The 57,400-nt window shown below is 60.7% G+C and carries 51 protein-coding genes (2 of these 51 cut by a window edge); 30 read left to right on the plus strand and 21 right to left on the minus strand.

The annotated features are described in order from the left end of the window. Nucleotides 1-216 carry the start of a serine hydroxymethyltransferase gene (gene glyA / locus ACP7EW_RS15795; protein WP_016977805.1) on the minus strand. The gene continues 1,038 nt to the left of window position 1, outside the view, so only the first 216 of its 1,254 coding nucleotides appear in the window; the start codon lies at nt 214-216; its stop codon lies off the left edge, out of view. Nucleotides 217-353: 137 nt separating this feature from the next. Then, nucleotides 354-1,082, minus strand: coding sequence for a TraX family protein (locus ACP7EW_RS15800; protein WP_426218242.1), 729 nt, complete (start codon nt 1,080-1,082; stop codon nt 354-356). A 90-nt stretch (nt 1,083-1,172) separates the two neighbouring features. On the opposite strand from ACP7EW_RS15800, the gene ACP7EW_RS15805 reads away from it, so the two are divergent. After that, nucleotides 1,173-2,213, plus strand: a complete 1,041-nt coding sequence (locus tag ACP7EW_RS15805) for a threonine aldolase family protein (RefSeq protein WP_028618222.1) — start codon at nt 1,173-1,175, stop codon at nt 2,211-2,213. A 176-nt stretch (nt 2,214-2,389) separates the two neighbouring features. After that, on the plus strand, nt 2,390-2,587 hold the full coding sequence (locus ACP7EW_RS15810) for a hypothetical protein (RefSeq protein ID WP_426218244.1): 198 nt from the start codon (nt 2,390-2,392) through the stop codon (nt 2,585-2,587). Nucleotides 2,588-2,647: 60 nt separating this feature from the next. Here the strand turns inward: ACP7EW_RS15810 and ACP7EW_RS15815 are convergent, their stop codons facing one another. Next, nucleotides 2,648-4,465 (minus strand): FAD-dependent oxidoreductase, encoded by a 1,818-nt coding sequence (locus ACP7EW_RS15815; protein ID WP_426218847.1) that lies wholly within the window; start codon nt 4,463-4,465, stop codon nt 2,648-2,650. A 283-nt stretch (nt 4,466-4,748) separates the two neighbouring features. Between ACP7EW_RS15815 and ACP7EW_RS15820 the strand changes: the two genes are divergently transcribed. Together ACP7EW_RS15820 and ACP7EW_RS15825 are read left to right on the plus strand one after the other, a co-directional pair. Then, on the plus strand, nt 4,749-6,188 hold the full coding sequence (locus ACP7EW_RS15820) for a purine-cytosine permease family protein (protein ID WP_426218849.1): 1,440 nt from the start codon (nt 4,749-4,751) through the stop codon (nt 6,186-6,188). Continuing rightward, nucleotides 6,185-7,000 carry a nitrilase family protein gene (locus ACP7EW_RS15825; RefSeq protein ID WP_426218246.1) on the plus strand — a complete coding sequence of 272 codons (816 nt, stop codon included), beginning with the start codon at nt 6,185-6,187 and terminating at the stop codon, nt 6,998-7,000. The genes ACP7EW_RS15820 and ACP7EW_RS15825 overlap by 4 nt, the downstream gene beginning before the upstream one ends. A 3-nt stretch (nt 7,001-7,003) precedes the next feature. Here the strand turns inward: ACP7EW_RS15825 and gbcB are convergent, their stop codons facing one another. After that, nucleotides 7,004-8,104, minus strand: coding sequence for a glycine-betaine demethylase subunit GbcB (gene gbcB, locus ACP7EW_RS15830; protein ID WP_033898152.1), 1,101 nt, complete (start codon nt 8,102-8,104; stop codon nt 7,004-7,006). Nucleotides 8,105-8,384: 280 nt separating this feature from the next. Between gbcB and gbcA the strand changes: the two genes are divergently transcribed. Continuing rightward, a complete protein-coding gene (gene gbcA / locus ACP7EW_RS15835) occupies nt 8,385-9,680 on the plus strand; it encodes a glycine-betaine demethylase subunit GbcA (protein WP_038848868.1) in 1,296 nt (431 codons plus the stop codon). 662 nt (nt 9,681-10,342) lie between these two features. Here the strand turns inward: gbcA and ACP7EW_RS15840 are convergent. The 6 genes from ACP7EW_RS15840 to ACP7EW_RS15865 form a co-directional block, all read right to left on the minus strand. Next, nucleotides 10,343-11,113 carry an electron transfer flavoprotein subunit beta gene (locus tag ACP7EW_RS15840; RefSeq protein WP_426218249.1) on the minus strand — a complete coding sequence of 257 codons (771 nt, stop codon included), beginning with the start codon at nt 11,111-11,113 and terminating at the stop codon, nt 10,343-10,345. Between the two features lie 10 nt (nt 11,114-11,123). Continuing rightward, a complete protein-coding gene (locus ACP7EW_RS15845) occupies nt 11,124-12,344 on the minus strand; it encodes an electron transfer flavoprotein subunit alpha/FixB family protein (protein ID WP_426218251.1) in 1,221 nt (406 codons plus the stop codon). Continuing rightward, entirely contained in the window at nt 12,344-14,287 is a 1,944-nt protein-coding gene (dgcB, locus tag ACP7EW_RS15850) for a dimethylglycine demethylation protein DgcB (protein ID WP_426218253.1), read from the minus strand. The genes ACP7EW_RS15845 and dgcB overlap by 1 nt, the downstream gene beginning before the upstream one ends. Nucleotides 14,288-14,454: 167 nt before the next feature. After that, a complete protein-coding gene (dgcA, locus tag ACP7EW_RS15855; protein WP_426218255.1) occupies nt 14,455-16,515 on the minus strand; it encodes a dimethylglycine demethylation protein DgcA in 2,061 nt (686 codons plus the stop codon). Nucleotides 16,516-16,530: 15 nt separating this feature from the next. Then, nucleotides 16,531-17,061, minus strand: a complete 531-nt coding sequence (locus ACP7EW_RS15860) for a DUF5943 domain-containing protein (protein WP_033898043.1) — start codon at nt 17,059-17,061, stop codon at nt 16,531-16,533. A 78-nt stretch (nt 17,062-17,139) separates the two neighbouring features. Beyond that, nucleotides 17,140-18,117: a dipeptidase gene (locus tag ACP7EW_RS15865; RefSeq protein ID WP_005792153.1), complete on the minus strand. Its 978-nt coding sequence runs from the start codon at nt 18,115-18,117 to the stop codon at nt 17,140-17,142. Nucleotides 18,118-18,336: 219 nt separating this feature from the next. Between ACP7EW_RS15865 and ACP7EW_RS15870 the strand changes: the two genes are divergently transcribed. After that, the gene (locus ACP7EW_RS15870; RefSeq protein WP_016977792.1) at nt 18,337-18,738 is read left to right on the plus strand and encodes a lysozyme inhibitor LprI family protein; all 402 of its coding nucleotides are present in this window, start codon (nt 18,337-18,339) and stop codon (nt 18,736-18,738) included. Nucleotides 18,739-18,778: 40 nt separating this feature from the next. Continuing rightward, a complete protein-coding gene (locus ACP7EW_RS15875; RefSeq protein ID WP_426218258.1) occupies nt 18,779-19,195 on the plus strand; it encodes a DUF3010 family protein in 417 nt (138 codons plus the stop codon). Between the two features lie 8 nt (nt 19,196-19,203). Here the strand turns inward: ACP7EW_RS15875 and ACP7EW_RS15880 are convergent, their stop codons facing one another. Both ACP7EW_RS15880 and ACP7EW_RS15885 read right to left on the minus strand, forming a co-directional pair. Further along, the gene (locus ACP7EW_RS15880) at nt 19,204-20,394 is read right to left on the minus strand and encodes an AAA family ATPase (protein ID WP_426218260.1); all 1,191 of its coding nucleotides are present in this window, start codon (nt 20,392-20,394) and stop codon (nt 19,204-19,206) included. 68 nt (nt 20,395-20,462) lie between these two features. Next, the gene (locus ACP7EW_RS15885) at nt 20,463-21,407 is read right to left on the minus strand and encodes a GlxA family transcriptional regulator (protein ID WP_016977789.1); all 945 of its coding nucleotides are present in this window, start codon (nt 21,405-21,407) and stop codon (nt 20,463-20,465) included. 193 nt (nt 21,408-21,600) lie between these two features. Between ACP7EW_RS15885 and ACP7EW_RS15890 the strand changes: the two genes are divergently transcribed. From ACP7EW_RS15890 to ACP7EW_RS15915, 6 genes are all read left to right on the plus strand, one after another. After that, nucleotides 21,601-22,545, plus strand: coding sequence for a choline ABC transporter substrate-binding protein (locus tag ACP7EW_RS15890; RefSeq protein ID WP_038848891.1), 945 nt, complete (start codon nt 21,601-21,603; stop codon nt 22,543-22,545). Between the two features lie 73 nt (nt 22,546-22,618). After that, nucleotides 22,619-23,506: a 3-keto-5-aminohexanoate cleavage protein gene (locus ACP7EW_RS15895; protein WP_033898035.1), complete on the plus strand. Its 888-nt coding sequence runs from the start codon at nt 22,619-22,621 to the stop codon at nt 23,504-23,506. A 31-nt stretch (nt 23,507-23,537) separates the two neighbouring features. Then, a complete protein-coding gene (locus tag ACP7EW_RS15900) occupies nt 23,538-24,503 on the plus strand; it encodes an L-carnitine dehydrogenase (protein ID WP_426218263.1) in 966 nt (321 codons plus the stop codon). Nucleotides 24,504-24,516: 13 nt separating this feature from the next. Then, the gene (locus ACP7EW_RS15905) at nt 24,517-24,996 is read left to right on the plus strand and encodes a thioesterase family protein (RefSeq protein ID WP_133075417.1); all 480 of its coding nucleotides are present in this window, start codon (nt 24,517-24,519) and stop codon (nt 24,994-24,996) included. A 9-nt stretch (nt 24,997-25,005) separates the two neighbouring features. Then, complete coding sequence (locus ACP7EW_RS15910; protein ID WP_426218266.1) at nt 25,006-26,166, plus strand: gamma-butyrobetaine dioxygenase; 1,161 nt, start codon at nt 25,006-25,008, stop codon at nt 26,164-26,166. Between the two features lie 247 nt (nt 26,167-26,413). Further along, on the plus strand, nt 26,414-26,677 hold the full coding sequence (locus ACP7EW_RS15915; RefSeq protein ID WP_010207120.1) for a hypothetical protein: 264 nt from the start codon (nt 26,414-26,416) through the stop codon (nt 26,675-26,677). Nucleotides 26,678-26,827: 150 nt separating this feature from the next. On the opposite strand, the gene ACP7EW_RS15920 is transcribed toward ACP7EW_RS15915, so the two are convergent. Together ACP7EW_RS15920 and ACP7EW_RS15925 are read right to left on the minus strand one after the other, a co-directional pair. After that, a complete protein-coding gene (locus tag ACP7EW_RS15920; RefSeq protein ID WP_005792167.1) occupies nt 26,828-27,931 on the minus strand; it encodes a GlxA family transcriptional regulator in 1,104 nt (367 codons plus the stop codon). Between the two features lie 412 nt (nt 27,932-28,343). Then, nucleotides 28,344-29,720, minus strand: coding sequence for an L-serine ammonia-lyase (locus ACP7EW_RS15925; protein ID WP_426218268.1), 1,377 nt, complete (start codon nt 29,718-29,720; stop codon nt 28,344-28,346). Between the two features lie 18 nt (nt 29,721-29,738). Here ACP7EW_RS15925 and ACP7EW_RS15930 point away from each other — a divergent pair, with 18 nt between their 5' ends. From ACP7EW_RS15930 to choV, 4 genes are all read left to right on the plus strand, one after another. Further along, entirely contained in the window at nt 29,739-29,939 is a 201-nt protein-coding gene (locus ACP7EW_RS15930; protein ID WP_133075420.1) for a hypothetical protein, read from the plus strand. A 196-nt stretch (nt 29,940-30,135) separates the two neighbouring features. After that, the gene (locus tag ACP7EW_RS15935; RefSeq protein WP_426218271.1) at nt 30,136-31,083 is read left to right on the plus strand and encodes a choline ABC transporter substrate-binding protein; all 948 of its coding nucleotides are present in this window, start codon (nt 30,136-30,138) and stop codon (nt 31,081-31,083) included. Between the two features lie 66 nt (nt 31,084-31,149). Next, nucleotides 31,150-31,995 (plus strand): choline ABC transporter permease subunit, encoded by an 846-nt coding sequence (choW, locus tag ACP7EW_RS15940; protein ID WP_016972877.1) that lies wholly within the window; start codon nt 31,150-31,152, stop codon nt 31,993-31,995. After that, nucleotides 31,992-33,170 carry a choline ABC transporter ATP-binding protein gene (choV, locus tag ACP7EW_RS15945; RefSeq protein WP_426218273.1) on the plus strand — a complete coding sequence of 393 codons (1,179 nt, stop codon included), beginning with the start codon at nt 31,992-31,994 and terminating at the stop codon, nt 33,168-33,170. The genes choW and choV overlap by 4 nt, the downstream gene beginning before the upstream one ends. A gap of 64 nt (nt 33,171-33,234) precedes the next feature. Here the strand turns inward: choV and ACP7EW_RS15950 are convergent, their stop codons facing one another. Next, nucleotides 33,235-35,169 (minus strand): BCCT family transporter, encoded by a 1,935-nt coding sequence (locus ACP7EW_RS15950; RefSeq protein ID WP_369682499.1) that lies wholly within the window; start codon nt 35,167-35,169, stop codon nt 33,235-33,237. A gap of 390 nt (nt 35,170-35,559) precedes the next feature. Here ACP7EW_RS15950 and betI point away from each other — a divergent pair, with 390 nt between their 5' ends. The 10 genes from betI (at nt 35,560) to yccS (ending at nt 49,948) form a co-directional block, all read left to right on the plus strand. Next, a complete protein-coding gene (gene betI, locus ACP7EW_RS15955; RefSeq protein WP_016977777.1) occupies nt 35,560-36,153 on the plus strand; it encodes a transcriptional regulator BetI in 594 nt (197 codons plus the stop codon). 110 nt (nt 36,154-36,263) lie between these two features. Beyond that, nucleotides 36,264-37,736, plus strand: coding sequence for a betaine-aldehyde dehydrogenase (gene betB, locus ACP7EW_RS15960; RefSeq protein ID WP_426218275.1), 1,473 nt, complete (start codon nt 36,264-36,266; stop codon nt 37,734-37,736). A 136-nt stretch (nt 37,737-37,872) separates the two neighbouring features. Then, nucleotides 37,873-39,576, plus strand: coding sequence for a choline dehydrogenase (betA, locus tag ACP7EW_RS15965; RefSeq protein ID WP_426218277.1), 1,704 nt, complete (start codon nt 37,873-37,875; stop codon nt 39,574-39,576). Nucleotides 39,577-39,766: 190 nt separating this feature from the next. Then, nucleotides 39,767-41,209, plus strand: coding sequence for a TldD/PmbA family protein (locus ACP7EW_RS15970; RefSeq protein WP_314530258.1), 1,443 nt, complete (start codon nt 39,767-39,769; stop codon nt 41,207-41,209). After that, nucleotides 41,209-42,525, plus strand: coding sequence for a TldD/PmbA family protein (locus ACP7EW_RS15975; protein WP_426218280.1), 1,317 nt, complete (start codon nt 41,209-41,211; stop codon nt 42,523-42,525). The genes ACP7EW_RS15970 and ACP7EW_RS15975 overlap by 1 nt, the downstream gene beginning before the upstream one ends. Before the next feature lie 162 nt (nt 42,526-42,687). After that, nucleotides 42,688-43,536, plus strand: a complete 849-nt coding sequence (locus ACP7EW_RS15980; protein ID WP_426218282.1) for an alpha/beta fold hydrolase — start codon at nt 42,688-42,690, stop codon at nt 43,534-43,536. 36 nt (nt 43,537-43,572) lie between these two features. Continuing rightward, nucleotides 43,573-45,000 (plus strand): multidrug transporter subunit MdtD, encoded by a 1,428-nt coding sequence (gene mdtD, locus ACP7EW_RS15985; RefSeq protein WP_016977771.1) that lies wholly within the window; start codon nt 43,573-43,575, stop codon nt 44,998-45,000. A gap of 130 nt (nt 45,001-45,130) precedes the next feature. Further along, nucleotides 45,131-46,468, plus strand: a complete 1,338-nt coding sequence (gene dbpA, locus ACP7EW_RS15990; RefSeq protein ID WP_235165500.1) for an ATP-dependent RNA helicase DbpA — start codon at nt 45,131-45,133, stop codon at nt 46,466-46,468. Between the two features lie 12 nt (nt 46,469-46,480). Then, entirely contained in the window at nt 46,481-47,659 is a 1,179-nt protein-coding gene (locus tag ACP7EW_RS15995; protein WP_426127353.1) for an NAD(P)/FAD-dependent oxidoreductase, read from the plus strand. 105 nt (nt 47,660-47,764) lie between these two features. After that, entirely contained in the window at nt 47,765-49,948 is a 2,184-nt protein-coding gene (gene yccS / locus ACP7EW_RS16000) for a YccS family putative transporter (protein ID WP_033898017.1), read from the plus strand. A 33-nt stretch (nt 49,949-49,981) separates the two neighbouring features. Here yccS and ACP7EW_RS16005 read toward each other — a convergent pair whose 3' ends face one another. Continuing rightward, a complete protein-coding gene (locus tag ACP7EW_RS16005; RefSeq protein WP_061434437.1) occupies nt 49,982-50,719 on the minus strand; it encodes a substrate-binding periplasmic protein in 738 nt (245 codons plus the stop codon). A 201-nt stretch (nt 50,720-50,920) separates the two neighbouring features. Between ACP7EW_RS16005 and ACP7EW_RS16010 the strand changes: the two genes are divergently transcribed. Beyond that, nucleotides 50,921-51,373 (plus strand): GNAT family N-acetyltransferase, encoded by a 453-nt coding sequence (locus ACP7EW_RS16010; RefSeq protein WP_033898014.1) that lies wholly within the window; start codon nt 50,921-50,923, stop codon nt 51,371-51,373. On the opposite strand, the gene ACP7EW_RS16015 is transcribed toward ACP7EW_RS16010, so the two are convergent. The 3 genes from ACP7EW_RS16015 to ACP7EW_RS16025 are packed head-to-tail and all read right to left on the minus strand — an operon-like array spanning nt 51,370 to nt 54,333. Further along, nucleotides 51,370-51,666, minus strand: coding sequence for a winged helix-turn-helix domain-containing protein (locus ACP7EW_RS16015; protein ID WP_033898013.1), 297 nt, complete (start codon nt 51,664-51,666; stop codon nt 51,370-51,372). The genes ACP7EW_RS16010 and ACP7EW_RS16015 overlap by 4 nt on opposite strands. Nucleotides 51,667-51,685: 19 nt before the next feature. Beyond that, nucleotides 51,686-52,186, minus strand: coding sequence for a M48 metallopeptidase family protein (locus ACP7EW_RS16020; RefSeq protein ID WP_010207148.1), 501 nt, complete (start codon nt 52,184-52,186; stop codon nt 51,686-51,688). 41 nt (nt 52,187-52,227) lie between these two features. After that, nucleotides 52,228-54,333, minus strand: coding sequence for a putative bifunctional diguanylate cyclase/phosphodiesterase (locus ACP7EW_RS16025; protein WP_426218285.1), 2,106 nt, complete (start codon nt 54,331-54,333; stop codon nt 52,228-52,230). Between the two features lie 311 nt (nt 54,334-54,644). Here ACP7EW_RS16025 and ACP7EW_RS16030 point away from each other — a divergent pair, with 311 nt between their 5' ends. After that, entirely contained in the window at nt 54,645-55,310 is a 666-nt protein-coding gene (locus tag ACP7EW_RS16030) for a polysaccharide lyase family 7 protein (RefSeq protein ID WP_426218288.1), read from the plus strand. A 461-nt stretch (nt 55,311-55,771) separates the two neighbouring features. Continuing rightward, nucleotides 55,772-56,065: a fructose-bisphosphate aldolase gene (locus tag ACP7EW_RS16035; protein ID WP_426218290.1), complete on the plus strand. Its 294-nt coding sequence runs from the start codon at nt 55,772-55,774 to the stop codon at nt 56,063-56,065. A 60-nt stretch (nt 56,066-56,125) separates the two neighbouring features. Here ACP7EW_RS16035 and fba read toward each other — a convergent pair whose 3' ends face one another. Then, nucleotides 56,126-57,190 carry a class II fructose-bisphosphate aldolase gene (gene fba, locus ACP7EW_RS16040; RefSeq protein WP_003177554.1) on the minus strand — a complete coding sequence of 355 codons (1,065 nt, stop codon included), beginning with the start codon at nt 57,188-57,190 and terminating at the stop codon, nt 56,126-56,128. A gap of 124 nt (nt 57,191-57,314) precedes the next feature. After that, on the minus strand, nt 57,315-57,400 hold the 3' end of the coding sequence (locus ACP7EW_RS16045) for an MliC family protein (protein WP_426218292.1). It continues 250 nt past the right edge of the window; the window shows 86 of its 336 coding nt (coding positions 251-336); its start codon lies beyond the right edge, outside the window; its stop codon occupies nt 57,315-57,317.

A 57,400-nucleotide genomic window follows, 5' to 3' on the forward strand; every position in this document is an offset into this window, starting at 1 on the left:
ATCCACGTGCTCGCAGCCACCGTAGTAGCGCTTGCCTGGGTAGCCTTCGGCGTATTTATTGGTGAGACCGCTGCCTTGGGCTTCCATCACGCGTTTGCTGGTGTAGTTCTCTGACGCGATCAGCTCGATATGATCTTCCTGGCGCTGCTCCTCGGCATTCATGGCCGCCAGCAGTGCGTCGTCATATCCCTGGATCTGGTCTTGTTTGCTGAACATCGCGTCTCTCCCAGCCTTTCGTATTGTTGAGGCCCGTGCAGGGCCCTTTGATGCGATGGTAGGGCTGGCGTCAGCAGGTCAAATGCCTACGCACGCCACGCAAAGGTGCGTTTACGACATGGAATGAATTCAGCGACTCAGGCAAGGCTGTGGCGCAAAGCCAGCAGTAGCAGGAAATGCGCGGGATAGAGGGCATACGCCCAGCGGCGCATGGCCGGTGGCGAGGCGTTTTGAGCGTGTCGCAAGAGGACCAGGCCAAGCATTGGCGCAATCAGGCAAGCGGCCAATCCGACCAACGCTACGGGGGTGCCGCTATTGAGCAGAACCTGCCATTGATTGGCCGCCACACAGATCAAGCCCGGCAATACGCTGAAATACCAGGGGCGACGGAATACCAGCAGCGTCGCCAGTGGCAGTAATACGCCGAAAAAACCGAACATCAGCTGCGCGGAAAACACCGCCGCGATCATGAGGGCAATCAACGCCAATCCTCGATCAAAAAGCGCCTTCTGCTGCCATCCTCGGGCAACCAGCAGGCCCAGCGCCAAGGTCGGCAACACGTTCAACGTATCGGCGTCCTCGATAAACAGTCGGTACGGCACTTCGCTGATCACGCTGAACAGTAACAGCCAGCCCAGGTAGCGCCATTGGCCGGTCACGGGCGCACTCCTGACCCGGTGCAGGTTCGCCGCAATCGCCAGGCAAAACCACGGAAACGCCAGGCGCCCCGGCACGTACAGGCCGTCCAGGCTCAAACCGACATAGCGAAGGTGATCGAGCACCATGCTCAACAGCGCCAGCCACTTGAGCAGATCCAAAGCGCCATCACGGACACGTCCGACAGGCAGGGTTCCAGTACCGTGCATAATTCCCCAGTGACTTTGCATTTACAGTGCGTGCGCACTCGCGACAATCTTGGTTACAGTGCGCACCAACATCGACCACAGGAATGGGCCATGACCGACAAGAGCCAACAATTCGCCAGTGACAACTATTCGGGCATCTGCCCGGAAGCCTGGGCCGCCATGGAACAAGCCAACCAAGGCCATCAGCGCGCCTACGGCGATGATGAATGGACCCACCGCGCCGCCGACGGTTTCCGCAACCTGTTCGAAACCGACTGCGAAGTGTTCTTCGCCTTCAACGGCACCGCCGCCAACTCCCTGGCGCTGTCCTCGTTGTGCCAGAGCTACCATAGCGTGATTTGCTCGGAAACCGCCCACGTCGAAACCGACGAATGCGGCGCGCCGGAGTTTTTCTCCAACGGTTCCAAGCTGCTCACCGCTCGCACCGAAAACGGCAAGCTGACCCCGGAGTCGATCCGCGAGATCGCCCTCAAGCGCCAGGACATCCACTACCCCAAGCCGCGCGTGGTCACCCTGACCCAGGCCACCGAAGTCGGCAGCGTGTACACCCCGGATGAAATCCGCGCCATCAGCGTGACTTGCAAAGAGTTGGGGCTGAACCTGCACATGGACGGCGCGCGCTTCTCCAACGCCTGCGCATTCCTCGGCTGCTCACCGGCGGACCTGACCTGGAAAGCCGGGGTGGACGTGCTGTGCTTTGGCGGCACCAAGAACGGCATGGCCGTGGGCGAAGCGATCCTGTTCTTCAACCACAAGCTGGCTGAAGACTTTGACTACCGCTGCAAGCAAGCCGGCCAGCTGGCGTCGAAAATGCGCTTCCTGTCAGCCCCCTGGGTAGGCCTGCTGGAAAACGACGCCTGGCTCAAACACGCCCGTCACGCCAACCACTGCGCACAACTGCTGAGCAGCCTGGTGGCGGATATTCCCGGGGTGGAGTTGATGTTCCCGGTGCAGGCCAACGGCGTGTTCCTGCAACTCTCGGAACCGGCGATTGCCGCGTTGACCGCCAAGGGCTGGCGTTTCTACACCTTTATCGGCAAAGGTGGCGCACGCTTCATGTGTGCGTGGGATACCGAGGAAGAACGTGTAAGAGAATTGGCGGCGGATATTCGGAAAGTGATGGAGGCCTGAAACCACGGGGCTTTCAGCGCTTTTTCAGAGACTGTTTGTACGTATTTCTGACAGTATCTATCTACCCCCTGCCTTGGATAGGATCTCGTCACCCCGAACAAACGGACGCGTCACTTCGGGGCTGACTGCCTGCCGAATAGTCGGCTGGAAAAGGAAATCCTATCGAGGGCAACATCATGGAAATTCAATGCTACACCACTGATTCGCAACTGCGCGCCGACGTCAACGCCACGCTCGTCGGCCTGGACGATCTGAGGAAGCTGGCGAATGTCGGCGACACCATCATCGAACCCTCCAGAACCTTTACCGTTTCTGGAAAAGAGTTTGAAATGACAGCGTCCGGCGGTTACCTCATCAACCTTTTCGTCCGCTAACCACCAAGGCCCGCGCCGCAGACTCATGACCTGCGACGCGGGACTGATCCACTTTATTATTCACAACGCCTTGGGTTGCAGCCGAGACCACTCGTCGATGGGACCGGGATTACCCAGAAATGTCCCCCCTCCAAAAATCGACGCCAGTTTGTGTACGGCGTTCAATGCAGTGGTTACCCCGCCCTCAGCCCAGCCTCCCGTCCAAGACACGTCATCGCCCGCAAGGATGAACCTGTCGAGATTTGGGGTCGACACGCCATTCATGAACAGAGAAAACAGCAAGCGCTGGTACTCGTACTGTCCCGGCAGATTCATTTTGAACGCGCACAGGAAAAACGGCTGCTCCTCCCAATTGATTTCGACAAAGGGGTTGGTCATGCCGAACTCAGCCGCCAGATTCAACTGATGAGGCGCATACACGCTGTCCAGCAAGCTCGTGCACACCTGCACATGGGACGGCAGCGGCGCACTGCGATCCCCCAGGAACTTGAGGCTGTCGTCATTCCAGGTGTAAGACAAAAACATACCGCTCCCCCTGTATGGCCCGGGGCTTTGGCTGTAGTCCAGCAGGTAGGTACCACGGGTGATGCGATCCGACAGGGTCACGCTCATCTTGTGTTGGAAATCTGCTTCCACATCGGTCCAGAAAGGCCGTTTCGTCTGCGCGAAGATTTTTGCGGATTGCATGTAGTGGGTGTACATCACCGCTTCCCATTCCTTTGCGGATAACAGGTCGTTCATTTGATTGAAGCGGGCGGCACCATCCATGTAGCGGAATTTGTCGAGGATCCGCTTGTGAGGGGTGTAGACCACGGCAGGAAAGATGTACTGAAGGGTGTTTCCCTGATTATGGTCATATATCCATACATCGAACTCGCCATCCGGGCGACGTATGATCTGCCGCACCTCCTGCTTGAAAGGCAGGGCAATAACTTGGGTCGTCAGGTCTCGGACAGTGGTGCCCGCAGGCCAGTGCGCCATGGCGTCACCGAAGGTATCCGGGGCGCGGCTCCATAACCGCGCTGGCAACTCGCTGGAACCGTCGAACATCAACTTATGGTTGGTATCCAGCCCGGTATACAGCACTCGCAACACCTCCAGGAAGCAATTGGGATAGTCGGTGTTCCAACCGCCGGTGCCGAACCCGATCTGTCCGAACAGATCAATGTCTTCGCGGCTCCAACCCGCCTGCTCGACCATCGCGGCAAAAAAACTGAGGTTGTCCCAACCCGCATCCAGAATGGCATTCCACAACGTCTTGATCTTGGCCTGATCAATACTGCCCTCGGACATTGCCGCTTCCATTTCGGTGAACTTGATCGGGTCCTGCTCAAGGAACACCTCGAACAACAGCCGCTCAATCTCAGCGTATTCCGGCGGCAGGTTATTGCCTTCGTAATAGGTCTGGGTTTGCTGGTAGTCGACCACCGTACTGGGGGTCGCCGCCGAGCCTGGGTTAGGGAAATCCGCCGAGTTGGCCGTCATGCCGACCTTCTCGAAATAGTGCATCAACGCCTTGCCGGAAATAGGAAAGCGCATCGCCCCCATTTCACAGATCACACTGTTAGCGGGATCCAGCGGATTACCCGCCACATAGGAATACAGCCGCCCGCCGATACGATCACTGGCCTCCACCACCACTGGGTGCAACCCCATGCGCATGGCTTCATAGGCCGCCACCATTCCCGCGACGCCTGCGCCGACGATCAACACCTTGCTGCCATACGCCAGGCTGGGAACCTGCGCCAACGGCGTGCCGTTACTGACGGCGGTATCAAGGAACCGGCGGTAATGAAAAGGAAAGTCAGGAACCAATGCAGTGACATCGTTGGCAAGCAAGCGCGCAGCGCCTTTACTGCGGGAGGGAATAGCAGACATGGCAATCATCCTTGGAATGTAAACAGAACGTCCACCTACTGCTTCACTGCGAAGGGCGACTACGACGAATGTGTTCATCAGCGTAGTCACTCGTAGGAAATGTCTCTATATCCCTTGGAAATAAAAAGTGCATCAGTAAGGCAAACCTTATTCCAGAGGGTTTTGCGCACTCAGTTCAGAGATTCATAAAGTGATTATTTGAGAATGCCGATTCAATTGTTTTTTTGCTTACAAGACTCTGCACAGCTCACTCAATAAAAAACAGACCGTGATACCTATGAACATGCCCTCTGACCGATCGGCTGCTCCCCCTTCCAGCACGCTGAAAATCGAAACCCGCTCCATCGACTACGTGCCGCGCAATGAACGCCACGGCAAGGTCTGGCATCAGGCGCCGTTCTGGTTCACCGGCAACTTCGTGCTCACCACCATGGTCACCGGGTTTACCGGCGCCGCCTTGGGGCTAAGCCTGGTGTACGCGATCCTGGCGATTGTGATCGGCGTATGCCTGGGCACGTTTGCCATGGCGTTCCACGCCAACCAGGGGCCGCGCATGGGCTTGCCGCAGATGATCCAGTCGCGCGCCCAGTTCGGCCTGCGTGGCGCCATCGTGCCGTTTATCGCGGTGGTTTTCGTGTACATCGGCTTCAACGTGTTCAACGTGATCCTGGCCACCGACGCCATCAATACCGTGCTGCCCGGCAGCCGCGCGCCCTGGTATGCGTTGATGATCATCCTCGCCGTGATCATTGCCGTGATCGGCCACGACCTCCTGCACACCGTGCAACGCTGGTTGACCTACGTGATGATCAGCGTGTTCGCGGTCCTGACCGTTGCGGCCTTGCTGCACCTGCAAGCCGATTCAGCTGTGACCGACGCGCATTTTTCCTGGTCGGCTTTCCTGATCCAATTGTCAGCCGCTGCGGGCTATCAGATCAGCTACGCCGTGTATGTCTCGGACTACTCGCGCTACCTGCCCCACAACACGCCGTCGCGCAGTGTCATCCTCTGGACCTACCTGGGGGCTGCCGGCTCGGCGCTGTGGTTGATGTCGTTGGGGGCATTCCTCGCCTCGGCGCTGCCCTCGCCCGATGCCATCGGCAGTGTGCAGGCCGTGGGTAACCAACTGTTGCCCGGGTTTGGCACCTTTACCGTACTGATTGCAGTGCCGGCGCTGGTCGGCATCATGGCCGTCAACTGTTATGGCGCGATGCTCACCGGGATCAGCGCCATTGACGGTTTTGTCCCGATCAAACCCCGGATCAAGAGCCGCATCGTCGGGATCAGCCTGGTGGCCGCCGTCATTTTCGTGATCGCCTTGAGCATTCCTGAGAGCTACCTGAGCAGCTTCAACACCTTCGTGCTCTTGATGCTGTATTTCCTGGTGCCCTGGACGGCCGTCAACCTCGCGGACTTCTACGTCGTGCGACAAGGACGCTACGCCATCAGCGATATTTTCAATCCTGCCGGCATCTATGGCCGCTGGTCGAGTGCTGGGTTGGTTGCGTATTTCCTCGGCCTGGCGGCAATGATTCCGTTTATGTCGCTGGGTTTTTATCAAGGCCCGATCAGTGTGATGCTGGACGGCGCCGACATTGCGTTTGTCGTCGGCTTGCTGGTCTCAGCAGTGATTTACTGCGTGATGAGCCGCCAACTCGATCACGCCGCCGAGTCGCGGGCCATGCAAGCCAGTGAGCGCGTGCTGGAAGGAGACCTGTCGTGACACAGCTGCGCGTCGTTTGCCATCAACTGGCGCCGCGTATCGGCGATGCCGAGTACAACCGGGCGCTGACCGAGCGCGCGATTCGCGGAGCGGCCAGCCTCAAGGCCCAACTGATTGTCCTGCCGGAACTGATCCAGAGTGGCTACGCGTTCACCGACCGCGAGGAAGCCCACACGGCCTCAGAAACACTCGAAGGCCCGACATTGAGCCTGTGGAAAGGCCTGGCGCGTGAACTTGGGATCATCGTCGTTGCAGGGTTTTGCGAGCGCTTGAGCGAGGGACGTGTCGCCAACAGTGCGGCGATGATCGAACCCACCGGACGGTTGACGGTGTATCGCAAGGCCCACCTGTGGGACCGCGAGAAACTGATCTTCACCCCCGGTGATGCGCCCCCGCCGGTGGTCGACACCGCCATTGGGCGAATCGGCATGATGATCTGCTACGACCTGGAACTGCCCGAATGGGTGCGCCTGCCGGCACTGGCACAAGCGGAGCTGCTTTGCGTCCCGGTGAACTGGCCGGACGGTCCGCGCCCTGTGGGTGAGCGGCCGGCTGAGATCGTAAGGATCCAGGCCAACGCGGCGGTCAATCGCCTGTTTATTGCGGCGTGCGACCGCCATGGCGAAGAACGCGGCGTCAATTGGGTGGGCGGCTCGGTCATTGTCGATGCGGATGGCTACCCGCTGGCCGGGGCAGCCTCACATCACGAGGAACAGCAACTGGTAGCGGACCTGCCCCTGGAACAGGCCCGGAACAAGTCAATCAGCACCCACAACCACGTGCATCAGGATCGCCGGCCAGAACTGTATTGAGCGTCAGAATTCGATGCGCACATCACCCTTCGGCACACTGCAGCACGACAGGATGTAGCCTTCGGCTTCATCTTCTTCAGTGATGCCGCCGTTGTGCTCCATCTCCACCTCGCCGCCTAGCTTCATCACCTTGCAGGTGCCGCAGATGCCCATGCCGCAGGCTTTCGGGATCAACAGGCCAAGCTTGGCGGCCGCGGCATGCACAGTTTCCCCAGGGGCGACGCGAATGCTTTTGCCCGACGCAATAAACTCCACCTGGTGCAGATCCGCCAGGTCGATTTCCGGCGCGTCGGCCGCCTGCTCGGCTTGCTCCACTGCATCCGCACGAGCTTCCGGCGGCGTGGCGCCGAAGGATTCCTCGTGATAACGCGTCATGTCGAAACCGGCCACTTCCAGCAGGCGCTTCACCGCGTTCATGTACGGCGTCGGGCCGCAGCAGAACACTTCGCGCTCCAGGAAGTCCGGCACCATCAGTTCAAGCATCTTGTGGTTCAGGTAACCGCGATACCCCGCCCAAGGCTCGCCCAAGCCGTGTTTCTCGCAGATCAGGTGCAGGCTGAAGTTGTCGATCCGCGACGCCATGTGCTCCAGCTCGCGGTGGTAGATGATGTCCTTGGGCGAACGGGCGCTGTGGATAAACGTCATGTCGACGTTGGCGTTGGTGTCGTAGAACCAGCGGGCCATGGACATGACTGGCGTGATGCCCACGCCGCCGCTGAGGTACAGCACTTTCGGGCTCGGGAAGTCGATGGCGTTGAACAAGCCCACCGGCCCGTGGACCGCCAACTCTTGCCCTTCATGAAGGGTGTCGTGCAGCCAGTTGGACACCTTGCCGCCCGGCACACGCTTGATGGTCACCGAGAAGCTGTAAGGCACCGACGGTGAGCTGGAAATGGTGTAGGAGCGCATGATCGGCTGGCCTTCGATTTCCAGCTCCAGGGTGACGAATTGCCCCGGTTTGAAAAAGAACAGGATCGGCTGGTCGGCCATGAAACAGAAGGTGCGCACGTCCCAGGTTTCCTGGATGACTTTGACGCAACGGACAATGTGCCGACCATTGGCCCAGGTCTGGGTGGTTACCGGATTCAGGAAATTATTGGACATGTTGTTCTCCACCGCCGACATCGGCCTTATGGTGGCGATTCTGCGTAACGCCAGAACCACCCATTTACCTATCTGCGACATTCACATACTTATCGCGACCAGCCCCCAACGACCTAGGGTTGCGCGTCGGGAACAGATTGGGCCATGTCGCCCATGGATAAGGTTCGGCGCATCGGCGGCCCCACACTCGCTCCCAACACAGACGCTTTCTTTACGCCTTGCTGCAAACCTGATTAGCCACTTATCTCGGCCACACAGAATGGCCATGAGGACACACACGATGGACGTCACCGCAACCTTAAGCTTGGGCGATCCGCTGGAACCCGCACGCAAGGCCACCGCGCAAATGCTGCAAGAGCGCGAGCGCACTTTCTCGCTGCCGCAGCCGTTCTACTCTGATGAGCGGCTGTTTGATATCGACATGCAGGAGATCTTCCAGAAAGAGTGGTTGATCGCCGGCATGACCTGCGAAATCCCCGCCAAGGGCAACTACCTGACCCTGCAAATCGGCAAAAACCCGATCATCGTGATCCGGGGCGCCGAAGGCGTGGTTCACGCGTTCCACAACGTGTGCCGTCACCGTGGCTCGCGCTTGTGCACCAGCGACAAGGGCAAGGTCGCCAAACTGGTCTGCCATTACCACCAGTGGACCTACGAACTGGATGGCCGCCTGCTGTTCGCCGGCACCGAGATGGGCGCCGACTTCGACATGAAGCAGTACGGCCTCAAGCCGGTCAACGTGAAGACGGCCGGTGGCTACATCTTCATCAGCCTGGCCGAGAACCCGCCGGCCATCGATGACTTCCTGTCGACGCTGAACCATTACATGGAACCCTACGACATGGAGAACACCAAGGTGGCGATTACCACCACCTTGATGGAGAAAGCCAACTGGAAGCTGGTGCTGGAAAACAACCGCGAGTGCTACCACTGCAACGCGTCGCACCCGGAACTACTGAAAACCCTGCTGGAGTGGGACGACGTCACCGACCCGCGCGCCGACCAGGCGTTCAAGGACCACGTGGCCGCCTCCGCCGCCGCCTGGGATGCCGAGAAAATCCCGTACGCTCACGCCAGTTTCGGCCTGCGCAACCGTATCGTGCGCATGCCGCTGCTCAAGGGCACCGTGTCGATGACCCTCGACGGCAAGCAAGGCTGCGCCAAGCTCATGGGCCGCATCAAAAACCCGGACCTAGGTTCGATGCGCATCCTGCACCTGCCGCACTCCTGGAACCACTGCATGGGCGATCACATCATTGTGTTCACCGTGTGGCCAATCAGCGCCCAGGAAACCATGGTCACCACCAAATGGCTGGTGCACAAGGACGCCGTGGAAGGCGTGGACTACGACGTGGAGCGCATGCGCCAGGTGTGGGACGCCACCAACGACCAGGACCGTCGCCTGGCCGAAGAGAACCAGCGCGGCATCAACTCCACCGCCTACCAGCCTGGCCCGTACTCCAAGACTTATGAGTTCGGCGTGGTGAACTTCGTGGACTGGTACAGCGAGCGCCTGTTGAGCAACCTGGGGGCCGCTCCAGCGCCGTACCTCAAGGGCGTTGCGGTTCACGAATAACCTGTTGATCTTCGGGGGGCTGGGCTGTACAAAAAACACCCAACCCCCTGATAACCCTTGATTCCCCTGCCCTCCAGCCTTTCCCCAACAACTTATCCACAAAGCCACCCACAGCAATTGTGGGCAACTACGCTTGCCTCCTGAAATTAAGTGAAGAAAATCCGTGACTTATTCAAGCCAGTCGGTTTGGCTCGGCTTTGTTCATTTATTGACCAATCGATCATAAGCCACGGTTTACATGGGCTGTAGCGGTACGCGAACACCTTATCCACAGAAGCACCAACAGACTTTGGGGGCAACTTGGAAAGTGCTGTGGAAAACCACCTCAACCCTTCACAAATCGGGGTTTACAGGGTTTTTAGCCGGTAAAAAAACCAAATCGATCACATTTTGATCAATCCGGTGAAAGCCTTGATTAATAAGGGCTTCAGCCGACAGCGAACATGTTATCCACAGAAGCGCCAACAGACTATGGGGGCAAGTCGGGCCGGAGAAATGCACAGGAGCAGCGAAAAACCCAAGTAAAAACCGCAAGTTAGCTTGGTTGTTTTTCGTACAGAGGGCTGGAGGGCTTGATTCACAGGGGGTGTGGACAACCGCGAACAGGTTATCCACAGACGGGTCAACAGGGATTGTGGGTAAGCCACATTCCCTGTTCAGGATCAGCGAACCACACCTTCCTCAACCAGCAGCTTAAGGATGGCTTCGGCGCCCGCTTCCGGGCTCAGGCCTTTGAGCACTTGCCCGCCACCACCACTGGCCTTGGCCGTGGCGGCTTTCATGCGGTCGGCACCGCTCTTGGCCTTGATCACCTTGAGGCGCTTGGGGCGTGGCTTGGCCGGTTGCAGCACGGCGCCCGTGAATAACTCGTCCTGTACGATTTCGACTTCATGGGCCGCCAGCTCACCGCGCTGCGCCGGGCCGTAAGCACTCTGCCGAGGCTTGGGCGCGGCGTTATCCACTGTCGCCAGAAACGGCAGGCGCACCTTCAGGCGTCGGCGCTGGCCGCGTGGCAAGGCTTGCAGTACATGGGCCACACCGCCGTCGATGGACTCGACCTGCGCCAACCCGACAATCAGCGGCCAGCCCAATTGCTCGGCCAGCAGGTACGGCAACATGCCTGAGCCTTCACCGGTTTCGGCTTGGCTGCCGGCAAGCACCACCTGGGCACCGGCGTCGCGCAGGTATTCGCTGAGCACGGGCAAGGCATCGCTGCCCGCCGGTTGCTCCAGCACATGCAACTGCGGCAACCCCATGCCCAGGTAGCTGCGCAGGGTCGGCTCGGCAATGTTGCCGGCATGCAGCACCTGCAACTTATCCCCAGCCATTTGCAGGCCCAATTCCACTGCGCGCGCATCTTGCTCGGCGCGGCGCGGGCGACCGGAGGTCGGGTGGGCGCCGATGGATACCAGGCTGATAACATTCGTATTCATGCTCATATCCTCAAGCCGCATCGCGCTTGGCGCCGTTGCGGTAGGCCTCTACCGCCGCGATCAAGGCGTGCAGAATCGCGGCGCTTTCGCCAATGACCGAGAGATCGGCCCGCTTGATCATGTCGCAACCAGGATCGAGGTTGATCGCCACCACCTTGTCGCAGGCACCGATGCCTTGCAGGTGCTGGATCGCCCCGGAAATACCCACGGCCACGTAGACCCGCGCCGTGACCCAGGTGCCGCTGGCGCCGACCTGGCGATCACGCGCCATGAAGCCATCGTCCACCGCCACCCGCGAGGCGCCTTCGGTGGCGCCCAGGGCCGCAGCGGTCTGGTGGAACAGAGCCCAGTCCTTCACGCCGTTGCCGCCAGAGAAAATGAATTCCGCTTCGGCCATGGGAATCGACGCCGGATCCACCGCCACTGCACCGAGGTCTTCGATGCGCGGCAGGCTGCGTGCCAGGGCTGTGGATAACTCCACAGGGAGCACTTCATGCCGTGTCTCACTGACAGGATCGGCGCATTCAGCGGCGGCCAGAATCAGGCGTGGCTGCGGGCGAGCCAAGTCTTCCTGGCCCGCACCGGCGCGGCCGATGCACTCGTCACCCTTGATCTGCCAGACTCGCGTGGCCGGGCGTTCCTTGAGGCTGGCGGCAAAACGTCGGCCCAGTTCGCCACCACCGCTGCGGCTGTCAGGCAGCAACCAGTGACGCGGATTGAACTGGCTATCCACAGCGCGCAAACCTTGCACCCGTTGTTCCGGTGAATAACCGTCGAATTCGTGCCCTTCCAGCACCAGCAGGCGATCGACGCCTGCGGTAGCAAATGCTCCTTCCTTGTGTTCGCCAAACACCACCGCCAGCACCGCACCGTCGCTGCCCGCCAGTTGTCGGGCCAGGCCGAGCAAGTCACGGTCGTGGCTGCTCAAGCGGCCACCGACCATGTCCGGCACCACGTTGATGTAGAACGCAGGCGCCGCCACCTGATGCAGCGGCAACTGCACTTCCACTGCCGCTGTACGCTTGGCCGCGCCGCCCTGCTGGGCGCCGCTGCGGTCGATACGCTTGATGCCGTTGGGGCCGATGAAGCCAACACCATGGACGTTCCTGCGGATGACGCCATTGGGGCCCATCCAACTGTGTTGCACCGGTTGCATAGCCGCATGCAGCGGGTGCAGACGGTTGCGGGCGATCCACTCGGCGCGTGGATCGCGGCGGATAATGTCGCTCATCAGTGCACCTCCGCAGGTTCACGCTTGATAGGGGTTTTGGCCGGTGCGGCGTCTTCCAGCAAGGCGTCGGCCACCAGTTCGGCGATGTCCTTGATCAGCGGACGTGGCTCAACCACACCCTCAAGCATCGCCGTGCACTGCGGACAACCCACGGCCACTAGCTCGGCGCCGGTTTCGCGGATGTCTTCCATGCGCATATCCGGAATACGTTGCTTGCCGGGAATGTCGGTAATCGGCGCACCGCCCCCGCCCCCGCAGCAGCGTGAACGGAAGCCCGAGCGTTGCATCTCCTTGACCTCGATCCCCAGCGCGCGCAGCACTTGGCGCGGCGCCTCGTATTCGCCGTTGTAGCGGCCCAGGTAACAAGGGTCGTGGTAGGTCACGCTGTTGCCCTTGTGCTGGCCCAGGTTCAGCGCGCCCTCGCCGATCAGCTCGGCCATGAAGGTGCTGTGATGTTGTACCCGATAGTTGCCGTTGAAGGCGCCATACTCGTTTTTTAGCACATGGAAGCTGTGCGGATCGCAGGTGACAATGCGCTTGAAGCTGTATTTAGCCAGGGTCTGGATATTGCGCGAAGCCAGCAACTGGAAGGTCGCTTCATCGCCCAGACGACGGGCCACGTCGCCGCTGTCACGCTCTTCCAGGCCCAACACGGCGAAGTCGACGTTGGCGGCTTTGAGCACTTTGACGAAGGCGCGCAAGGTACGCTGGTTACGCATGTCGAAGGCACCATCGCCGACCCAGAACAGCACGTCGACACTGCCTTTTTCGCTGAGCAGCGGCAGGTTCAGGTCGGCCGCCCAGTTCAGGCGACCACCCGGTGCGAAACCGCCGGGGTTGTCGGTGGCGATCAGGTTTTCCAGGACTTCCGCGCCTTTGTTCGGCGTGGCGCCTTTTTCCAGGGTGAGGTGACGGCGCATGTCGACGATGGCGTCCACGTGCTCAATCATCATCGGGCACTCTTCCACACAGGCGCGGCAGGTGGTGCAGGACCACAGGGTCTCGGCGTCCACCAGGCCGTTGACGATCGGCTGATGCGGGTTGCCGCTGTGTTCGCCGATGGCTTTGCCCGGATACGGGCTGCCGGCGAACTTGGCATCGGTGCCACCGGCCAGGCCGACCACCATGTCCTGGATCAACTTTTTCGGGTTCAGCGGCTGGCCGGCGGCGAAGGCCGGGCATGCGGCTTCGCACTTGCCGCACTGTACGCAGGCGTCGAAGCCCAGCAGTTGGTTCCAGGTGAAATCCTTGGGTTTCTCCACGCCCAGCGGCGCGGATTTATCGCTGAGGTCCAGTGGTTTCAAACCGGTGGAACGGCCGCCGCCGAAGCGCTCGGCGCGACGGTGCCAGGCCAGGTGCAAGGCACCGGCGAAGGCGTGTTTCATCGGGCCGCCCCAGGTCATGCCGAAGAACATCTCGGATACGCCCCACAACACTCCCACCCCGAGCAACGCGGCAAGCAACCAGCCGCCGAAATCCGCTGGCAGAATCCCGGCCACCGGCAGGGTCACCAGGAAGAAACTGACCGAGAACGCCATCAGGCTTTTCGGCAGGCGCATCCAGGGGCCTTTCGAAAGACGTGCAGGCGGATTGCGGCGGCGCAGGTAAACGAAGGTGGCGCCGACAAACATCAGCACCGAGGCCAGCAGCAAGGCGTAACCAAAGATGCGATTCTGCAGGCCGAAGCCGTGGACCAGAATGGCGAGCAACGCCGACAGCACAAAACCCAGCGCGGTGGCGACGTGGGTGTTGGCGATGTATTTGTCGCGGGCGACCACGTGGTGCAGGTCGACCATGTAGCGTTTGGGCATGGCGAGCAGGCCGCCCAAAAGGTCAACCTTGGACGCGCGGCCACGGCGCCACATGTTCACCCGGCGCAGGGCGCCGAGGACGGCAAGGCCCAGGGCGGCGAACAGCAGGATAGGCAGCAAGGTGTTCAACATGGTGAAGCTCCCAAAGACCACACAGGTCTTGCATGGGAACCGGATCAATGTGGGAGCTGGCTTGCCTGCGATGGCATCGACTCGGTGTCACTCAAGCCCGAGTCGCCTGCATCGCGGGCAAGCCCGGCTCCCACATTGACCGGTTTCCACAGTGGTTCGGTGGTTGCCTAGAAATCCTTGCACAAGCGCAGGGCGTCATAGATCGCAGCGTGGGTATTACGCTGTGCCACACAGTCACCGATGCGGAACAGCAAGTACCCATCACCCGCCTCGCTCAGGCACGGCTGCGGCTTGATCGCGAACAAGGCTTCGACGTCGATCTGGCCCTTGTTGCGCGAGCCTTCCTTGAGTGCGTAGTAGATAGCTTCATCCGGACGCACGCCGTTCTCGACGACCACCTGGTCCACCACCCGCTCCTCTTTGGCACCGGTGTATTCGTTCTCCAGCACCGCCACCAGCTTGTCGCCTTCGCGGTAGACCTTTTCCAGCATCATGTCGCCGGTCATGATCACTTCTTTCGGGTACATGCTGCGGTAGTAGGTCGGGAACGACGTACCGCCGATGGCCACGCCTGGCTTGATGTCGTCGGTGACGATCTCGACCTGGCTGCCTTTGTCCGCAAGGAAATCCGCCACCGACATGCCGGTGAATTCGCAGATGGTGTCGTACACCAGCACGTTCTTGCCCGGCGCGACTTTGCCGTCGAGCACATCCCAGCTGCTCACCACCAGGCCTTCGGCCGCGCCCCAGTGTTCGTTCTGTTCCACATTCGGATGTCCACCCACCGCCAGCACCACTACGTCCGGACGCACGTCCAGGATAGTGTCGGCATCAGCGGCCACGCCCAGGCGCAGATCGACCTTCAACCGCGCCAGCTCCAGTTGGTACCAACGGGTGATACCGGCAATCTGGTCACGCTGCGGCGCCTTGGACGCCGTGGTGATCTGCCCACCAATAAACTCTTTCTTTTCGAACAGGGTTACGTCATGGCCGCGCTCGGCCGCTACGCGTGCAGCCTCCATCCCGGCCGGGCCGGCACCGACCACTACAACCTTGCGTTTAACGCCGGTGGTTTTTTCGATGATATGCGGCACGCCCATGTATTCACGGGAGGTCGCGGCGTTCTGGATGCACAGCACATCCAGCCCTTGGTACTGGCGGTCGATGCAGTAGTTGGCGCCGACGCACTGCTTGATCTGGTCGATCTGGCCCATCTTGATCTTGGCGATCAGGTGCGGGTCGGCGATGTGCGCACGGGTCATACCGACCATGTCCACATAACCGCCTTCCAGAATGCGCGTGGCCTGGTTCGGGTCCTTGATGTTCTGCGCGTGCAGCACCGGGACCTTGACCACTTCCTTGATACCGGCGGCCAAGTGCAGGAACGGCTCCGGTGGATAACTCATGTTCGGGATCACGTTGGCCAGGGTGTTGTGCGTGTCGCAACCCGAGCCCACCACACCGATGAAATCCAGCATGCCGGTGTCGTCGTAGTACTTGGCGATCTGCTTCATGTCCTCATGGGACAAGCCGTCCGGGTGGAATTCATCACCGCACAGGCGCATGCCAACGCAGAAGTCGTCACCGACTTCGGCGCGCACGGCTTTCAGCACTTCCAGGCCGAACTTCATGCGGCCTTCGAAGCTGCCGCCCCACTCGTCGGTACGCTTGTTGACCCGCGGGCTCCAGAACTGGTCGATCATGTGCTGGTGCACCGCAGACAGTTCCACACCGTCCAGGCCACCGGACTTGGCGCGTTTGGCGGCGCTGGCGTAGTTGCTGATCACGCGCCAGATTTCTTCCGGTTCGATGGTCTTGCATGTCGCACGGTGCACCGGCTCACGCACGCCAGACGGCGACATCAGCGTGGGCCAGTTGAAGCCGTCCCAACGCGAGCGACGGCCCATGTGGGTAATCTGGATCATGATCTTGGCGCCATGCTTGTGCATGGCGTCGGCCAGGTTCTGGAAGTGCGGGATGATGCGGTCGGTAGACAGGTTGACCGAACTCCACCATTCCTGCGGGCTGTCGATAGCCACAACCGAGGAACCGCCGCAGATCGCCAGGCCGATACCGCCCTTGGCTTTCTCTTCGTAATACTTCACATAGCGGTCGGTGGTCATGCCGCCGTCGGTCGCGTAGACCTCGGCGTGGGCGGTGCTGAGCACGCGGTTGCGGATGGTCAGTTTGCCGATCTGGATCGGCTGGAACATTGCTTCGAAAGCCATGGCACGGTCCTCGGCTTACAACGGCTTGACGGTGAACAGGCCGTCATCGTGGCCCTCTTCGGAGCCTCCGTAGACTTGTTCGGCGACAGTGCGGATCTGGCTGCCGCGGGCTTGCAGGATCTGGTCCATGGCGCCGGCAAACCAGCCGGTGAACATGTAGTCCACCTTACGCCCGACCTTGCCGTACACGTACACAAACGCGGAGTGTTCCAGCTTGACGCTGCAGGTGCCCTTGTCGAGGTCGATATCCTGGATCTTGAACAGGCCCCAACCGCGTTGCGACAGGCGCTTCATGTAGTGCTCGAACACCGCGACGCCTTCCAGGCCGTGGCATTCAGCTTCTTTCTCACACCAGTGCCAAGCAGACTTGTAGCCAGCCTTGTAGAGGATTTCGGCGTAGGCGTCGGCGCCCAACACTTCTTCGATGCCAATGTGGTTGTTGACGAAGAAATGGCGTGGCACGTACAGCATCGGCAGGGCGTCGGAGGTCCAGACACCGGTTTCGCTGTCGACTTCGATAGGCAATTGCGGGGCGATCTTGGCCATGGAAACTTAACTCCAGAAAAATTCTTGTTGATGCCCCCGGCGCGAATGGCCGGGGGGAAAAGATGCGGTGGCGGTGGCTTATTCGCCCCAGACGTCCTTGAGGACGTTGACCCAGTTTTCGCCCATGATCTTGCGTACCACGCGCTCAGGGTGGCCGCGCTTGAGCAGGGTCTCGGTGAGGTTGGGGAATTCGCCCACGGTGCGGATGCCCAGCGGGTTGATGATCTTGCCGAAGCTGGTCAAGCGGCGGGCGTAGCCCTTGTCATGGGTCAGCATTTCGAAGAAATCCTGGCCATGACCCTGGGTGAAATCGGTGCCGATGCCGATGGCGTCTTCGCCAACGATATTCATGGTGTATTCGATGGCTTCGGCGTAGTCGTCGATGGTCGAATCGATGCCTTTGGCCAGGAACGGCGCGAACATGGTCACGCCGACAAAACCGCCATGGTCGGCAATGAACTTGAGTTCTTCATCGGACTTGTTGCGCGGGTGCTCTTTGAGCCCGGACGGCAGGCAGTGGGAGTAGCACACCGGTTTTTTCGATTCGAGGATGACTTCTTCGGACGTCTTGGAGCCGACGTGTGAGAGGTCGCACATGATGCCGACGCGGTTCATCTCAGCGACGATTTCACGGCCAAAACCCGACAGGCCGCCATCACGCTCGTAGCAACCGGTGCCGACCAGGTTCTGGGTGTTGTAGCACATCTGCACCACACCGACGCCGAGTTGCTTGAATATCTCGACATAGCCAAGCTGGTCTTCGAAGGCATGGGCGTTCTGGAAGCCGAAGATGATGCCGGTCTTGCCCTGCTCCTTGGCGCGGCGGATGTCGGCGGTGGTTTTCACCGGGATCACCAGGTCGCTGTTTTCACGGATCAGGGTCTGGCTGGCCACGATATTGTTGATGGTGGCCTGAAACCCTTCCCACACCGACACGGTGCAGTTGGCAGCGGTGAGGCCGCCTTTGCGCATGTCCTCGAACAGGTCGCGGTTCCACTTGGCAATAATCAGCCCGTCGATAACGATGCTGTCGGCGTGCAATTCGGCTGGGCTCATCAGGCGTCCCCTTATTGGCGATTCATGCGCCGAATCGTCTGCCGGCGCTTTGGGGCCAGCATATGCCCAGGGGCCGACAGAGCCGGGTGCAAAAACGACAGGGGAATTGCCGAAAGCGTCAATCCGCGACAAAGGCTGTTATGAGAGGTCTGACTGGCGGCTGTTCTTTGTCTTACGCTTGAGCCAGAATTCCCGCATCACCTGATATGAGACGGCGCAATGAAATCGATTTTCCTGGCTTTGGCACTCATCGCAACCGGCGTCCACGCGGCCGAAGACACCGACAGCACGCCGTGCGACGGCATCGAAAACGACAAGCAAACCCTGGAATGCGCCTCTTACAACAAAACCACCGCCGAACAACTGCTCAAAGACAACTATCAAGGTCTGCTGGAACGCATGGCTTCGACCTATGGCAGCGACAAGACCAAGCTGGCGGACATTACCGCTCGTCTGAAGGATGCCCAGCAGAAGTGGGAAAAGTTACGGGATGCTGATTGCGCCGTGGACACCTTCCCGGCAGTCAACGGCACCAAGGCGTATGCGATTGCGCAGAATGATTGTCTGGCACGAATGAGCGATGAGCGGTCGGAGTTTTTGGAGTCGATCGGGCAGGAATAAACGACAATCACCGCCACTCTTCTCTGAACCAAGGCTATTCATGACTATTTGCGGCATCGAAATCAAAGGCAGCGAAGCCATCATCGCTGTCGCCTCCCTGGACAATCAGGCGTTGAGCCATGTCGCCCTCGCGACCAAGAAGATCGCACTTGAAGACGACGATGAGGCCGCCAACGTCAAAGCCTTCGCCGCTCAAGTGAAAGCGTTTGTGCAGGAAAACGCCATCACCCGTATCGCCATCAAGAAGCGCAGCAAGAAGGGTGAATTCGCCGGCGGCCCGACCACGTTCAAGATTGAAGGGGTGTTTCAGTTGCTGGATGCGGTTGAGGTGACGCTGCTGTCACCGCAGACCCTCAATGCGCAGAACAAGAAACACAATTTTGAACTGCCGGCGACGCTGAACAAGTATCAACATGAGGCCTACAAGGCAGCCTGCTCGGCCCTGCTAAAGAAATAAGAAACCCCCTATTCACTGTGGGAGCTGGCTGTACGCCCCCTGTGTTGCAGCCAATCGCCAAAGGTCTTGTCCTCCAGGGCATAACCGCCCCGGCTCGACTTCCACACCAGTTCCTTGTCGCGCAGGGCATCGATGCAAGCCTGAATCGTCTGGGTGCCCGGCACCACGTCACTGCCCATGTCTTCCAGCGCTTTGCTGACCGCAGCGAGGGTGCTGTCGGTGAACGGCGCGAAGGGTTCGTTGGTTTGAGAGCGCTCTACCATCACTTGCAGCACGGCGCGCTGGGGGATGGTGAGCGTGTTCCAGGCGCTTTCGAATTCGGTCCACACGCCTGCGCGCAACAGTTCGGCGCGACTGTGCAGCAGTTGGCCCAAATTGCTCGCCTCACCCAGCTCCAGCGCCACTTCGCCGATGATCGTGCGCAACATCTCGGGCCGACGGCCAACCAGCTCAAACGCCTCATCGATATCGGCCGCGTTGAATTGGTTGGTTTTCGCCAAGTGCGCGTTGAGGTGCGCGGTATAGGCCTGGGTGAACGCTTTGCCCAGCAACGGGAACGGCGTAATGCTGGAGCCGAAGAAAGGCTGGCTTTTACCCAATACCAGGTGGGCCAGCTTGTCGCGATTGGAGCCAGTGAACACCAGATGCAAACCGCTGCCTTCCTCGTCACGCCCCTGGTTGAGCTGATCCCGGGCGGCCTTCAGCGCAAACATCGCATTGATGCCTGAATCGCTGGTCAAGGCGTGCTGCGCCTCGTCAATCACCAGGACGACGGTTTTTTCCGCCGCGTGGTGCAATAACTCCAAGGCTTGGGTCAAGGTCGCGCCGACCGGCAATTGAGGCTTGCTGAAGTCCCAGGACAGCGTGCGCAGAAAGCTCAGTTTCTCGATCCCAAGGTTCTTGGCCAGCTTGCGAATGCCCTTTTCATAGGGCACCAGCGCTGCGCCAATGGCGCTGGCAATCAACTCCGCAGGGTCTTTCTCTTTGTCGGCCCACAGATCGACGTACACCGTCAGCCACCCTCGAAGCTGACACTCCGGGATCAGGTCTTCGCGCAAAAAAGTACTTTTGCCCGTGCGACGCGGCGCCGCGAGAAACAGACCAGAGGTGAAATCCTGGATACCGGCCCCCACCAGGCCGTCGGCAATGCTGCTTGCCAGCGCGGGACGGCGGAATACAAAGCCGCTGTGCTTGGACATGGTTTTATACTCAATTATGGAAAGGACTATAAATTATAGTAACGAGTATAATTAACTATAATTGGCCGTCAAACCACTTCCCTTCGCCGATCCTCCCTCGGGCACTTCGCGAACCGTGCCCGATAACTGCGGGTGAAATACGACGGCGACTCAAACCCACAGGCAATGCTCACTTCCAGCACACTCATGTCGCTCTGGCGCAGCAGCTGCCGGGCTTTTTCCAGGCGCAGGCCGAGGTAGAAGTTGCTGGGGGTGTCGTTCAGGTGCAGGCGGAACAGGCGCTCCAGTTGGCGGCGCGTGACTTTGATCGCTTCGGCCAAGGCCAAAGTGCTCAGGGGCGGCTCGGTGTGCTGCTCCATCTCGCCGATCACTTGCACCAGTTTTTTGTTGTTGATGCCGTAGCGCGTGGCGATCTGCATGCGCTGGTGGTCTTTGCGTGGGCGGATGCGGCCGAGCACGAATTGTTCGGAGACCTGGATCGCCAGTTCGGGGCCGTGGGCCTGGGCGATCAGGTCGAGCATCAGGTCGATGGAGGCCGTACCGCCGGCGCAGGTGATGCGGCGGCGATCAATCTCGAACAGCTCCTGGGTCACGGTGAGCTGTGGATAAGATTCCTTGAAAGCGTCGATGGCTTCCCAGTGCAGGGTCAGGCGATGGCCATCGAGCAGGCCGGCTTCGGCGAGGACGCAGGCGCCGGTGTCGATGGCGCCGAGGGTCACGCCGTCGTGGTCGAGGCGGCGCAGCCAGTGTTCCAACGCGGGGGTGGCGAATTGCAGCGGTTCGAAGCCCGCCACCACCAATAACGTCGCGCCCTTTTTCAACGGTTCCAGCGCGGCGTCGGCGTTGACCGACATGCCATTGCTTGCCAGCACCGCGCCGCCATCGGCACTCAACACATGCCAGCGGTACAACTCGCCACGAAAGCGGTTAGCCACCCGAAGCGGTTCCAGCGCGGAGATAAAGCCGATGGCCGAGAAGCCCGGCATCAGCAGAAAGTAGAAATCCTGGGACATGGTGGCGCTCTCGTCGGACGGGCAGCGTGGCACTGTGATACTCCCGTTCTCGGGTGGATTCAAGGGGGCAGGTCGCTGCAGTGCAAGAGCTGGTCGCCGCCGTGCGTTTTATAGGCCCTCAAGCTGCGTAACTTGATCCCACGGCGCACAAAGACGCCGGACCCCACAATAACGACCTGCCGAGGGATCCACCATGAACCGACTGATCAGCCGCTGTGTGCTTGCACTCAGCGCCAGCGCCATCTTGAGCACGAACGTACTGGCTGCCGACGCGGCATCTTGCCAGAACGTGCGCATGGGCGTGGTGAACTGGACCGACGTAATCGCCACCAGCGCCATGACCCAAGTGTTGCTCGACGGCCTCGGCTACAAGACCAAACAGACCAGCGCCTCCCAGCAAATCATCTTCGCTGGCATCCGCGACCAGCGCCTGGATTTGTTCCTGGGCTACTGGAACCCGCTGATGACCCAGACCATCACGCCGTTCGTCGACGCCAAGCAAGTCAAGGTCCTCGACAAACCCAGCCTCGAAGACGCGCGCGCCACCCTCGCCGTGCCGACTTACCTGGCGGACAAGGGCCTGAAAACCTTCGCTGACATCGCCAAGTTCGAAAAAGAACTGGGCGGCAAGATCTACGGCATTGAGCCAGGCTCGGGCGCCAACACCCAGATCAAGGCAATGATCGCCAAGAACCAGTTCGGCCTGGGCAAGTTCCAGCTGGTGGAATCCAGTGAAGCCGGCATGCTCGCCGCCGTCGACCGCGCGGTGCGCCGCAAGGAAGCCGTGGTGTTCTTCGGCTGGGCACCGCACCCGATGAACGTCAACGTCGCCATGACCTACCTCACCGGCAGCGACGACGCCCTGGGCCCGAACGAAGGCATGGCCACCGTGTGGAGCGTCACCGCGCCGAACTACGCCGAGCAGTGCCCCAACGTGCACAAACTGCTGACCAATCTCACCTTCACCGCAGCCGACGAGAGCCGGATGATGCAGCCGCTGCTGGATCACAAGGACGCCATCGAGTCCGCCAAGCAGTGGCTCAAGGACCACCCGCAAGACCAGGCGCGCTGGCTGGAGGGTGTGACCACCTTCGACGGCAAGCCGGCCGCGGCCAACCTGCAACTGACCAGCCAATAACCTTTTCTGAACCACCGTTTCGCAGCTCAACCGGGCTGCGAACGGCACCACCACGCCTGTAAGGAACCGCCAAATGAACCACGACGTCATCATCACCTGCGCACTCACCGGTGCTGGCGACACGACCAGCCGCAGCCCCCACGTGCCGGTCACCCCCAAACAAATCGCCGCCGCCGCCGTGGAAGCGGCCAAGGCCGGCGCCACCGTTGTGCACTGCCATGTGCGCGACCCTGAAACCGGCAAGTTCAGCCGCGACGTCGCCCTGTATCGCGAAGTGATGGAGCGCATTCGCGAGGCCGACATCGACATTATCGTCAACCTCACCGCCGGCATGGGCGGCGACCTGGAGATCGGCGGCGGCGAGAACCCGATGGAGTTCGGCCCCAACACCGACCTGGTCGGCCCGTTGACCCGCCTGGCTCACGTCGAGGAGCTGCTGCCGGAAATCTGCACCCTGGACTGCGGCACCCTGAACTTTGGCGATGGCGACACCATTTACGTCTCCACCCCGGCGCAACTGCGGGCCGGCGCCAAACGCATCCAGGAACTGGGCGTTAAGCCTGAGCTGGAAATCTTCGACACCGGTCACCTGTGGTTCGCCAAGCAGATGATCAAGGAAGGCCTGCTCGACAACCCACTGTTCCAACTGTGCCTGGGCATCCCATGGGGCGCACCGGCAGACACCACCACCATGAAAGCCATGGTCGACAACCTGCCCGCCGACGCGGTATGGGCGGGCTTTGGCATCGGCCGTATGCAAATGCCGATGGCGGCGCAAGCGGTGCTGCTGGGCGGCAACGTGCGGGTCGGCCTGGAAGACAACCTGTGGCTGGACAAAGGCGTGCTCGCCACCAACGGCCAATTGGTGGAGCGCGCCAGTGAAATCCTCAGCCGCCTGGGTGCACGGGTCATGACCCCGGCTGAAGGTCGAATCAAGATGGGTTTGACCAAGCGCGGTTGATCGTAGCCACCACTTTTTTTAGGAATTTGCCATGAGCTTTATCACCGAAATCAAAACCTTCTCCGCCCTCGGCAGCGGTGTCATCGGCAGCGGCTGGGTGTCCCGCGCCCTGGCCCATGGCCTGGATGTGGTCGCCTGGGACCCGGCGCCCGGTGCCGAAGCCGCACTGCGCAAACGCGTCGCCAATGCCTGGGGCGCCTTGGAAAAACAAGGCCTGGCGCCGGGTGCGTCCCAGGATCGCCTGCGCTTTGTCGCCACCATTGAAGAGTGCGTGAAAGACGCCGATTTCATCCAGGAAAGCGCCCCGGAACGCCTGGAACTGAAACTCGACCTGCACAGCAAGATCAGCGCTGCGGCCAAGCCGAATGCGTTGATAGGGTCGAGCACGTCCGGCCTGTTGCCGAGCGAGTTCTACGAAGGTTCGACCCACCCTGAGCGCTGCGTGGTCGGCCACCCGTTCAACCCGGTTTACCTGCTGCCGCTGGTGGAAGTGGTCGGCGGCAAGAACACCGCACCAGAGGCAATCCAGGCCGCGATCAAGGTGTATGAATCCCTCGGCATGCGCCCTCTTCACGTGCGCAAGGAAGTCCCGGGCTTTATCGCCGACCGTCTGCTTGAAGCGCTGTGGCGTGAGGCCCTGCACCTGGTCAATGACGGCGTCGCCACCACCGGCGAGATCGACGACGCGATCCGCTTTGGCGCGGGCTTGCGCTGGTCGTTCATGGGCACGTTCCTGACCTACACCCTGGCCGGCGGCGACGCCGGCATGCGCCACTTCATGGCGCAGTTCGGCCCGGCGCTGCAATTGCCGTGGACCTACCTGCCGGCGCCGGAGCTGACCGACAAGCTGATCGACGATGTGGTCGACGGCACCAGCGATCAACTGGGCAAACACAGCATTTCGGCGCTGGAGCGCTATCGTGATGATTGCCTGCTGGCGGTGCTGGAGGCGGTGAAAACCACCAAAGCCAAGCACGGCATGACCTTCGCCGAATAACGGAACCCCTGACATGCCCGCACTCACCACCTACACCACCCAGGTCCACCCTGACTGGGTGGACTACAACGGCCACCTGCGCGACGCGTTCTACCTGCTGATCTTCAGCTACGCCACCGACGCGCTGATGGACACCCTCGGCCTGGACAGTGAAAACCGCGAAGCCAGCGGCCATTCACTGTTCACCCTGGAGCTGCACCTCAACTACCTACACGAAGTGAAACTGGGCGCCGACGTGGAGGTGCATACCCAACTGATCGCCTTTGATGCCAAGCGCCTGCACCTCTATCACAGCCTGCATCTAGTGGGCGATGAAAAGGAACTGGCGGGCAACGAACAGATGCTGCTGCACGTGGATCTGGCGGGCCCGAATTCGGCGCCGTTCACCGAGGCCACGCTGGAAAAACTCACGGCCATCAGTGCCGAGCAGGCCGACCTGCCGCGCCCCGCCCTGCTCGGCCGAGTGATTGGACTGCCCCCCAAGAAGCAATAAGGAGCCACCATGCAAGCCGCCGCCGCTGTCGCCGATTTCCGTACCTACCCGAAGATCTGCGACATCGCGGACGTGCGGGTGCTGGACGATCAAATCCTCGTGCATTGGGCCGATGGGCGGGTCAGCCCGTTTCATCATCAATGGCTGCGGGACAACTGCCCCTGTGCAGAATGCGTGTACAGCGTAACCCGCGAACAAGTACTGGAGATTGTCGACGTAGACGCCAATCTCAGGGCTGCCTCGGCCCGTCTTGATCAAGGCAATCTGTGGGTGGAATGGAACGGCGACCACCGCAGCCAGTACGATCCCGGCTGGTTGCGGGCCCATGCCTACGACGATGAATCCCGTGCCGAACGCCGTGCGGCAAAGCCCCAACCCCAGCTGTGGGACAGTCGCTTCCAACTGCCGGTGTTCGACTACTCGGCGGTCATGGAAGACCCGAACACGCTGCTGCAATGGTTGCTGGCGCTGCGCGATTCAGGTCTGACGCAAATCCGGGGCGTCCCAACCGAGCCCGGCTCCCTGGCGCTGATCGCCAAGCGCATTGCCTTCATCCGCGAGAGCAACTTCGGCGTGCTGTTCAATGTGCAATCCAAGGCCGACGCCGACAGCAATGCCTACACCGCTTTCAACCTGCCCTTGCACACCGATCTGCCCACGCGGGAGCTGCAACCGGGCCTGCAATTCCTGCATTGCCTGGTGAACGATGCCAGCGGTGGCGAGAGTATTTTTGTCGACGGGTTTGCCATCGCCAACGCCCTGCGCACGGAAGAGCCCGAAGCGTTTCGGGCACTGTGTGAAATCCCGGTGGAGTTTCGCAACAAGGACCGCCACAGCGACTATCGCCGCCTGGCGCCGATCATTGCGCTGGATGCGTTGGGGGATGTGGCGGAGATTCGCATGGCCAACTTTCTGCGTGGGCCTTTCGAGACCAGCGTGGCACAGATGCCGCTGCTGTATCGCGCGTATCGACGTTTTATCGCCATGACGCGGGAGGATCGTTTTCGTGTGGTCAAGCGCTTGAATCCGGGGGAGCTGTGGTGCTTTGACAACCGCCGCACCTTGCATGCGCGTAATGCTTTTGACCCGGCTTCCGGGGCGCGGCACTTCCAGGGTTGCTACATCGATCGGGATGAGTTGCTCTCGCGAATTTTGGTATTGCAGCGTTAAAAAAAGCCCCGATCCAGCCGTGACCGGATCGGGGCAGAGTGCCTTGTGTGAGCGTGACATCCTGAGGGTGACCAAACCTTCAAGCTGAGTGCTTGGGTTCAGTGTGCCCATTAATGCGCTCGGTAAATGGCCCGAAAACGACATGCTCGTAGCCATCTGAGGCATTCGTGCAATCTCGCCTTGCCGACCGCTTGGGCGGCTACCAGAATCGAGGTCAAACCCCCTTCCCTTCACCAGGATAAACGTCATGATGCATGCGGATTTGATTGACCAGGATGACCTGCTGGGCCAACTGCGCTCACTGGGTTTTGAAGTGTCCAGCGGCGCCACCGCCGAGCAGGCCTGCGAGTGTGCGGTGCGTGGGTTGAGCGAGGCGCGGGCCAAGGCGCTCAAAGGGATGGTTGAGCAGATGTACACCGGTAGCGCGACGATCCTGCCGGCCGTGAGGCAGGCAATCGACAAGCAGCTATTGCCGGCGTTGGTGCAGTTCAAACAGAACTCTGGCGCCTGAATAGATCACTGTGGCGAGCGGGCTTGCCCCGCGTTGGGCTGCGCAGCGGCCCCAAAATCTTGGGAGCGCTTCGCACTCCAACGCGGGACAAGCCCGCTCGCCACAACCACAATCACAACCACAACCACAACAAGCCTGCTCCCACAGGGTCTAGAGCCTTACGCTGGCAAACGTCGATTCGTTACGCGCCTGACTCAACGCCGACATCGGCCCCGACAACGGTGACAACACCAGCGCCTGCGGAATCGGCATCATCGCCACTTGTTGGGTGGTGTTGGAACCCACACGCTCATCCCGTGGCGGAATGCCGAAGTATTCGCGGTAGCACTTGGAGAAGTGCGGCGTGGAAACAAACCCGCACACCGACGCCACTTCGATGATCGACATCGGCGTTTGCTTGAGCAACTGCCGTGCGCGGATCAGGCGCAGCTTGAGGTAGTAGCGCGATGGCGAGCAATGCAGGTATTTCTGGAACAGCCGCTCCAGCTGGCGACGCGACACGGCGACGTACACCGCCAGTTCGTCCAGGTCGATCGGTTCTTCCAGGTTGGCTTCCATCAGCGCGACGATTTCCTGCAGCTTCGGCTGGTTGGTGCCGAGCATGTGCTTGAGCGGCACACGCTGGTGATCCTGTTCGTTGCGGATGCGTTCGTACACGAACATCTCGGAAATGGCGGCCGACAGTTCACGACCGTGATCGCGGCTGATCAGGTGCAGCATCATGTCCAGTGGCGCGGTGCCGCCGGAACTGGTGAAGCGGTTGCGGTCGAGGGTGAACAGGCGTGTGCTCATGGCCACGCGGGGGAAGGCTTCCTGCATCGAGGCCAGGCATTCCCAGTGCACGCTGCAATCAAACCCATCGAGCAAACCGGCGCAGGCCAGGGCCCAACTGCCGGTGCACACTGCGCCCAAGCGACGCGATTGGCGCGCCTGGCTTTGCAGCCACGACACATGTTCACGGGTCACAGTACGTTGGATACCCACGCCGCCGCACACGATCACGGTGTCCAGGGCTGGGGCTTTGTGCATGGAAGCATCGGGGGTGATTTGCAGACCGTCGCTGGCCCACACCTGGTTTCCATCGACGCTCAAGGTCGTCCAGCGATACAACTCGCGACCGGAGAGCTGGTTGGCCATGCGCAGGGGTTCGACTGCGGAGGCCAGGGAAATCAGCGTGAAATTGTCCAGCAGCAAAAAGCCGATGGATTGAGGCGCACGGTTCTGGGGTTGGGCCCCGGAGTTGAACGACGTCATCGCGGTATCTCCTCACACAAAGCGGGTGATGGCCTCAGGCGAGGCTCTTGTTATTGCGCTCTTCATCCAGCCAGGAGAGAGGCTTTGAATTGATAGAGCAAATGCCATGCCTAAAATTGAATGGCCGTCCAATAACTCCTAAAAACGACCTGATGACGCGTCTAGATAAGCCCGCGCCGCGAGTACGGATATAGCCGGAATCGGCTGTAGGAACGAGTCTGCCCACGAGGCGTGAGCAGATCGGTAGCACTTGTGGGAAGGCGCTTTGCGGGTGTGGGAGAAGTCTGTCACCCCAAGCACGGGTGACCGGTGGTCCGGCGGGAAATCGTTCGGTAGCTACTTATCTGTTTGCGACGCGCTAAAAGGTGGCGCTTTTGGATCCGGGTGTTCACTTAATGAGCAGGAGTGCCACTCAACACTCCACAGCACTCACCGCCAACCCACCCCGCGATGTCTCTTTGTATTTGTCATGCATATCCGCCCCGGTATCGCGCATGGTGCGAATCACCCGGTCCAGGGAGATGAAGTGCTGGCCATCGCCACGCAGCGCCATTTGCGCAGCGTTGATTGCCTTCACCGCCGCAATCGCATTGCGCTCGATGCACGGCACTTGTACCAGCCCACCCACGGGGTCGCAGGTGAGACCCAGGTTATGTTCCAGGCCGATCTCGGCGGCGTTGCACAGCTGCTCCGGCGTAGCGCCGAGGATCTCGGCCAAACCAGCAGCCGCCATCGCACAGGCCGAACCGACTTCGCCCTGGCAGCCGACTTCGGCACCGGAGATCGAGGCGTTCTTCTTGCACAGGATCCCCACCGCCGCCGCACCCAGCAAGTAGTCTACGACGTTGGCTTCGGTGACTTCCTCGCTGAACTTCATGAAGTAATGCAACACCGCCGGAATAATCCCCGCTGCGCCGTTGGTAGGCGCGGTGACCATACGTCCACCCGCGGCGTTTTCTTCATTGACCGCCAGCGCGAACAGGTTGACCCATTCCATGGCGCTCAAGGTCGAGCCGATCACATTGGGCTTGTTCAATTCCTGCAGGCTGCGGTGCAACTTGGCCGCACGCCGGCGCACGTTCAAACCGCCAGGCAGGATGCCTTCGTGCTTGAGGCCTTGCTCCACGCAATCCTGCATGGCGCGCCAGAGTTTCATCAGGCCACTGCGTATTTCTTCTTCGGAGCGCCAGACCTTTTCATTGGCCAGCATCAACTCGGCCACGCGCAGGTTGTGGGTCTTGCACAGCTGCAACAGCTCGACCGCGCTGGAAAAATCGTAAGGCAACTCGGTGCGGTCCATATCGGCCACGCCGCTTTGCGCCTGGGCTTCGTCCACTACGAAACCGCCGCCCACTGAATAGTAGGTGTCGCGGTGCAGTTCAGCGCTGTCGCCGTACACCACCAGTGTCATGGCGTTGGGGTGGAACGGCAGGTTTTCGTCGAGCAGACGCATGTCCCGCCCCCAGACGAAGGGCACCGGCAAACGCCCGTCCAGCAGCAAGGTGTCGGTCTCGCGCAGGGTGTGAATGCGCAGGCCGATTTGCGATGGATCGATCGCGTCCGGCCACTCGCCCATCAGCCCCATGATGGTCGCGGTGTCGCTGCCGTGGCCGATGCCGGTGGCGGACAAGGAGCCATAGAGCTGAACTTCGACGCGCCGCACTTGTTCCAACAGTTCACGTTCACGCAAGCCTTGAACGAACAACGCCGCGGCGCGCATGGGGCCGACGGTGTGAGAACTCGAAGGCCCGATGCCGATCTTGAACAGGTCGAAAACACTGATAGCCATTGCCGTGGAACTCCGCAGGTGAGCAAACCGGGCACCAAGGAGCTGCTACGCTCAAATCGCCCAGATGGCGGCATCATCAAGCTTTTGCTGACCGCCACGGCGTCTCACACCGACGTAACCATGCTCACCAGCGTCGCTTGCGTACGATCACCTGTTTTGGCCGTTTTTAGCGGTGCAGATGGACGAAAACTGCAGTTTCGCCTCTGGAAAAATCTGTAAGCGACGTCACCGACACTGGATACGACCATCCCTGTACTGGATACGACGCCCCCTGTAGGCGTCAGATTTTCACTGGTACATGATCAGTCTCGACTCGTTTGCAAGGCACCGTGCCAGAGCTGTTGTCGCACGCACCAACCGCAACACTTATAAAGCGCGGCGAATGCCGCCAGAAAAAACACAGGAGTCTACCCAGATGAAAGGTTCACCCTCGTTGTTGTTGGCCGCCATGCTGAGTCTGCCAGTCCTGGCACACGCCGCAGAACCGGAACAGTGCAAGACCGTCAACTTCTCCGATGTCGGCTGGACCGACATCACCGTCACCACCGCGACCACCAGCGAGATCCTCAAGGGCCTGGGCTACAAGCCGCGCACCACGATGATTTCGGTACCCGTGACCTACAAGTCACTGGCCGACGGCAAGAACATGGACATCTTCCTCGGCAACTGGATGCCGACCATGGAAAACGACATCAAGCAGTACCGTGATGCCGGCACCGTGGAAACCGTGCGCGCCAACCTGGAGAACGCCAAGTACACCCTGGCCGTCCCGGAAGCGCTGTACAACAAAGGCCTCAAGGACTTCGCCGACATCGCCAAATTCAAGGATGAACTGGGCGGCAAGATCTACGGCATCGAGCCGGGCAACGACGGCAACCGCACTATCCAGACGCTGATCGACAAAGACGCCTTCGGCCTGAAAACCGCCGGTTTCAAAGTCGTCGAATCCAGCGAAGCCGGCATGCTCTCCCAGGTCGAACGCGCCTCCAAGCGTGACCAGGCCATCGTGTTCCTCGGCTGGGAACCGCACCCGATGAACACCCGCTTCAAGATGAAGTACCTGACCGGCGGTGACGACTCGTTCGGCCCCAACTACGGCCAGGCCACCATCTACACCAATACCCGCAAGGGTTATACCCAGGAATGCAGCAACGTCGGCCAGTTGCTGAAAAACCTGGTGTTCACCCTGGACATGGAAAGCACCCTGATGGGTAAAGTCCTGGACGACAAACAAAAGCCTGACGCCGCCGCCAAGGCCTGGCTGAAAGCCAACCCGCAAGTCCTCGACACCTGGCTCGCCGGTGTCACCACCGTAGATGGCAAACCAGGACTCGACGCCGTTAAAGCCTACCTCGCCAAGTAATGTTGTCCCCGGGGCGGTGCGCTGCCCCGGGATGTTTTCCCTCTTCGCATGTGGACATTCACTACCATGCTGACTGAACAGAAAATCCCACTAGGCCAGTACATCGCTGCCTTCGTCGAATGGTTGACCCAACACGGCGCCAACTACTTCGACGCAATCGCATCGACACTGGAAACGATGATCCACGGCGTGACGTTCGCGCTGACCTGGTTCAATCCGCTGGCATTGATCGGTCTGATTGCGCTGCTGGCTCACTTTATCCAACGTAAATGGGGACTGACTGTTTTTGTCATCGCCTCCTTCCTGCTGATCCTCAACCTGGGGTACTGGCAGGAAACCATGGAGACCCTGGCGCAAGTGCTGTTCGCCACCTTGGTCTGCGTGGTCATCGGTGTGCCGCTGGGCATTGTTGCCGCGCACAAACCGTTGTTCTACACCATGATGCGGCCGGTGCTCGATCTGATGCAGACCGTACCGACCTTCGTCTACCTCATCCCTACCCTGACCCTCTTCGGGCTGGGTGTGGTGCCTGGTTTGATCTCTACGGTGGTGTTCGCGATTGCCGCGCCGATCCGCCTGACCTACCTGGGTATCCGTGATGTACCGCAAGAGTTGATGGACGCCGGCAAGGCCTTTGGCTGCTCGCGCCGTCAGTTGCTCTCGCGCATTGAACTGCCCCACGCCATGCCGAGCATTGCCGCCGGCATTACCCAATGCATCATGCTGTCGTTGTCGATGGTGGTGATCGCGGCCCTGGTGGGCGCCGACGGCCTCGGCAAACCGGTGGTCAACGCGCTGAACACCGCCGATATCGCCTTGGGCTTTGAAGCCGGTCTGGCGATTGTGCTGCTGGCCATCATGCTCGACCGCATCTGCAAACAACCCGACGCTAAAGTAGGGGGTGATGCATGAGCATTATCCGATTCGACAATGTCGACGTGATCTTTTCCAAAGACCCACGCGAGGCGCTCAAGCTGCTGGACCAAGGCATGAGCCGTAATGAAATCCTGAAAAAGACCGGGCAGATTGTCGGCGTAGAAAAGGCCAGCCTGGATGTCCAGAAAGGCGAGATCTGTGTGCTGATGGGCCTGTCGGGCTCCGGCAAATCCAGTCTGTTGCGCTGCATCAACGGCCTTAACACCGTCAGCCGTGGCCAGTTGTTCGTGGAGCATGAAGGTCGCCAGATCGACATCGCCTCCTGCACACCCGCCGAGCTGAAAATGATGCGCACCAAACGCATCGCCATGGTGTTCCAGAAGTTCGCCCTGATGCCTTGGCTGACGGTGCGCGAAAACATCAGCTTCGGCCTGGAAATGCAGGGCCGCCCGGAGAAAGACCGACGCAAGCTGGTGGATGAAAAGCTCGAACTGGTAGGCCTGACCCAATGGCGCAACAAGAAGCCGGACGAACTCTCCGGCGGCATGCAGCAGCGCGTCGGCCTGGCCCGTGCATTGGCGATGGACGCCGACATCCTGCTGATGGACGAACCCTTCTCCGCCCTCGACCCGCTGATCCGCCAAGGCCTGCAGGATGAGTTGCTGGAGCTGCAACGCAAGCTGAGCAAGACCATCGTCTTCGTGAGCCACGACCTCGACGAGGCGCTCAAACTGGGCAGCCGCATCGCGATCATGAAAGACGGCAAGATCATCCAGTACAGCGTGCCGGAAGAGATCGTGCTGAACCCGGCGGACGACTATGTGCGCACCTTCGTCGCGCATACCAACCCGCTGAACGTACTGTGCGGCCGCAGCCTGATGCGCACCCTGGACAACTGCAAGCGTGTGAACGGTTCAGTGTGCCTGGACCCAGGCGGCGACTCGTGGCTGGACCTGGCCGAAGGCAACACTATCAAGGGTGCCCGCCAGAATGGCGCAGTGATGAACCTGCAGAACTGGGCACCGGGGCAAGCGGTGGAAGGTTTGGGCCGAGTGCCTACGCTGGTGGATTCGAATATCGGCATGCGCGACGCGTTGCAGATTCGTTATCACACCGGGAACAAGCTGGTGTTGCATGACAACAACCAGGTGGTGGGGATTCTCGGAGACAGCGAGTTGTACCACGCCCTGCTGGGCAAAAACCTGGGGTAATCCCCCAGGTACAAAAACGCCGCGAGGATCGCGGCGTTTTGTTTTACAGGTGGATGATCAACCTTCAGCTATAGACACGGCCAAGGAGCTGCCGATGGCTTTCAAACTGATCGAGCACGTCCCGGGTGATCTGTTCCTGGGCGAAGCCCATCAGGTCGTACTCCTGAGGTCCGTTGTGCAGGTAGACCTCAGCGCGGTAGTAACGCGTGCGCTCTTCCTCGGGCAGGTCGCTCGGTGCCGACGAGTAAGCATCCAGGCTCACTTCGTAGACAAACGGGTTGCCCTCTTCCATCTCGATGCGCACACCGATGCAGCGCTTGGATTTACCCAGCAGCGTCTGCACTTCCAGCCCCTGTTCACGCAAGGCCGTCGCCGCTTCTTCCAACGCCGGCGTGACGTGCTTGTCCATGAAGCGTTGCACGGTGCCTTGGCTCGGTTGCAGGTCCAGCGCGGTCAAACGCTCGCTGAAACCACGGCGGCCACGCTCGGCCAGTTGCGCCTGCTCCTGTTCGATAGCCACGTCCTGGCGCATCGCCTTGTGCAAGCCGAACATAAAGAAGATCAACACCACCGAGAACGGCAACCCGGCCAGCACCACCATGGTCTGCATGGCTTCGAAGTTGCCGGCGAACAACAGGCCGATGGTCACCAGGGTGATCACCGCCGACCAGAAGATCCGCAGCCAGTGCGGCGCATCTTCATCCACATTGCCGCCTTTGCACGACAGGTTGGCCATCATCACCGCGCCGGAATCCGCCGGGGTCAGGAACAGCACGAAGCCCACGAAGATCGACACACCGATGACGACTTTCGACGCTGGGTAATGCTCAAGCAACTGGTAGATCGCCATGGACGGCTGTTCCAGTGCGGTCTTGCCCAACTCCACCGCGCCGTGGTTCAGCACCAGGTCCAAGGCCGAGTTACCGAAGATCGACAACCACGCCAGGGTGAAACCCAGCGGGATCAGCAGCACGCCGGCCACCAGTTCACGCACCGTACGACCACGGGAAATACGCGCGATGAACATGCCCACGAATGGCGCCCAGGAAATCCACCAGGCCCAGTAGAACAGGGTCCACAGGCCCATCCAGCGCTCGGTCTTGTCGGCGTCGCCTTCGTACACGTAGAGGTCGAAGGTTTTCAGGATGATGCCGTTGAGGTAGTCACCGGTGTTCTGCACCAAGCCGTTGAGCAAGTGCAAGGTCGGGCCGAACAGCAGCACGAAGATCAGCAGGCCGCTGAACAACACGATGTTGAGGTTGGACAGGCGGCGAATGCCGTTCTCCACGCCCGACACGGCGGCGATGGTCGCCACGGTGCTCATCACGATGATCACGATCAGCAGGTTGGTGTTGCTGTGCTGCATGCCGAACAGGTTTTCCAACCCGGACGACACCTGCATCGAACCAATCCCCAGGTTCGTCACCAGGCCCAACAGGGTCACGAACATGCCGAAACCGTCCACCGCATGGCCGGCCGCGCCTTTCACCCAACGCTCGCCCACCAGCGGGTACAGCGCCGAACGCAGGGCCAGCGGCTGGTTATGACGGTACGCGAAGTACGCCACGGCCAGGCCGACCAGGGCGTAGATCGCCCAGCCATGCAGGCCCCAGTGCAGGAAGGTCAATTGCAGCGCCTGGCGTGCGGCGCCATTGCTGGCGGCAGCGCCTTCGGGCGGGTTGAAGTAGTGGTCCAGCGGCTCGGAAGCACCGAAGTACAGCAGCGAAATGCCGATGCCCGACGAGAACAACATGCCGGCCCAGGCGCCGTAGCTGAAGTCCGGGGTGTCGTCCTTGCTGCCCAGTTTCAATTTGCCATAGGAGGAAAACGCCAGGCCCACCACAAACACCAGGTAGGCGGCGATGACCACCATGTAGTACCAGCCGAAGCTTTTCGACAGCCACGCCTGGGCAACACCGAGCATGCGCCCGGCCTCCTGCGGGGCGATGATCAGGATGGCAGTCAACAACAGAATCAACGCGGTGGAGGTGTAGAACACCCAACCGTTGACCCGCACCTTTTCTGGCGGGGTCTTTATAAGAGAGGCAGAACTCATGGCGCAGATGCTCCGGGCAGTGCGAGAGAGAAACACAAGGCAACGGTTATCCCGGGACATCGATTTTTCGGCAGTCGACGGACGGGTGTTATAAAGACACCCCGAAAATTCTTGAGCCTCGCCGAAGCGACGCCCAGGCCCTGATACGGCCTGTTTCAAGGTTTTTGCGGGTGTCAGATGTCGCGGCTCACAGGTAGGAAATATCTGTAGGCAGCGACCATTTGTCGCAGATCTTATTCTTTGTTGATTGAACGTTCAATCAAAACAAAATAGACTGGCCCTCAAGCCGACGGACGTTGATCGCCCATCGGCAGGCCTAAGGAGAGGTGCTACATGCCCAAGGTCGGTATGCAACCCATACGCCGCCAGCAGTTGATCGAAGCCACGCTGACGGCCATCGATCAGGTCGGAATGGGAGATGCCAGCATTGCGCTGATCGCCCGTTTGGCCGGCGTTTCGAACGGCATCATCAGTCACTACTTTCAGGACAAGAACGGCCTGATCGCCGCGACGATGCGGTACTTGATGAATGCGCTGATCGAGAACGTCCACGAACGCAGGCGTGCCCTGAAGGATGACAGCCCACGGGCGCACCTGCAGGTGATCATCGAAGGCAACTTCGACGCCAGCCAGGTCAACGGCCCGGCAATGAAAACCTGGTTGGCCTTCTGGGCCACCAGCATGCATCACCCGTCATTGCACAGGTTGCAGCGGATCAACGATCAACGTCTGTATTCCAACCTGTGCTGCCAGTTTCGCCGAGTGCTGCCGCTGCCGCGCGCGCGCAAAGCAGCCCGAGGCCTGGCGGCCCTGATCGACGGTTTGTGGTTGCGCGGCGCCCTGTCGGGAGACGCTTTCGACACGGAACAGGCGCAACGGATCGCTTACGAATACATGGATTTCCAATTGGCCAAGCAGGTGAGTTAGAGCACACATAACCGCTCAACCCCTGAACTGCTGTCGCTCAGTGTTGCCACACCCTTATGGCCCACTGTTCGGCGGTTAACGCCAACCACTTATGCACTTGCGAGGACTTTATGGCCCGTTTCGACCTGCAAAAACTCTACATTGACGGCGGCTACAGCGACGCTGGCAGCGATGCCACCTTCGAAGCCATCAACCCGGCTAACGGTGAAGTTCTCGCCCAAGTGCAACGCGCGACTAAAGAAGACGTTGAACGTGCCGTGGTCAGCGCCGAAAAAGGCCAGAAAATCTGGGCCGCCATGACCGCCATGGAGCGTTCGCGCATCCTGCGTCGTGCCGTCGACATCCTGCGCGAGCGCAACGACGAGCTGGCCGCCCTGGAAACCCTGGACACCGGTAAATCCTTCTCCGAAACCAAGTACGTCGACATCGTTACCGGCGCTGACGTGCTGGAATACTACGCAGGCCTGGTGCCGGCCATCGAAGGCGAGCAGATCCCACTGCGCGACACTTCGTTCGTCTACACCCGCCGCGAGCCGCTGGGCGTGGTTGCCGGTATCGGCGCGTGGAACTACCCGATCCAGATCGCCCTGTGGAAATCCGCACCGGCCCTGGCCGCGGGTAACGCAATGATCTTCAAGCCGAGCGAAGTCACTTCGCTGACCACCCTGAAACTGGCCGAGATCTACACCGAAGCCGGCATTCCGGCGGGCGTGTTCAACGTACTGACCGGCAGCGGCCGTGAAGTCGGCACCTGGCTGACCGAGCACCCGCGCATCGAGAAAGTCTCGTTCACCGGCGGCACCGACACCGGCAAGAAAGTCATGGCCAGCGCTTCCAGCTCGTCGCTCAAAGACGTGACCATGGAACTGGGCGGCAAGTCCCCCCTGATCATCTTCGACGACGCCGACCTCGACCGCGCCGCCGACACCGCGATGATGGCCAACTTCTACAGCTCCGGCCAGGTCTGCACCAACGGCACCCGCGTGTTTGTGCCCAAGCACCTGCAAGCCGCGTTCGAAGCCAAGATCGTTGAGCGTGTCGCGCGCATTCGCGTTGGCAACCCGGAAGACGAAAACACCAACTTCGGTCCGCTGGTCAGCTTTGCTCACATGGAAAGCGTGCTGGGCTACATCGCCAAGGGCAAAGAGCAAGGCGCCCGCCTGCTGTGCGGCGGCGACCGCCTGACCGACGGCGACTTCGCCAAAGGCGCCTTCGTGGCCCCGACCGTGTTCACCGACTGCACCGACGACATGGTCATCGTGCGTGAAGAAATCTTCGGCCCAGTGATGAGCATCCTCACCTACGAAACCGAAGAAGAAGTGATCCGCCGCGCCAACGACACCGACTTCGGCCTGGCCGCAGGCTTGGTGACCAAGGACCTGAACCGCGCCCACCGCGTGATTCATCAGCTGGAAGCGGGTATCTGCTGGATCAACGCCTGGGGCGAGTCCGACGCGAAGATGCCGGTCGGTGGCTACAAGCAATCCGGTGTGGGCCGTGAGAACGGCATCAGCTCGCTGAACAACTTCACCCGCATCAAATCGGTACAGGTTGAGCTGGGCGACTACGCCTCGGTGTTCTAAGACCCGAGCCTTGTATTGCCTGTGAGTGCCCTATCGCAGGCAAGCCAGCTCCCACAGTTGGAATGCGTTCCCCTGTGGGAGCCGGGCTTGCCCGCGATGAGGCCCGACCTGACTATCTCAAAAGAGGGTGCATCCAATGTCCCAAGAATACGATTACATCATTGTGGGTGCCGGCTCCGCCGGTAACACCCTGGCGACCCGTCTGACCGAAGACGAAGGCGTCACCGTCCTGCTGCTGGAAGCCGGTGGCCCCGACTACCGTTTCGACTTCCGCACGCAAATGCCAGCCGCCCTGGCGTTCCCACTGCAAGGCCGCCGCTACAACTGGGCCTACGAGACCGATCCAGAGCCACACATGGACGGCCGTCGCATGGAGTGCGGTCGCGGCAAGGGCCTCGGCGGCTCTTCGCTGATCAACGGCATGTGCTACATCCGTGGCAACGCTATGGACTACGACAACTGGGCGAAATTGCCAGGCCTGGAAAACTGGACTTACCTGGACTGCCTGCCGTATTTCCGCAAGGCCGAAACCCGCGACATCGGCCCGAACGACTGGCACGGTGGCGATGGCCCGGTCAGCGTGACCACGCCAAAAGCCGGCAACAACCCGCTGTTCCACGCCATGGTTGAAGCAGGCGTACAGGCCGGTTACCCGCGCACCGTTGATTTGAACGGCTACCAGCAAGAAGGCTTCGGCCCGATGGACCGTACCGTCACGCCTAAAGGCCGTCGCGCCAGCACCGCGCGTGGTTACCTGGACACGGCCAAGAAGCGTTCGACCCTGACCATCGTCACCCACGCCCTCACCGACAAAGTCTTGTTCGAAGGCAAGCGTGCCGTGGGCGTGCGTTACCTGATCGGCGCCGCCGAAGAGCGCGTTGAAGCCAGCGCCCGTAAAGAAGTACTGGTGTGCAGCGGCGCAATCGCCTCGCCGCAACTGCTGCAACGCTCCGGCGTGGGCCCGGCCAAACTGCTGGAAAGCCTCGATATCCCGGTGGTCCACGACCTGCCCGGCGTCGGCGAAAACCTGCAGGACCACCTTGAGCTGTACCTGCAATACGCGTGCACCCAGCCGGTCTCGCTGTACCCGTCGCTGCTCTGGTACAACCAGCCGGCCATTGGTGCCGAATGGCTGTTCAACGGCACCGGTATCGGCGCCAGCAACCAGTTCGAAGCGGGCGGTTTTATCCGTACCCGTGAAGAATTCGAATGGCCGAACATTCAGTACCATTTCCTGCCAGTGGCGATTAACTACAACGGCAGCAACGGTGTGAAAGAGCACGGTTTCCAGGCGCACATGGGCTCCATGCGTTCGCCGAGCCGTGGTCGCATCCAGCTGAAGTCGAAGAACCCACGGGACTACCCGAGTATCCTCTTCAACTACATGGCCACCGAACAGGACTGGCAGGAATTCCGCGACGGCATCCGCCTGACGCGTGAAATCATGCAACAGCCTGCTCTAGACCAGTACCGTGGCCGCGAGATCAGCCCCGGCATTGACGTGCAAACCGATGAGCAGCTCGACAAGTTCATCCGCGAACACGCCGAGACCGCGTTCCACCCGTCCTGCTCGTGCAAGATGGGCACCGACGAGATGGCCGTAGTGGACGGCGAAGGCCGCGTGCATGGCATGCAGGGTCTGCGCGTTGTGGATGCGTCGATCATGCCGATCATCACCACCGGCAACCTGAACGCGCCGACGATCATGATCGCCGAGAAAATCGCCGACAAGATCCGTGGCCGCCAGCCGCTGCCGCGCAGCACCGCCGACTACTACGTCGCGGGCGATGCGCCGGTGCGTGGCAAGCCGATGCGTGAAGTGGGTCCGACTGCGCAGTAACTGATACACCGCGTCGCGCCCTTCGCGAGCAAGCCCGCTCCCACATTTTGACCGCATTCCTATGTTGGAACTCGGTCAAATGTGGGAGCGGGCTTGCTCGCGAAGAGGCCCGAACAGTCACTGCAAAACCCCTCCTTGATCAGCTACTCTGTTTGCCTGCCCGCGACGAGCCGCCCACAAGGAAGGCCCCATGTTCGACCACCACGCCACACTCAAAAAACACTTCAGTGCCCTGCGCACCACCGCCGAATTCTTCTCGCTGCGCTACGTCCGCGAGTCCGGCCACTACCTGGCCGTGCGCAAGAACGTCGCCGAACCACCGCACCTGAACCACGACGAAGGCGCCATGCTCACCGTGCGTCTCAACGGTGTGGAGGCCTACGCGGCAACCAACGATATTTCCCTGCCCGGCCTGCAAGCCGCCCTTGAGCGTGCCGAACAGCAAGCCCGGTTGATCAAGCCCCACGCCCTGCTCGACCTGCGCGAACAGCATGTCTCCAGTGATGTGGCGGACTATTTGTCCCCTGAGCTCAACCAGCCCTTCCCGTCCTTGAGCGACTGCTACCAACTGCTGGGCGATGAGTCTGCCGCCGTGCCGAAGGACGAGCGCCTGGTGAGCTGGGAAGTCAGCCTCGGCCTGACCCACGTCGAGCAGATCTACCTCAACAACGCCGGCGCCGAACTGCGCCAGGCCCAGCGCTTCGTGTTCCCCGGCGTCAACGTGACCGCCTACGACGGCAACGATAGCCAGAGCCGTACCCTGGGTGGCAGCAACTTCGGCCAGCAAGGCGGCTTTGATGTGATCAGCCGCTTCGGCCTGGTCGGTGCCGCGCCACGCATTGCCGACGAAGCCCTGCAACTGCTGCTCGCGCCGAACACCCCCAACGGCCCGCGCGACCTGCTGCTGATGCCCGACCAAATGATCCTGCAGATCCACGAATCCATCGGCCACCCGCTGGAGCTGGACCGCATCCTGGGTGACGAGCGCAATTACGCCGGCACCAGTTTTGTGAAGGCCAGCGACTTCGGCCATCTGCACTATGGCTCCCAGTTGCTCAACGTAACGTTCGACCCGGACATCCCCGAGCAACTCGCCAGCTACAGCCATGACGATGACGGCACGCCCGCCAGCAAGCAGTTCCTGATCCGCGAAGGGCTGCTGCTCAAACCGCTGGGCGGTGCGCTGTCGCAGTTCCGTTCGGGTATGAGCGGCGTAGCCAACAGCCGGGCCAGCAGTTGGAACCGCGCGCCCATCGACCGCATGGCCAACCTGAACATTGAGGCGGGCGACAAGAGCCTGGCGCAACTGATCGGCGGTATCGAAAACGGGGTGCTGATGTCGACCAACCGTTCATGGTCCATCGACGATGCGCGCAACAAATTCCAGTTCGGCTGCGAATGGGGCCAATTGATCGAGAACGGCGAGCTGAAAGGCGTCGTTAAGAACCCTAACTACCGCGCCATTTCTGCCAACTTCTGGCGCAACCTCAGCGCGGTCGGTGACGCCAGCACCTTCAAGGTCTTGGGCACGCCGAACTGCGGCAAAGGCGAACCCAACCAGGTGATCCGCGTCGGCCATGCGTCGCCGGCCTGCGTATTCAGTGATGTCGACGTATTTGGGGGAGACGCCTGATGAACAACTTCAAGGCATTGGTGGAATGGCTCAAGCACGCCATCACCGATAACGAACAATTCCACCTCGGCTATGCGGATGAAGCGTCCGAGTTCGTGCGCTTCAACCACGCCAAGGTGCGCCAGGCCGGCCAGGTGCAACAGGCCAGCCTCAACCTGAAACTGATCAACGACGGCCGCCACGCTGACCTGGGCATCACCCTGGCTGGCGAGCCCGAGCTGGACCGCCAGCGTTTGGCCGACGGCCTGCAACAGTTGCGTGAAACCCTGCCGCTGCTGCCCCAGGATCCGTACCTGCTGCTGAACCACAATGCCTGGCAAAGCAGCAACGAACAAACCCGCCCGCTGCCGGAACTGGCCCAGGTACTGGAAGACATCAGCCAGGCCGCCCACGGCGTCGACCTGGTCGGTTTCTATGCGGCCGGCCCCATCAGCCGGGGCTTTGCCAGTTCGTCGGGCGCCTTCGGCTGGCACCAGGCCAATAGCTTCAACTTCGATTTCAGCCTGTTTCACGCCAATGGCGAAGCGGTGAAGGCCAGCTACGCCGGGCACACCTGGGACAGCGCCGAATTTGCCGCGCGCTTCCAGCAGGCCCGCGAACAGCTGGAGTTCCTCGGCCGGCCACTGCATACACTGGCGCCTGGGCAATACCGCGCCTACCTCGCCCCGGCGGCGATTGAAGAGATCATCAGCATCATCACTTGGGGTGGTTTTTCAGCCCAGGCCATCGCCAGCAAGGGCAGTTCGCTGCAAAAGCTGTACGCCGGCGAACAGTCCCTGAGCCCGCTGGTGACGCTGACGGAACAGATCAGCGGTTCCCTGAGCCAGGCTTTTTCCACCGAAGGTTACCCGCGCGGCGACGTCACCCTGATCAAGGCGGGAAGCGCCGAGGGCCAATTGATCAACTCGCGCAGCGCCGCCGAATATGGCTTAAGCACCAATGGCGCAAGCAGCGATGAATCACCCAGCGCGTTGCAGATGGCCGCCGGCAGCCTGGCCCAGGCCGATATCCTCAAGCAGTTGGGCACCGGGTTGTATATCAGCAACCTGTGGTACCTGAACTATTCGGACCTGCCGGCGGCCCGCCTGACCGGCATGACGCGCTTCGCCACCTTCTGGGTGGAAGACGGCGAGATCAAGGCACCGGTCAGCACCATGCGGTTTGATGACAGCGTGTACAGCCTGCTCGGCTCGCAGCTCGAAGCCCTGACCGCTGATCGGGAGTTGCTGCTTTCTGCCAGCACCTACAGCCAGCGCAACACCGCCTCCAATCTGCTGCCAGGAGCGTTGGTAAAACGCCTGACGCTTACTCTGTAAGCGTCTTACGCCTGTAGGCAGAGGCATTCCTACAGGCGTTTCTCCTCCACCGTAGGACACCTTCCTTTCCTCCAGAATCCTCGTTATAAGGGTTAATGGCATCCCGCCACCCCACCCACGAGAGCACGACCTTGCCCGGGAAGGGCAAGCTGGAGCGTTGACATGAACCATGGAAGTTTTGTCATTGAGAAGCTGTTCAAGCACTACAACGTTCATGTTGAGCAGCTAGGAAACGATTCTGGAAAGAAGACCGTCTTGATGGTCAATGGCGCGCTGTCCACCACGCGCTCCTTCGCCCGCACCAGTAAATGCCTGGCCGAGCATTTCAATGTGTTGCTGTTTGACTTGCCGTTCTCCGGCTATTCCCGCGAACACAACACTGACCTCGACCTGGTGACCAAGGACGACGAGGTGCAGATGCTGCGCGCCCTGGTCGAGCGCTTTCAGGTCAACCACCTGGTGTCGGCCTCCTGGGGCGGCATCTCGACGTTGCTGACCCTGGCGCACAACCCACCCTCCATCGAAAGCTCAGTGGTGATGGCCCTCGCGCCCAACCTCAACCAAGCCATGCTCGACTATGTGGAACGCGTACGTGTATTGATCGAGGCCGATGACAAGTCCGCCGTCGGCCACTTGCTCAATGAAACCGTGGGCCAATATTTGTCGCCCCGGCTCAAACGCAACAATCACCGTCACCTGTCGACCATGGCTACCACCGAATACCGCCAGGCGCGTTTTCATATCCACCAAGTGTTGGCCTTGGGCGATGGCAACTACCTGCCGGCACTCCGGCAGATTGAAACGCCAGTGCACTTCCTCAACGGTGCCCTCGACGAATACACCCCCGCCGCCGAGGCCCAGTTGTTCAAGCAGTACGTGGGGCGTAGCAGCTTTGCCGTCGCCGAACATACTGGCCACTTGCTCGACCTTGAATCCAACGAAGCCGCCGTGGCGGTGCACCGTGAACTGCTGGATTTCCTGGTGGGAAAACGCGCGACGAATGGCGCATAATCGCCAACACATAGCCTGCTAACCAAAAGGGTTTCCATGCCGAACCGCGTCCCGCTCGATGCCAAGACCGCCCGCTGGCTCCCCTGGGTGGTCGCGATTGCCTTCTTCATGCAGTCGCTCGACGGGACGATCCTCAACACGGCATTACCGGCGATGGCCCGGGACCTCGCGGAAAACCCGCTGCGTATGCAAGGGGTGGTGATCGCCTACATGCTCACCGTCGCCTTGCTGATCCCGGCGTCGGGCTGGATCGCCGACCGCTTCGGCACCAAGAAAATCTTCTTTGGCGCAATCATGCTGTTCAGCATTGGCTCGCTGCTGTGCGCCCTGTCCAGCAGCTTGACCATGCTGGTGGGCGCACGGGTGATCCAAGGCCTGGGCGGTGCATTGATGCTGCCCGTCGGACGACTGGTGGTGCTGCGCGCCTACCCGCGCTCCGAACTGGTGCGCATCATGGGTTTCATCACCATCCCCGGTTTGCTCGGCCCATTGCTTGGCCCGACCATGGGTGGCTGGATGGTGCAATACCTGACCTGGCACTGGATCTTCCTGATCAACCTGCCGGTGGGCATGATTGGCTGCTACGCCGTGTGGAAATTCATCCCCGACCTGCGCGGCAGCGAGCGCACGCGCTTCGATGGGATCGGCTTCCTGCTGTTTGGCGCCGCGATGGTGCTGATCACTATCGCCATGGAAGGCCTGGGCGAACTGCACTTGCCGCACTTGCGGGTGATGTTGCTGCTGTTCGGCGGGCTCGCGTGCCTGGCGGCGTATTGGTTGCGGGCCGGGCACATCGATAATCCACTATTTTCACCGGTGCTGTTCAAGACCCGCACCTTTGCCGTGGGCATCCTCGGCAACCTGTTCGCGCGGTTGGGCAGCGGCGCCCTGCCGTTCCTGGTGCCGTTGCTGTTACAGGTGGCGCTGGGGTACTCACCGTCAGAAGCCGGCATGAGCATGTTGCCCCTGGCGGCGGCGGCGATGTTTGCCAAGTCCGTGGCGCGCCCGCTGATCGAACGCCTGGGCTACCGCATCGTGCTGACGGGCAACACCCTGGCCCTGGGCATCATGCTGGCGAGCATGGGATTGGTCACGGAACACACGCCCTACCCGCTGCTGCTGGGAATGCTGGCGGTGTTGGGGGCGATCAACTCGCTGCAATTTACCGCGATGAACACCGTCACCCTGATCGACCTCGATGACGCCCAAGCCAGCAGCGGCAACAGTCTGCTGTCGGTGGTAGCGCAATTGTCGTTGAGCCTCGGGGTCGCGTGTGCCGGCGCGCTGCTCGGCGGGTTTACCGCCGAAACCGGCAACGACGGCGTCAGCACGGTACTTGGCGCATTCCAGCTGACCTTCCTCACGGTGGGCATCATGGCGATGCTGGCGGCGGCGATCTTCCTGCAACTGTCGCCAAAAGACGGCAAGCGTGCCGCCAGCCCCGAGCAGCATATCGAGCATTAACAGGCTTCTCGTCTAGAACTTGCGGGGAAATTCCCACGAGACTGGTACACTGCGCGACATTTTGTTTTGCAGAGCCAGTCCCGTGACTACCATCGCCACCGCTTTTAATACTTTGCCCCTGTCCGCCGCCATGCTGGCTAACCTCGACTCGCTGGGTTATGTCGAGATGACGCAGATCCAGGCGCAAAGCTTGCCGGTGATCCTCAAGGGGCTGGACCTGATTGCCCAGGCCAAGACCGGCAGCGGCAAGACCGCCGCCTTCGGCATCGGCCTGTTGAACCCGATCAACCCGCGTTACTTCGGCTGCCAGGCGCTGGTGATGTGCCCGACCCGTGAGCTGGCCGACCAGGTCGCCAAGGAAATCCGCCGCCTGGCCCGTGCCGAAGACAACATCAAGGTGCTGACCCTGTGCGGCGGCGTGTCCCTCGGCCCGCAGATCGCCTCCCTGGAACACGGCGCCCACGTCATCGTCGGCACGCCGGGCCGTATCCAGCAGCACCTGCGCAAAGGTTCGCTGGTCCTCGACGGCCTGAACACGCTGATCCTCGATGAAGCTGACCGCATGCTCGACATGGGCTTCTACGACGCCATCGAAGACATCATCAGCAAGACCCCGCCGCGCCGCCAGACCCTGCTGTTCTCGGCCACCTACCCGGTGAGCATCAAGCAGTTGGCCTCGAAGTTCATGCGTGCGCCGCAGCAAGTGAAGGCCGAAGCCTTCCACTCCGATGACCAGATCGAGCAGCGTTTCTTCGAGATCTCCCCGGAAGAGCGCATGGACGCAGTGACCAAGGTATTGGCGCACTTCCGCCCAGCGTCTTGCGTAGCGTTCTGCTTTACCAAGCAGCAAGTGCAGGAAACCGTGGATCACCTGACGGCCAAGGGCATTTCTGCCGTCGGCCTGCACGGCGACCTGGAACAGCGCGACCGCGACCAGGTGCTGGCCATGTTCGCCAACCGCAGCACCTCAGTGCTGGTTGCCACCGACGTGGCTGCCCGTGGTTTGGACATTGATTCGCTGGACATGGTGATCAACGTCGAACTGGCCCGCGACTCAGAAATCCACATCCACCGCGTCGGCCGTACCGGTCGTGCCGGTGAGACCGGCATTGCCATCAGCCTGGTGGCGCCGTCCGAAGCGCACCGCGCCCAGGCCATCGAGCAACTGCAGAAGTCGCCGCTGAACTGGGACCAACTGGACAACCTCAAGCCGCAAAGCGGTGGCCCGTTGCTGCCACAGATGAGCACCCTGTGTATCGCTGCCGGCCGCAAAGACAAGGTTCGCCCAGGCGATATCCTTGGTGCACTGACTGGCGAAGCCGGTATTCCGGGCGCCCAGGTCGGCAAGATCGCGATCTTTGACTTCCAGGCCTTCGTGGCCGTGGAACGCGGGATCGCCAAGCAGGCGTTGCAGCGTTTGAACGACGGCAAGATCAAAGGTCGTTCGTTGCGCGTTCGTATCTTGTAAGGGGACACCGTTTTGCGTTCTACCGAAGTAGTCATTATTGGCGCCGGCGCCGCAGGCTTGATGTGCGCACTGACCGCCGCCGGGCGTGGGCGCAAAGTGATGTTGATCGACCATGCGAACAAGGCCGGAAAGAAGATACTCATGTCCGGTGGTGGCCGCTGCAATTTCACCAATATGTACACCGAGCCTGCCAACTTCCTCTCGCACAATGCGCACTTCTGCAAATCCGCCCTGGCGCGTTATACCCAGTGGGATTTCATCGGGCTGGTGGCCAAGCACGGCGTGCCGTATCACGAGAAGAAGCTCGGTCAGCTGTTCTGCGATAACAAGTCCAGCGACATTCTCGGCATGCTCTTGGACGAGTGCATCCAGGTCGGCGTGAGCCTGCACCTGGACACCTCGATCCAGGAAATCGCCAAGCTCGACAGCGGCTACCAGTTGCAGACCACCTTGGGTGAACTGCGCTGCGAATCCCTGGTGATCGCCACCGGTGGCCTGTCGATTCCGACACTGGGCGCCACCGGTTTTGGTTATCAAGTGGCCAAGCAGTTCGGCCACGAACTGCTGCCGACCCGCGCAGGTCTTGTGCCGTTCACCATCACCGATCAGCTCAAAGACTTGTGCGGCGAGCTGTCTGGCACCTCGGTGGATTGCCTGGTGAGCTGCAACGGCCAGAGCTTTCGCGAGAACATCCTGTTCACTCATCGCGGCCTGAGTGGGCCGGCGATCCTGCAGATTTCTTCGTACTGGGAATCCGGCGACACGGTGGAAATCAACCTGCTGCCCGACCATGACGCCCACGAGTGGCTGCAAGCGCAACAGGCCGAACGCCCGAACAGCGAGCTGAAAACCCTGCTGGGCGAGATCTTCACCAAGAAGATGGCCAACCTGCTGGCGGACACCTGGTTTGCGTCCAAGCCGATGAAGCAGTACACCCATGCGGAAGTCGCCGACATCGCGCAGAAGCTCGGCAACTGGCAATTGGTGCCGGCAGGTACCGAAGGCTATCGCACGGCCGAAGTGACCCTGGGCGGTGTGGACACACGGGAAGTGTCGTCCAAGACCATGGAATCCCTGAAAAGCCCCGGCCTGTACTTTATCGGTGAAGTGCTGGATGTGACCGGTCACCTGGGTGGCTTCAACTTCCAGTGGGCCTGGGCTTCGGGTTACGCGGCGGCGCAGTACGCCTGATCGGCGCAGTGGAATAAATTTTGCTGTTGGATGTGATCGCCACGCTTGCCGTGGCGTCCTTGATAGCTCAATTTAGCGGCATCGTCCCGGAAGACTCCAGACTTCATGTCATCGACCTCGTTCAAGCAGTCCATGCGGCGCCTGTGGGCGCTGGATAAATTCAGTTACAGCATCCGGGTGTTCATCGCCCTCACCGGCAGCATGGCGCTGTGCTGGTATCAGGATGAAATGACGCTGCTGATCCCGTTGTTCCTGGGGATTATCGCCAGCGCCCTGGCCGAGACCGATGACAGTTGGCAAGGCCGTCTAAACGCCCTGGCGGTGACGCTGGTGTGTTTCAGCATCGCCGCGCTGTCGGTGGAGCTGCTGTTCCCTTATCCCTGGGTCTTCGCGATCTCCCTGGCCCTGGCCACCTTCTGCCTGACCATGCTTGGCGCCTTGGGCGAACGTTATGGGGCGATTGCCTCCGCGACGCTGATCCTGTCGGTGTACACCATGATCGGCGTGGACCAGCGCGGTGGTGCCGTCTCGGATTTCTGGCACGAGCCGCTGCTGCTGGTGGCCGGTGCCGCCTGGTACGGCGCGTTGTCGGTGCTGTGGCAGGCGTTGTTTTCCAACCAGCCGGTGCAGCAAAGCCTGGCGCGGTTGTTTCGCGAGCTGGGGCGCTACCTCAAGCTCAAGTCGTCATTGTTCGAACCGATTCGCCAGCTGGATGTGGAAGCGCGTCGCCTGGAACTGGCCCAGCAAAATGGGCGGGTGGTGGCCGCGCTGAATGCGGCGAAGGAAATCATCCTGCATCGCGTGGGCAATGGTCGCCCTGGCTCGAAAGTCAGCCGCTACCTCAAGCTGTACTTCCTCGCCCAAGACATCCATGAGCGCGCCAGCTCATCCCACTATCCCTACAACGCATTGGCCGAAGCCTTCTTCCACAGTGACGTGCTGTTTCGCTGCCAGCGCCTGCTGCGTCAACAGGGCAAGGCCTGCCAGACCCTGGCCGAGTCGATCCAGCTGCGCCAGCCGTTCATCTATGACGACAGCTTCGCCGAAGCCTTGGGCGATTTGAACGCCTCCCTGGAACACCTGCGCATCCAGAGCAACCCAGCCTGGCGCGGCCTGCTGCGCTCGTTGCGCGCGCTGGCAGCCAACCTGTCGACGCTGGACCGCCTGCTGGGCGACGCCAGCAACCCCGACAGCCTGGCCGACGCCACCGACAGCAACCTGCTGGACCGCGCCCCGCGCAACCTCAAGGAAATGTGGACGCGCCTGCGCACGCAGATGACGCCCACATCACTGTTGTTCCGTCACGCGTTGCGCCTGTCCCTGGCGCTGACCGTGGGCTACGGCATGTTGCATGCGATTCACGCCTCCCAAGGCTACTGGATCATCCTGACCACGCTGTTCGTGTGCCAGCCCAACTACGGCGCCACCCGGCGCAAGCTCGGCCAGCGGATCATCGGCACCGCTATCGGCCTTACCGTGGCCTGGGCCTTGTTCGACCTGTTCCCGAGCCCGCTGGTGCAGTCGATGTTCGCCATCGCCGCCGGCCTGGTGTTCTTTATCAACCGCACCACGCGCTACACCCTGGCCACCGCCGCCATCACGTTGATGGTGCTGTTCTGCTTCAACCAAGTGGGTGACGGCTACGGCCTGTTCCTGCCGCGTCTGTTCGATACCTTGCTCGGCAGCTTGATTGCGGGCCTGGCGGTGTTCCTGTTCCTGCCGGACTGGCAGGGCCGTCGCCTGAACAAAGTGCTGGCCAACACCCTGACCTGCAACAGCATCTATTTGCGCCAGATCATGCAGCAATACGCGGCTGGCAAAAGCGACGACCTCGCCTACCGTCTGGCGCGGCGCAACGCGCACAACGCCGATGCGGCGCTGTCGACGACCCTGGCGAACATGCTGATGGAGCCTGGGCACTTCCGTAAGGAGGCTGACGTGGGCTTCCGCTTCCTGGTGTTGTCCCACACCTTGCTCAGTTACTTGTCAGGCCTCGGCGCGCACCGCGAAACCCAGTTGCCGGCCGAGGTGCGTGAACATCTGATCGATGGCGCGGGGAATACGTTGGCAGCGAGTATTGATGAAATCGCCACGGGGTTGGCCAACAAGCAGCCGATTGCGATTCAGAGCGATGCCGAGGAGGCGTTGGCAGCCGACCTGGAACAGATGCCGGATGAGATTGATGAAGGGCAGCGATTGGTGCAGACACAGTTGGCGTTGATTTGTCGGCAGTTGGGGCCGTTGCGCACGTTGGCGGCGCATCTGATCAAAGACACCAGCGCGGCCTGACCTGTGGTGAGCGGGCTTGCCACAACAAGCCCACTACATACCATGCGCCTTCATCAACCGCGCATAACTGCCATCCGCCTTCATCTTGGCAATCTCCCGGTCAAAGCTGGCGACGATCTGTTCATGCTCGGGGTTCTTCAAGCTCACCAAGATATGCAGGCTGTTTTCGCTCAACGGCTTGGGTAAAAACTCCACCGCATTGCGCACCCGCGCCGACTCGCGGGACAAGTAATAACGCGCCACATATTCATCCTCCACGGTCAGGCGCACCCGTTGCGCCGCAAGCATGCGCACGGCCATGGCGAAGTTATGCACCGGCACTTTCTGCAACTGCGCATCGCCATCGAACGCCGCCGAATAGGCATACCCGCGCACCACGGCGATGGGGTAGTCGTGCAGTTGCTCAAGGTTCTGGAATGCAATGGGATCGTCACGCCGTTTGATGAAACGCACGCGGTTGAGCAGGTATTCGCCGGAAAACTGCCCCAGCTGCGTGCGCGCATCGTCGTACCAGGCGTTCACCAACACGTCATAACGCCCGTCGCCCACCCCCATTAACGCCCTGGCCCAGGGCACCTGTTCGAAATCACTGGCATAACCCGCGCGTGCCAGGGCGGTGCTGACGATATCGGTGGCCAGCCCGCCATTGATCAAGGTGGCATCGGTAAAGGGTGGCCAGGCATCCGCTACCAGGCGCAGACGCTGTGCGAAGGCCGGCTGGGCCAGCAACAACACTCCAATCAAAGCAACGGCACGAGAGAATCGCGGCATGCTCAAAGTCCTTGGCAGGCAGGCGTTATCCTGAGCTCAGGTGGGGCCTGAGGTTCTAACAGTAGCTCAGATTACACAAAGAAACCGGCGCCGAACGCACTCAATGATGGCAAATTGATTTCACTCACAAAAATAGTCGATTTAGACACAATCGGCTGCCGCGCTTACTATCCGCAGCAGACATCTATAAGAGAACACGCCATGACCGTTGAATGGGTTTGCAAGCACCACGATGACCTGGGCAAGGAGCAGCTCTACGCCATCCTGCGCCTGCGCAACGAGGTCTTCGTTGTCGAGCAGAAATGCGTTTACCAGGACCTCGACGGGCAGGATCTGTCGGGCGACACCCACCATTTGATGGCCTGGCAGGATGACCAGTTGGTGGCCTACCTGCGCCTGCTGGACCCAGAAACCCAAGGTGGTGACGTGGTAATCGGCCGCGTCATCGTGGCGCCGGTGGCGCGTGGCACCGGGCTGGGGCATCGGATGATGGAAGAAACACTCAAGCGGATTGAGGATATCTGGCCACAAACGCCGATTTTCCTGTCAGCCCAGGCGCATTTGCAGGGCTACTACGGGCGTTATGGGTTTGTCGTCGCCGGTGAGGAATACCTGGAAGATGATATTCCGCACATTGGCATGAGAAAGGACTAGGGGTAACCCAGCACCTGCTTGATCTGCCCGAGGTTCGCCTCGATCCAGCGCCGATCGATCGCCCCCCAGCTGCGAATCCGATAGTGCCCGGCATGGTTGCGGGCACCGTCTTCCTGCTCGAATTCACACACAATGTCCAAGTCGGCCAACGCCGCAATCGTGTCCTGCGCCGTGCGCCGGGGCATGCCGGTGGCGTCGGTCAATGCTGGGACGCTGCTGGCCTGGCCGCTGTCGATCAGGTAGGCCACGTACAGGCGGCGATAAAAGCTGCTCTTGGTCTTGCTCACATCCATGGTCGGTCGCCTTGTGCGGTCAGGGTTTGCCCTGCAGGTCGCGGTACGTGAGGTAGACGCGCAGGTCGAATTCCACCTGATGGTAGCCCGGCATCATGTACTCACAGAGTTTGTAGAACGCTTTGTTGTGGTCCGATTCCTTGAAGTGCGCCAGTTCGTGGACCACGATCATTCGCAAAAACTCCGGCGCAGCCTCCTTGAACAGCGCAGCAATGCGGATCTCTTTCTTCGACTTGAGGTTGCCGCCCTGCACCCGCGAAATCGTGGTGTGCAGGCCGAGGGCGCGGTGGGTCAAGTCCAGGCGGTTATCGAACAACACCTTGTCGATGGCCGGCGCATTGCGCAAGTGCTCCTGCTTCAAGGCCAGGGCGTAGGCGTACAGGGCCTTGTCGCTCTGCACGGCGTGGCGTTCGGGGTAACGTTGTTCCAGGTAAGCACCCAACTGGTCCTTGGCGATCAGCTGGCGCACTTGTTCCTGGAGGGCGGCGGGATAGGCCTGGAGGTATTTCAGCGCGGTCATGGGGTCTGCAACAGGTTCGGATAGCCGCCAGTGTAACGAATTCAGCCCAGGCGAGCGCGGCACCAGTCGGTCACTTCCTCGGCCATCAACGGTTGCGCCGCCAACGGGCCTTGGATAAACGGGCAACCATTGGCCTTGAGCCATTGGGCTTGCTCCTGGGTTTCGACGCCCTCCGCCACCACCACAACCTCAAAATGCCCGCACAGTTCGATGATGCTACGCGCCATCACCGCGTCCCGCGCGGAACCCGGCAGGCGCGCGACCAATTGCGGGTCGAGCTTGAGCGTATCGAACGCCAGGTCGCGCAGATGCGCCAGGGAGCAATTGCCCAAGCCAAAGTCATCCAGCGCAGTGCGCACGCCGATCTGGCGCAACAACTTGAGCTGCTTGGTCGACTCTTCGAGGTTACTCATCAGGCAGTCTTCACTGATTTCCACCTCCAACTGCCGCCCCTGCAACCCATGTCGCTCCAGTACCTGCTGCAGTTGGCTGGCCAGGTTGGGCATATTGAACTGGTTGCTGCTCAGGCTCACGCTCAGCACCAGTTCATCATCAAAGGTGGCTTGCCACGCCTGGCGCTGCGCGGCGACCTGTTGGTAAATCCAGGTGCTGAGCTGGCTGATCAACCGCGCCTCCTCCAGCAACGGCAGAAACAGCCCCGGCGGCACATCGCCAACACTCGGATGCTGCCAGCGCAACAGCGCTTCGACACCGCGCAGGCGCCCATCGTCCAGAGAAACTTGAGGCTGATAGACCAGGGTGAAATCCTTGTTCTGGATCGCCGTGCGCACACTGTCTTCCAGCATCAGCCGAGAGCGGGCGCGGCCGTTCATTTCCTGGTCGTAATAGCGATATTGCTGACGGCCCGCACGCTTGGCTTCGTACATGGCAATGTCGGCGGCGCGTAGCAGGCCATTCAAGTCCGAACCACAATCCGGGAACGTGGCGATGCCGATGCTGACGCCGAGCATCACATCCAGGCCCTCTATCTGCTGGCAGATCGATACGCGTTCGATCAGTTTTTCTGCAATCTTCGCCGCCTGCTCGGGATACTCCAGCTCCAGCAGCGCAGTAAATTCGTCGCCGCCCATGCGTCCGAGGATGTCGCCGGCCTGCAGGCAACCCTGCAATTGTTCCGACACCCAGCGCAGTACCCGGTCGCCAGCGTCATGCCCCAGGGAATCGTTGACCCGCTTGAAGCCATCCAGGTCCAGGTACAGCAACACCAGCGACTGCTCAGTGCGTTCACTGCGCAGCAAGGTGTTCTCAACTGCCTGGTAGAAACCGCGCCGGTTGAGCAGCCCGGTCAAGGGGTCCGTAACGGCCTGGAATTCCAGTTGCTGGTGCAGGTGACGCACCTCGGACATGTCCAGCACCGTCACCACCATCGCCTTCTGCTCCGCAGGCAACGGCGCGCACGACAACGCCACCGGCACCTGCTGACCACGGCTGGTACGCAGGATCGCATCATGCAGGCGCCAGGTCTCGCCCTGGCGGTAAGCGGCATACATCGACGAGTCCAGCCATGTCGGCACATGGGGTTTTTGCAGGAAACCCAGGAATTCCTCGCCTTGCAGCTCGTCCAGGGTGGCATTGAGCAAACGCGAGATCGCCGGGTTGGCGTACTCGATCACGCCGCCTTGGCCCACCACCAGAATGCCTTCGGCGGCATTGTCCAGCACCGACGCATTGAACGCGCGGGCGGACTCCAGGTCATGACTCAGGCGCTGCAAGGCCCGGCGATTGCGCTGGTGCTCCAGCAATGCCTGGACCTTGGGCTTGAGAATATGCGGGTCGAAGGGTTTGAACAGGTAATCGATGGCGCCGCTGGCGTAGCCTTCCAGCACGGCGGCGGGGGATTGAGCGTTGGCACTGAGGAAGATGATCGGCGTCATACGCGTGCGCTGGCTGCCGCGCATCAGGCGGGCCACTTCGAAGCCGTCCATGCCGGGCATTTTCACGTCCAGCAGCACCAGGTCGACGTCATGCTGCAGCAACAATTCCAGGGCTTCCAGGCCAGACGCCGCCGTGATGACCTGCCAGTCTTCACGCTGCAGGAGCGCACGCATGCTGAGCAAATTCTCCGGGTAGTCATCAACCACCAGAAGAACCGAACTGCAATCGCCGTGATGTGGAGCGCATTCCATGCTACGTCTCTTCCTTGGGAGCCATTCCGGTCAATTCTGACAGAAAACCCGGACAAACTCTGAGGCCTCACTCTAGCCCCGGTTCCGAAAAATCAGAAGTAATGGCGGTGCCATCATTGCGCCAATTTTCAGGAAGCCGACTAACGGTCTGTGCCTGGGGCCCCCGGATCATGGGGAACATGGCTTTTTGACACTTACTTGACGCCAATAATTTGCCAGCAAACGTTTAACAAGACGGTTAACACCACCTATAAAGAACCTGTCTGGCCCAAGGGCCATAGCCTACACCTCTCTGTAAAAAGGCCTACGCCATGATCGACCTGTCCACTTGGAACCTCAGCATCCCTGTCGGCTCCCCGCCCGCGACCATCGAAACTCCCAGGCTGATGAGCGGCTTCAACGACCAATACTTCCAGGCCGAAGGCAGCAACGTGCAATTCTGGACCCCCGTGACCGGCACCCGCACCGAAAACGCCGTGTACCCGCGCAGCGAACTGCGTGAAACCTATGCCGATGGGCGCCTGCGTAACTGGACCTACCCGGATGCGGACAACTTCCTGCGCGCCACGTTAGAGGTCAACCAGGTGCCGTCCAGCGGCAAGATCGTGATTGGGCAGATTCATGCCTATGACAGCCAGAAACCACTGATCAAACTGGAGTATCAATTCAAGGAAAAAACCCAGACCGGGAATATCGTCGCCAAGGTGCGCATGCGCCCGGATGACGGTGAAGGGCGAGTGATCATCGTGGCCTCGAATGTGCCGCTGGAAAAGAGCTTCACCTACGTGATCAACCTCAACAAAGCCGGGCTGCTCAGTGTGTATGCGGCGGACGGGGAGTGGAATGAGCGCATTGGTGCGGCGTGGGGGGCGAAGCCTCTGTATTTCAAGGCGGGGGCGTATGTGCAGGACAACAGTGGGGATAGCAAGGAAGGGGCGCGGGTGACGTTTGCGAAGTTGGATATTGATCACGACTGAGCATCGCTCACTATCGTGTAGGCCTTATCCGAACGAGCCAGAGATCAATCACCTTTTTGAACACGCCAATGATCCCTGTGGGAGCCGGGCTTGCCCGCGATGACGGTGTATCAGGCAACAGATTCTGTGACTGGCCCAACGCCATCGCGGGCAAGCCCGGCTCCCACAGGGGTACGGCGTCCTACAGGGCCGTTGCGGTGAGCCAGGGCCACGCTTATAGTTCGCCCCGTCGCCGACATTGAACGGCGATAGGGTTTCGCAGCCCTTCAGAGTTAAAACCACAACCGTTAAAGCAGCCCCGGTATTCTTGCCGACGGCCGTCTTTGTTATGGCGGTTGTGCGTGGGAGACCTTCGGGTCTGCCGGGTCTTAACTCCTCGGTCTGCGAACCCGCGCACAGCTGCCACCCTATTTGTTTCGCAGCAAACGGTGGCCATTCTTCTCATGAGTTAAGGATTTGCCATGAAGAACCAACTACCGCCCCGCCGTTACTACCCCTGCACCGAAAACGCTACCAACAACCCTGTCCTTTTGATCGACAGCAACGCCCCATTGCTGGACCTCCACGCCTGCCTGCGCGAACGCCTCAACGCCGCCCTCGAACACCTCAACCTGATGGCCTGCACCAGCCTGCCGGACTTTGCCGAGCGCGACCTGAACAATGTGACGAACACGGCACGCATTCTGGTGCAGGACGTCAGTGATGTGTTCCGCGTGATCGAACACCTTGGTTTTGATACGCCCAACGTCGCCTGATCAAATTCCAGGCAAAAAGAAGCCCGCATCACTGCGGGCTTCTTTTTAAACGACTAAGGCTTAGTTCACCTTGGCGTTCAACTCACCTTTCAAATACCGCTGGTACATCGCTTCCAACGAGATCGGTTTGATCTTCGAAGCATTACCCGCAGTGCCGAAGGCCTCGTAGCGAGCAATACACACATCACGCATTGCCGTCACCGTCGCGCCGAAGAACTTACGCGGGTCAAACTCGCTTGGGTTGGTGGCCATCAGGCGACGCATCGCACCGGTGGATGCCAGGCGCAGGTCGGTGTCGATGTTGACCTTGCGCACGCCGTACTTGATGCCTTCGACGATTTCTTCAACCGGTACGCCGTAGGTTTCTTTGATGTCGCCGCCGTACTGGTTGATGATCGCCAGCCACTCTTGCGGCACCGAGGAAGAACCGTGCATCACCAGGTGGGTGTTGGGGATGCGTTTGTGGATTTCCTTGATGCGGTCGATGGCCAGCACGTCGCCGGTTGGCGGCTTGGTGAACTTGTAGGCGCCGTGGCTGGTGCCGATGGCGATGGCCAGGGCGTCGACTTGGGTCTTCTTGACGAAGTCGGCGGCTTCTTCCGGGTCGGTCAGCATCTGGCTGTGGTCCAGCACGCCTTCGGCGCCGATGCCGTCTTCTTCACCGGCCATGCCGGTTTCCAGGGAACCCAGGCAGCCCAGCTCGCCTTCAACCGACACGCCGCAGGCGTGGGCCATGGCGACGGTTTGTTGGGTGACGCGTACGTTGTACTCGTAGTCGGTCGGGGTCTTGCCGTCTTCGCCGAGGGAGCCGTCCATCATCACCGAGCTGAAGCCCAGTTGGATGGAGCGCTGGCACACGTCAGGGCTGGTGCCGTGGTCCTGGTGCATGCACACCGGGATGTGCGGGAATTCTTCGATTGCGGCGAGGATCAGGTGACGCAGGAACGGGGCACCGGCGTATTTGCGCGCACCGGCCGAAGCCTGGACGATCACAGGGGAGTCGGTCTTGTCAGCGGCTTCCATGATGGCGCGCATCTGCTCAAGGTTGTTGACGTTAAAGGCTGGGACGCCGTAGCCGAACTCGGCTGCGTGGTCCAGCATTTGACGCATGCTGATAAGTGCCATTGTGTTGTCTCTCCCGGTCGAGGGTCGTTAATCGTGCAAGCCTGCCGTAGCGGCGGCTGCTATTCAAGTTATTGCAGGTCAGGGTTTGTAGGCCTGGCCTGCTGAATCGTTATTGCTGTCAGGCTTACTGCGCTTTGCAGCCGCGCCCGATCAAATCATCGGTAGCGACCCAGTAAACCAGGCCTTCCTCACCTTTTGTGTGAAACGCCA

Source organism: Pseudomonas sp. DWRC2-2 (genome assembly GCF_049897885.1).
In the GTDB taxonomy this organism is placed as follows: Bacteria; Pseudomonadota; Gammaproteobacteria; order Pseudomonadales; family Pseudomonadaceae; genus Aquipseudomonas; species Aquipseudomonas azotoformans_A.

Bases quoted from the DNA above. Each gene is read 5' to 3' on its own strand.
- ACP7EW_RS15800 (WP_426218242.1), bottom strand. From the start codon at position 1,082: ATGCACGGTACTGGAACCCTGCCTGTCGGACGTGTCCGTGATGGCGCT.
- ACP7EW_RS15805 (WP_028618222.1), top strand. From the start codon at position 1,173: ATGACCGACAAGAGCCAACAATTCGCCAGTGACAACTATTCGGGCATC.
- ACP7EW_RS15810 (WP_426218244.1), top strand. From the start codon at position 2,390: ATGGAAATTCAATGCTACACCACTGATTCGCAACTGCGCGCCGACGTC.
- ACP7EW_RS15815 (WP_426218847.1), bottom strand. From the start codon at position 4,465: ATGTCTGCTATTCCCTCCCGCAGTAAAGGCGCTGCGCGCTTGCTTGCC.
- ACP7EW_RS15820 (WP_426218849.1), top strand. From the start codon at position 4,749: ATGCCCTCTGACCGATCGGCTGCTCCCCCTTCCAGCACGCTGAAAATC.
- gbcB (WP_033898152.1), bottom strand. From the start codon at position 8,104: ATGTCCAATAATTTCCTGAATCCGGTAACCACCCAGACCTGGGCCAAT.
- gbcA (WP_038848868.1), top strand. From the start codon at position 8,385: ATGGACGTCACCGCAACCTTAAGCTTGGGCGATCCGCTGGAACCCGCA.
- ACP7EW_RS15840 (WP_426218249.1), bottom strand. From the start codon at position 11,113: ATGAATACGAATGTTATCAGCCTGGTATCCATCGGCGCCCACCCGACC.
- ACP7EW_RS15845 (WP_426218251.1), bottom strand. From the start codon at position 12,344: ATGAGCGACATTATCCGCCGCGATCCACGCGCCGAGTGGATCGCCCGC.
- dgcB (WP_426218253.1), bottom strand. From the start codon at position 14,287: ATGTTGAACACCTTGCTGCCTATCCTGCTGTTCGCCGCCCTGGGCCTT.
- dgcA (WP_426218255.1), bottom strand. From the start codon at position 16,515: ATGGCTTTCGAAGCAATGTTCCAGCCGATCCAGATCGGCAAACTGACC.
- ACP7EW_RS15860 (WP_033898043.1), bottom strand. From the start codon at position 17,061: ATGGCCAAGATCGCCCCGCAATTGCCTATCGAAGTCGACAGCGAAACC.
- ACP7EW_RS15865 (WP_005792153.1), bottom strand. From the start codon at position 18,117: ATGAGCCCAGCCGAATTGCACGCCGACAGCATCGTTATCGACGGGCTG.
- ACP7EW_RS15870 (WP_016977792.1), top strand. From the start codon at position 18,337: ATGAAATCGATTTTCCTGGCTTTGGCACTCATCGCAACCGGCGTCCAC.
- ACP7EW_RS15875 (WP_426218258.1), top strand. From the start codon at position 18,779: ATGACTATTTGCGGCATCGAAATCAAAGGCAGCGAAGCCATCATCGCT.
- ACP7EW_RS15880 (WP_426218260.1), bottom strand. From the start codon at position 20,394: ATGTCCAAGCACAGCGGCTTTGTATTCCGCCGTCCCGCGCTGGCAAGC.
- ACP7EW_RS15885 (WP_016977789.1), bottom strand. From the start codon at position 21,407: ATGTCCCAGGATTTCTACTTTCTGCTGATGCCGGGCTTCTCGGCCATC.
- ACP7EW_RS15890 (WP_038848891.1), top strand. From the start codon at position 21,601: ATGAACCGACTGATCAGCCGCTGTGTGCTTGCACTCAGCGCCAGCGCC.
- ACP7EW_RS15895 (WP_033898035.1), top strand. From the start codon at position 22,619: ATGAACCACGACGTCATCATCACCTGCGCACTCACCGGTGCTGGCGAC.
- ACP7EW_RS15900 (WP_426218263.1), top strand. From the start codon at position 23,538: ATGAGCTTTATCACCGAAATCAAAACCTTCTCCGCCCTCGGCAGCGGT.
- ACP7EW_RS15905 (WP_133075417.1), top strand. From the start codon at position 24,517: ATGCCCGCACTCACCACCTACACCACCCAGGTCCACCCTGACTGGGTG.
- ACP7EW_RS15910 (WP_426218266.1), top strand. From the start codon at position 25,006: ATGCAAGCCGCCGCCGCTGTCGCCGATTTCCGTACCTACCCGAAGATC.
- ACP7EW_RS15915 (WP_010207120.1), top strand. From the start codon at position 26,414: ATGATGCATGCGGATTTGATTGACCAGGATGACCTGCTGGGCCAACTG.
- ACP7EW_RS15920 (WP_005792167.1), bottom strand. From the start codon at position 27,931: ATGACGTCGTTCAACTCCGGGGCCCAACCCCAGAACCGTGCGCCTCAA.
- ACP7EW_RS15925 (WP_426218268.1), bottom strand. From the start codon at position 29,720: ATGGCTATCAGTGTTTTCGACCTGTTCAAGATCGGCATCGGGCCTTCG.
- ACP7EW_RS15935 (WP_426218271.1), top strand. From the start codon at position 30,136: ATGAAAGGTTCACCCTCGTTGTTGTTGGCCGCCATGCTGAGTCTGCCA.
- choW (WP_016972877.1), top strand. From the start codon at position 31,150: ATGCTGACTGAACAGAAAATCCCACTAGGCCAGTACATCGCTGCCTTC.
- choV (WP_426218273.1), top strand. From the start codon at position 31,992: ATGAGCATTATCCGATTCGACAATGTCGACGTGATCTTTTCCAAAGAC.
- betI (WP_016977777.1), top strand. From the start codon at position 35,560: ATGCCCAAGGTCGGTATGCAACCCATACGCCGCCAGCAGTTGATCGAA.
- betB (WP_426218275.1), top strand. From the start codon at position 36,264: ATGGCCCGTTTCGACCTGCAAAAACTCTACATTGACGGCGGCTACAGC.
- betA (WP_426218277.1), top strand. From the start codon at position 37,873: ATGTCCCAAGAATACGATTACATCATTGTGGGTGCCGGCTCCGCCGGT.
- ACP7EW_RS15970 (WP_314530258.1), top strand. From the start codon at position 39,767: ATGTTCGACCACCACGCCACACTCAAAAAACACTTCAGTGCCCTGCGC.
- ACP7EW_RS15975 (WP_426218280.1), top strand. From the start codon at position 41,209: ATGAACAACTTCAAGGCATTGGTGGAATGGCTCAAGCACGCCATCACC.
- ACP7EW_RS15980 (WP_426218282.1), top strand. From the start codon at position 42,688: ATGAACCATGGAAGTTTTGTCATTGAGAAGCTGTTCAAGCACTACAAC.
- mdtD (WP_016977771.1), top strand. From the start codon at position 43,573: ATGCCGAACCGCGTCCCGCTCGATGCCAAGACCGCCCGCTGGCTCCCC.
- dbpA (WP_235165500.1), top strand. From the start codon at position 45,131: ATGCTGGCTAACCTCGACTCGCTGGGTTATGTCGAGATGACGCAGATC.
- yccS (WP_033898017.1), top strand. From the start codon at position 47,765: ATGTCATCGACCTCGTTCAAGCAGTCCATGCGGCGCCTGTGGGCGCTG.
- ACP7EW_RS16005 (WP_061434437.1), bottom strand. From the start codon at position 50,719: ATGCCGCGATTCTCTCGTGCCGTTGCTTTGATTGGAGTGTTGTTGCTG.
- ACP7EW_RS16010 (WP_033898014.1), top strand. From the start codon at position 50,921: ATGACCGTTGAATGGGTTTGCAAGCACCACGATGACCTGGGCAAGGAG.
- ACP7EW_RS16015 (WP_033898013.1), bottom strand. From the start codon at position 51,666: ATGGATGTGAGCAAGACCAAGAGCAGCTTTTATCGCCGCCTGTACGTG.
- ACP7EW_RS16020 (WP_010207148.1), bottom strand. From the start codon at position 52,186: ATGACCGCGCTGAAATACCTCCAGGCCTATCCCGCCGCCCTCCAGGAA.
- ACP7EW_RS16025 (WP_426218285.1), bottom strand. From the start codon at position 54,333: ATGGAATGCGCTCCACATCACGGCGATTGCAGTTCGGTTCTTCTGGTG.
- ACP7EW_RS16030 (WP_426218288.1), top strand. From the start codon at position 54,645: ATGATCGACCTGTCCACTTGGAACCTCAGCATCCCTGTCGGCTCCCCG.
- ACP7EW_RS16035 (WP_426218290.1), top strand. From the start codon at position 55,772: ATGAAGAACCAACTACCGCCCCGCCGTTACTACCCCTGCACCGAAAAC.
- fba (WP_003177554.1), bottom strand. From the start codon at position 57,190: ATGGCACTTATCAGCATGCGTCAAATGCTGGACCACGCAGCCGAGTTC.